Below are 56018 nucleotides of genomic sequence, written 5' to 3'. Positions count from 1 at the left end.
TTCGGCGCCGCGCCGCCGGCGACCAGCCCGATGGGATGCGCGGCGTCGGCGATCAGATACGCCCCGACCTCGTCGGCGACCTCGCGGAAGAAGGCGTAGTCGATGTGCCGGGGGTAGGCGATCGAACCGCACACGATGGCCTTCGGCCGGTGGTTCCGGGCCAGGTGGCGCACCTGGTCGTGGTCGATCAGCCCGGTCTCCGCGTCCACGCCGTAGCCGACGAAGTCGAACCAGCGGCCGGAGAAGTTCGCGGGCGAGCCGTGGGTGAGATGGCCGCCGTAGTGCAGGCCGAGGGCGAGGACGGTGTCCCCGGGGCGCAGCAGGGCGGCGTAGGCGGCCAGGACGGCCGAGGAGCCCGAGTGCGGTTGGACGTTGGCGTGCTCGGCGCCGAACAGCTCCTTGGCGCGGTCGATGGCGGCGCGCTCGGCGAGGTCGACGAGTTCGCAGCCGCCGTGGTGCCGGGCGCCGGGATAGCCCTCGGCGTACTTGTTGGCGAGCGGCGAGCCGACGGCGGCGAGCACGGCCGGCGAGCAGAAGTTCTCGGCGGCGATCAGCTGCAGGGTGGTCGACTGCCGCTGCAGCTCGGCCATGAGGATCTCGGCCATCGCCGGGTCCTGTTTCCGCAGGGCGTCGGTCTCGAGAGTAGGGGTGACCGACATGGCGGGCTCCCGGGCGGTCGGTGGTGACGTAGGTCCAATGTAGGCCCGGGATGTGCGGAATGCCCGGTATCCACGTCCACCGGTCTATGTTCGCGCCGGTACTCCCGTCAGCGCCGTCACCACCGGATCCAGCGCCTCGCGTATCTCGTCGCCGATGGACCGGAAGAACGGCAGCGGCGCCCCGTACGGGTCGTACACCTCGTCCGCCTCCGCCGTCGGGGCCAGGAGCCACCCGCGTAGAGCCGCCGCCGCGCGCACCAGGGCCCGCGCGCGCATGACCACACCGTCCTCCAGCGGCGGGAGCGTGGCGGGGTCTATCGCGCGGACCAGGCGGGTGAACTCCTTGAGGGTGAAGGTGCGCAGCCCCGCCGAGTGCCCCATGGAGATGACCTGGGCACGATGGTCGCGGGTGGCCGTCAGCACCAGGTCGGCCCTGATCACGTGCTCGTCGAGCAGCTCCCTGCCGAAGAACCCGGAGGCGTCCGCGCCGAACTCGGCCAGCACGGTCTCCGCGTTCGCCTCCATCGGCGCGCCCTCGTGACCCCAGGTGCCCGCGCTCTCCACGATCAGGCCGCCGCCGAGCACGCCGAGCCGCTCCGCGACGAAGTGGCGGGTCAGCCGCTCGGTGATGGGCGAGCGGCACACATTGCCGGTGCTGACGTGGAGGATGCGGAAGGTGTCGCGCGGACAGCCGAACGTCGTCGTCTGTTCCACCGCGCGTTCCCCGGTGCCTATGCCACGCCCCGCCTCAGGGGCCGTCAATTCGCCACCTCGAGGTCGGGTACGACCTTGCGCAGCTCCTCCGGCGAGATCGCGCCCTCGCGCAGCAGCAGCGGCACGCCGCGGGAGACGTCCACGATGGAGGAGGGCACGTTGGCCGGGGTCGGTCCGCCGTCGAGGTAGACGGAGACGGAGTCGCCGAGCATGTCCTGGGCGGCGTCGCAGTTCTCCGGCGCCGGGTGGCCGGTGAGGTTGGCGGAGGACACGGCCATCGGGCCGACCTCGGTGAGCAGCTCGATCGCGACCGGGTGCAGCGGCATGCGGATGGCCACCGTGCCCCGGGTGTCGCCCAGGTCCCACTGCAGGGACGGCTGGTGCCTGGCGACGAGCGTGAGGGCGCCCGGCCAGAACGCGTCGACCAGCTCCCAGGCCTGCTCGGAGAAGTCCGTGACGAGACCGTGCAGCGTGTTCGGGGAGCCGATGAGGACGGGCGTGGGCATGGTGCGGCCCCGGCCCTTGGCGGCGAGGAGGTCGGCGACCGCCTCCGAGGAGAACGCGTCGGCGCCGATGCCGTACACCGTGTCGGTCGGCAGCACCACCAGTTCGCCCCGGCGGACGGCGGACGCCGCCTCGCGCAGACCCGTCGCGCGGTCGGTGACGTCGTTGGTGTCGTATCGCCGTGCCATCTTCAGCGGGCCTCCTCGTACACGTACTGCGGGAAAGGTGTCTGCGGGGTCACGGCAGGGCCTTACGGGCGGTGGCGAAGCGTGGCCGGTTGTTGAGGTCGGGGTGGTCGGCCGCGTCGGCCCAGCCCCGCTCCTCGGTGAAGATCCACGGCACCTGGCCGCCCTGGGTGTCGGCGTGCTCGATCACGACGACCCCGCCGGGCCGCAGCAGCCGGTGTGCGGTGCGTTCGATGCCACGGATCAGGTCGAGGCCGTCCTCACCCGAGAACAGGGCCATCTCCGGGTCGTAGTCACGGGCCTCGGGAGCGACGTACTCCCACTCCGTGAGCGGGATGTAGGGCGGGTTGGAGATCACCAGGTCGACCTGACCGTCGAGGTCCGGGAAGGCCGTCAGGGCGTCGCCCTGGCGCAGGTCGACCCTGGACCCGGCGACGTTCTTCCGCGTCCACACCAGGGCGTCCTCGGACAGCTCCACGGCGTGCACGTGCGAGCGCGGCACCTCCTGGGCGAGGGCGAGCGCGATGGCGCCGGAGCCGGTGCACAGGTCGACGATGCACGGCTCGACGACGTCCATGGCGCGCACGGCGTCTATGGCCCAGCCGACCACGGACTCGGTCTCGGGTCGCGGCACGAAGACACCCGGCCCGACCTGGAGCTCCAGGTACCTGAAGTAGGCCCGCCCGGTGATGTGCTGCAGCGGCTCGCGCTGCTCGCGCCGGGCGATGACCTCCCAGTACCGGGCGTCGAAGTCCGAGTCCTTCACGGAGTGCAGTTGGCTGCGCTTCACCCCGTGCACGAACGCGGCGAGCTCCTCCGCGTCCGTGCGCGGCGAGGGCACGCCGGCGTCGGCCAGCCGCTGGGTGGCCTGGGCCACCTCGGCGAGCAGCAGGTTCACGCGAGTCCTCCGTGTCGTACTCGTACTGGTGCTGGTACGCGTCCTACGCTGCCGCCAGCTTCGCCGCCGAGTCGGCGTCGACGCAGGCCTGGATGACCGCGTCGAGGTCGCCGTCCAGGACCTGGTCGAGGTTGTACGCCTTGAAGCCGACGCGGTGGTCGGAGATGCGGTTCTCCGGGAAGTTGTAGGTGCGGATCTTCTCGGAGCGGTCGACCGTGCGGACCTGGCTGCGGCGGGCGTCGGCGGCCTCCCGCTCGGCCTCCTCCTGCGCCATGGCGAGCAGCCTGGAGCGCAGGATACGCAGCGCCTGCTCCTTGTTCTGCAACTGGCTCTTCTCGTTCTGGCAGGAGGCGACGACGCCGGTCGGGAGGTGTGTGATGCGGACCGCGGAGTCGGTGGTGTTCACCGACTGGCCGCCCGGGCCGGAGGAGCGGTAGACGTCGATCCGCAGGTCGTTCGGGTTGATCTCGACGTCGACCTCCTCGGCCTCCGGGGTCACGAGGACGCCCGCGGCGGAGGTGTGGATACGGCCCTGCGACTCGGTCGCCGGCACGCGCTGCACGCGGTGCACACCGCCTTCGTACTTCAGCCGGGCCCACACGCCCTGGCCGGGCTCGGCCTGCCCCCGGGCCTTCACCGCGACCTGGACGTCCTTGTAGCCGCCCAGCTCGGACTCGGTGGCGTCGATGATCTCGGTCTTCCACCCGACGCGCTCGGCGTAGCGCAGGTACATGCGCAGCAGGTCGCCGGCGAACAGCGCCGACTCGTCGCCGCCCGCGCCCGCCTTGATCTCGAGGATCACGTCCTTGTCGTCGCTCGGGTCGCGCGGGATCAGCAGGAGGCGGAGCTTCTCGGTCAGCTCCTCGCGCTGCTTCTCCAGGTCCTTGACCTCGGCGGCGAAGTCGGGGTCGTCGGCCGCGAGTTCGCGCGCGGTCTCGATGTCGTCGCCGGCCTGCTTCCAGGAGCGGTACGTGGCGACGATCGGGGTGAGCTCGGCGTAGCGCTTGTTCAGCTTGCGCGCGTTCGCCTGGTCGGCGTGCACCGACGGGTCGGCGAGCTTCTTCTCCAGATCGGCGTGCTCGGCGACGAGTTCGTCGACGGCCTCGAACATCTTTGGCTCCTGATACTGCGGGTGAAGGGCTGGCGGGCGACCAAAAACGCCGGTCCCGGGCACACCCCGGCGGGGGCGTGGCCATGGACCGGCGAAATGGGGCTCGCTACTTCTTGGAGCCGGCGGCAGCCTTGCCGAAGCGGGCCTCGAAGCGGGCCACACGGCCACCGGTGTCGAGGATCTTCTGCTTGCCCGTGTAGAACGGGTGGCACTCGGAGCAGACCTCGGCCCGGATGGTGCCGGACTCGATGGTGCTGCGGGTGGTGAACGACGCGCCGCAGGTGCAGCTGACCTGCGTCTCGACGTACGCGGGGTGGATGTCGCGCTTCAAGGTGTCTCCTAGGTTTCGGGAGGGCGCCGGGTCGCCGCCGCGGGGTGCGGGGGCGTGAACCGGAGCCGACGTACCAGTCTGCCAGGACTGGGCCCATCCCCCAAAACCGGGGGCCACTGTTCTTTATTCCGGCAGGGGCGGGGCCCACGCGGCAAAGCCGCAGGGTCCCTGCAGCGCCGCGCCGCTCAGTCGGTCACCACACCCTTGGCCTCGCCCGTCGCCGTACCCGCCGTGGCCGACCTCGGGATCGGGCGGTCGTTCCTCAGGGCGTCCCACACCAGCCGGGCCTTGGACTCCTGCATGACCACGCGGTTCGGGTCCGACGGGTCGTAGCGGACCGGCATGGTGATCATGGTGGTGTTCCCGGCGCCGATGTGCTTGAGGCCGTCGGCGAAGTCGATCAGGGAGTTCACCGAGCCGAGGTCGGAGTCGGTGGTGACGGCCTTGGTGGCGGTGTCGGCGAGGTCGTACAGCTTCTTGGGGTTGCTGAAGACGCCGACGTGCTTGACCTGGGTGATCAGCGCCTTGACGAAGGCCTGCTGGAGCTGGATGCGGCCCAGGTCGGAGCCGTCGCCGACGCCGTGCCGGGTGCGGACCAGGCCGAGCGCCTGCTGACCGTCCAGGGTGTGGGTGCCGGCCTGGAGCCTCAGGTGGCTCTGCGGGTCGTCGATGTTCCTGGTCGTGGTGACCGGGACGCCGCCGAGGTCGTCGACGAGCTTCTGGAAGCCGGCGAAGTCGACCTCGAGGTAGTGGTCCATGCGGATACCGGTGAGCGACTCGACGGTCTTCACCGCGCAGGCCGCGCCGCCGGTGGAGTAGGCCTCGTTGAACATCACGCCGTTCGCCGCCGGGTGCGTGGTGTCCTTGGTGTCCGTGCAGGCCGGGCGGTCGATCAGGGTGTCCCGGGGGATCGAGACGACGTCGGCCCTCCTGTGGCCCCGGTAGACGTGGACGATCATCGCCGTGTCGGAGCGGGCGCTGCCGTCGTCGGTGCCGCCGCCGAGCTTCTCGTTGGCACCGGAGCGGGTGTCCGAGCCGAGGACCAGGATGTTCTCGGAGCCGCCCGCGGCCTTCGAGGGCCGGTCGTTGCCGAGGACCTGGTTGATGTCGACACTGCGGATGTTGCCGTTGAGCTTGAAGTACAGGTATCCGGCGCCCGTACCGCCCAGCACGACCACACCGGCGGCCGTCCACGCCGCGGCGTGCAGAGCCCGGCGGCTCCTGCGGCGGCGGCCCCTGCCCTGCTTGCGGGGGCCGGTGCCGCCCGGCTCGGTTATGGCGGGATCCGGCGTGCTCTCGGCGGTCACATCGCTCCTAGGTCTCGTCGGTCGGTTACCCCCTGCTTTCAGGGTCAGGCGCGGTCGGTACCGCTCCATCGTCGCTCCGTATGGCCGGACGGAGGAACTCGGGACAGAGTTGCACAACGCACCGTGCCCACCGCGTACGGCGATGGGCACGGTGCGTAGTCGTGTCACGCACGGTGAGCCTTGCTCACCTGGGGTTTCAGCCCCAGACGTCGTACGCCTGGAATCCGGTGCCGACCGAGACCCTTGTGGCAAAGATCTCGCTGGTCGCCTTGCCGGTGCCCGGGTACAGGTAGAGCGTGCCGCCGGAGGTGCGGGCCAGGAAGTCGGCCCTGCCGTCGCCGGTCACGTCGCCGACCGCGTCGAAGGCGTTGTAACCGGTCCAGCCGCTGCGCACCTTGATCCGGGAGGCGAAGGCGCTCGTGCCGGACTTGCCGGTGCCCGCGTACAGGTACACGTCGTCGGTGCTGCTCTTGCGGGCGATCAGGTCCGCCCTGCCGTCACCGGTGAAGTCGCCGTGGGCGCGCAGGGAGTTGTACTGGCCCCAGCCGGAGCCGACCTCGACGCGGGCGGAGAAGGAGCCGTCGCCCTTGCCCGGGTAGATCCACAGGATGCCGGAGGAGTCGACCGAGAGCAGGTCGGGCAGGTAGTCGCCGGTCACGTCGCCGGGGGCGACGGCGAACGTCCGGGTCTTCCAGTTGCTGAAGATCTCCTTCTTGCTCCAGCTCCGGGTGGTCGGGACGTAGTGCAGCCAGAAGACCGCCCCGTCGCTGCTGCGGCGCAGCACGAAGTCCTGGAAGCCGTCCCGGTTCAGGTCCGTCTGCAGGATGGTGTTGCAGCCGGAGAAGCTGCCCCAGGAGATCCGGGAGGCGAACGAGGTACCCCTGGAGTCCTTCTCGAAGCCGGTGCTGGTCGAGTGCTCGCGCACGAACAGGTCGGCCTTGTGGTCGCCGCTGAGGTTGGTGTCGTCGATGCGCGGGTACGCCGCGCCGACGTACGTCTTCACCTTGCTGAACACGCTGTAGGCGCCCTTGGCGACGCAGTTCTGCACGCCCCACGACACCACGCCGACGATGCGGTTGTTCACGACCAGCGGGCCGCCGGAGTCGCCGTTGCAGGTTGCGGTGGTGCCGGAGTCGCTGCCGGTCGCGGGCTTGCCCGCGCAGACCATGTGGCCCGCGACGAAGTCGCCGCCGTAGGCGCCCGAGCACGTGCTGTCGGACTGGATCGGCAGGGTCGCCGTCCGCAGCGTCTGCGAGATGTCCTCGCCGGTGGAACTGGTGCGGCCCCAGCCGTAGACCTTGGCGCTCGTGCCGGCCGCGTAGGACGCCGTGTCGGTCGACGTCGTCATGCGGATCGGCGTGGCCTTGATCGGGTTCGGCAGGGTCAGCACGGCGATGTCGTTGTCGATGGTCGTCGCGTTGTACGACGGGTGGTTCCACTGCCGCCGGACGCCGGAGACCGTGCCGCCGTGCAGGTCGGTGTTGCCGGAGGAGTCGGTGGTGGGCAGCTGGTCGGTGCCGGTCAGGACGGCGCCGTTGGCGTGCCAGTCGTAGCCCTTGACGCAGTGCGCGGCGGTGAGGATCTTCGTCGGCGCCACCACGGCACCGCCGCAGAAGAAGCCGAGGTCGTCGCCGGTGTCGCTGGTGCCCTTGTCGTCGTAGTACCAGAGCTGGGCCATCCACGGGGCCGAGGTGATGCTCGTGGTGGTGCCGCCGACGATCATCGGGCTGACGGTCCCGGTGCCGGACGTCGTGGCCGAGGACGATGTGGAGGCTGTCCCACCGCCCGTGGTGGCCTTGGTCTTCGAGGCCTTCCTGAAGCCCTTGTCGGTGGCGAGCGCGCCCGCGACGCGGTCCGTCAGTGCGGAGAGCGACGCGGAGCCGGTGGCGGGCTCGACGGACGGCGAGGCGGAGGCCGTCGTGGCACCGGCGGAGGACGTCATGAGCGCGGCGGCGACGGCGGCTGCGACACCTGCCGCGGTGAGGGGCAGGCCGACGCGTATACGACGTCTGTGCCGCCCGGAGTGGGGCTTGGGCAAGGGAGTTCCCCCAGGGAGAGACGAGAAGGGTGAGACGCGCGCTTACGCACCCCTTACCTCTCAGCGCCGAGAAGCCGCCCCCCGTCACCGCGGACGAGGGGCGGCTTCTCACTCCTGGGCTGCGCTCAGTCTCCGTTGCCCGGAGTCGGCGTCGTCTTCTGGATCTGCATCAGGAATTCGACGTTCGACTTGGTCTGCTTCATCTTGTCGAGCAGCAGCTCGATGGCCTGCTGCTGGTCGAGCGCGTGCAGCACCCTCCGCAGCTTCCAGACGATGCCCAGCTCCTCGGCGCCCAGCAGGATCTCCTCCTTACGGGTACCGGAGGCGTCCACGTCCACGGCCGGGAAGATCCGCTTGTCCGCGAGCTTGCGGTCGAGCTTCAGCTCCATGTTGCCCGTGCCCTTGAACTCCTCGAAGATCACCTCGTCCATGCGGGACCCGGTGTCCACGAGCGCCGTGGCCAGGATGGTCAGCGAACCGCCGTCCTCGATGTTGCGCGCCGCGCCGAAGAACCGCTTCGGCGGGTACAGCGCGGTGGAGTCGACACCACCGGACAGGATGCGGCCGGACGCCGGCGCCGCCAGGTTGTAGGCGCGGCCCAGACGCGTGATGGAGTCGAGCAGCACGACCACGTCGTGACCCAGCTCCACCAGTCGCTTCGCCCGTTCGATGGCCAGCTCGGCGACCGTGGTGTGGTCCTCGGCCGGGCGGTCGAAGGTCGAGGAGATGACCTCGCCCTTGACCGACCGCTGCATGTCGGTGACCTCTTCGGGACGCTCGTCGACGAGGACGACCATCAGGTGGCACTCGGGGTTGTTGTGCGTGATCGCGTTGGCGATCGCCTGCATGATCATGGTCTTGCCGGTCTTCGGCGGGGCCACGATCAGACCGCGCTGGCCCTTGCCGATCGGCGAGACCAGGTCGATGATGCGGGTCGTGAGCACGCCCGGGTCCGTCTCCAGACGGAGGCGGTCCTGCGGGTAGAGCGGGGTCAGCTTGTTGAACTCCGGGCGGCCGCGGCCGTGTTCGGGCGCCATGCCGTTGACGGAGTCGAGGCGGACCAGCGCGTTGAACTTCTCGCGGCGCTCGCCTTCCTTGGGCTGGCGGACCGCGCCGGTGACGTGGTCGCCCTTGCGCAGGCCGTTCTTGCGGACCTGGGCGAGGGAGACGTACACGTCGTTCGGGCCCGGCAGGTAGCCGGAGGTCCGGATGAAGGCGTAGTTGTCGAGGATGTCCAGAATGCCCGCGACGGGGATCAGGACATCGTCCTCGGCGACCTGCGGCTCGGCGATGTCGTCGCGGCCACGACGGCCACGACGGTCGCGGTAGCGGCCGCGACGGCCACGGCGGCCGCCCTCGAAGTCGTCGTCGTCCTGCCGGCCGTCCTGGCGACCCGGCTGCTGGCCCTGCTGCTGACGCTGCTGGCCGCCCTGCTGGTCGTCGCCCTTGTTACGGCGGTCACGGTCGCGGCCCCGCTCACGGCGGTCGCGGCGGCCACGGCCCTCGCCGTCACCGGCGTCGCCCTTGGCCTCGCCCTGCTGCAGCGCCGGCGTCTCGGCCCTGGGCTCGGACTTCGCCTCGGCGGCGACGGTCTCGGCGCTGCTCGGGGCGGGGCTGCCGGCCTCGGCGGTGGCGCGGCGGCGGCGGCGCTCGGCCGGCTCGTCGGAGGCCGGCTGGCCGGGGATCTCGATCTGCTGCTGAGCCACGGCCTTCTCGGCCGCGGCCTTCTTCTCGCCGTCGACGGCGGCCTCGCCCGTACGGGCCTTGGAGGTGGCGCGGCGCTTGGGCTTGGTCTCGGCGGCGGCCTCGGCCTTGGGAGCCGCTCCCCCGGCGGGGGCGCCCCCACCCGCGGCCTGCGCCTCCTTGATGACCTCGATCAGCTGGCTCTTGCGCATCCGCGCGGTGCCCCTGATGCCGAGGCCCGAGGCGACCTGCTGCAGCTCGGCCAGCACCATGCCCTCGAGGCCGGTACCGCGGCGCCGCCGGGAGCCGGCACCGGTGGCAGGCGCGGAGGCGTCCGTGGCGGGCGCGGCAGCGGTCTCCTCGACACGTGCGCCCATCAGATCGGTGGTGTCGCTCACGAAGGGTCCTTCCCTGGAGCGGACGTCGGCCTGTCTGGCTCGGCGACCGGTTGTGCTGTCCGGCTACGGTCCTTGCTTTCCGTGAACCGTGCCGGGGCGGTGGTCCGCCAAAGCGGCGGAGGAATGTGCGGTGACGGCGCTTCCGCGGGTCGTGACACCCAGTGTCACGTGGCGTGGTAGCACCTGTTCCGGAGCGTGCCCGGCGACCCGCTCAGTGCCCGCATACGACGTACTGCCCAGGTACGGCGCACGGAACACGGAGTGGCGTGGGAGACTCCCGGAAGAATGTCTGTCCCGGACTGGGACACGAGGCACCTCGCCATGGTGGGGTCGGGTGCAGACTTGAGGTTAACACTACCGGATCCAACAAACATTCCCCCTCTCCAAATCCGGCAACCGTGTGTCAGGGCGCAAGCGGCAGCACGCTCGCTCCGTGGACGTCGAGGTCCAGCCGGTTGGCCGCCCAGCCCTCACCCGCCAGATGGGCGACCTTGTCGGCGCTGCCGGCGTCGGCGAGCGCCATGACGGTGGGGCCGGCGCCGGAGATCACGGCCGGGATGCCGTCGGCCCGCAGCCGCTCCACCAGCGCGGCGCTCTCCGGCATGGCCGGGGCGCGGTACTCCTGGTGGAGGCGGTCCTCGGTGGCGGGCAGCAGCAGTTCGGGGCGCCTGGTCAGGGCCTCGACGAGCAGGGCGGCACGGCCTGCGTTGACGGCGGCGTCGACGTGCGGCACGGTGCGCGGCAGCAGGCCGCGGGCGGTCTCGGTCAGGACCGGCTTCCCGGGCACGAAAACCACCGGAACGATGGAATCACTGGGCTCCATCCTGATCGCGCGGGCGGCGCCGGGCTCCATCCAGGACAGGGTGAAGCCGCCGAGGAGGCAGGCGGCCACGTTGTCGGGGTGACCCTCGATCTCGGTGGCCAGCGCCAGCAGCGCCGCGTCGTCCAGGCGGGCCTCGCCGCCTATGGTCACGGCACGGGCGGCGACGATGCCGGCGCAGATGGCGGCGGAGGAGGAGCCGAGGCCCCGGCCGTGCGGGATGCGGTTGGCGCAGACGATCTCCAGGCCGCGGGGCTGCCCGCCCAGCAGATCGAAGGCGGTGCGCAGGGAGCGGACGAGGAGGTGAGACTCGTCACGTGGGAGGGTCTCGCTGCCCTCCCCCGCGATGTCGATGTGCAGCCCGGAGTCGGCCACCCGGACGACGACGTCGTCGTACAGCCCCAGCGCGAGGCCGAGGGCGTCGAAGCCCGGGCCGAGATTGGCGCTGGTGGCGGGAACGCGCACCCGGACGGCGGCGGCGCGGAACGCTGGACCGGCCATCGCTCGTTGACTCTCCTTGAGCTGCGTGACTGTCGAAGACATTCGATACGTACGTGGAGACCCTCTGGCCGCGCAGACGGCGCGGCGTCGCCCATATGCACGGCGAGCTGCCGGGCATATGCAACGGGCGGGTTCGGTACAGCCTATCGAAGGAAGGTTGTATGGCGACATAGGGCGCACAGGAGGCGCACGATGCGTGTCGTAAGCCCCCTGTGCCCCCTGTCAGGGAAAACCCCGGTGCGGGACCGGTGCGTGGACCGCCGCGGGCCGCCCGGCCGACGCGCGGGCGGGACCGTGGCGACGCTCGAGCGATGCTCAGCCGAGCCCCAGGCGCTCCGCCGCGGCCGCCGCGTCGACGGGGACGGTGACCGGCTGCGGGGCGCCGGCGACGGCCCAGTCGGGGTCCTTCAGACCGTTGCCGGTGACCGTGCACACGATCGTCTGGCCCGGGTCGACCCTGCCCTGCTCGGCGGCCTTCAGCAGACCGGCCACGGAGGCGGCGGAGGCGGGCTCCACGAACACGCCCTCCTGCGCGGCCAACAGGCGGTAGGCGCGCAGGATTTCACGATCCGTCACCTCGTCGATGGCGCCGCCCGACTCGTCGCGCGCGGCGAGGGCGAACCGCCAGGAGGCCGGGTTGCCGATCCGGATCGCGGTGGCGATGGTCGAGGGGTCCTTGACCACCTCGCCGCGCACGATCGGCGCGCTGCCGGAGGCCTGGAAGCCCCACATGCGCGGGGTCCTCGTGGCGATGCCGTCGGCGGCGTACTCCTTGTAGCCCTTCCAGTAGGCGGTGATGTTGCCCGCGTTGCCGACCGGGAGGACGTGGATGTCGGGTGCGTCGCCGAGCATGTCCACGATCTCGAACGACGCCGTCTTCTGACCCTCGATACGCACCGGGTTGACCGAATTGACCAGCGCCACCGGGTAGTTCTCGCTGAGCGAGCGGGCGAGCGTGAGGCAGTCGTCGAAGTTGCCGTCGACCTGGAGGATCTTCGCGCCGTGCACGAGGGCCTGGCCCATCTTGCCGAGCGCGATCTTGCCCTGCGGCACGAGAACGGCCGAAACCATGCCGGCCCGCACGGCGTACGCGGCGGCGGAGGCGGAGGTGTTGCCCGTGGAGGCACAGATGACCGCCTTCGCCCCTTCCTCCTTGGCCTTGGAGATGGCCATGGTCATGCCCCGGTCCTTGAAGGAGCCGGTCGGATTGGCGCCCTCCACCTTCAGGTGGACCTCACAGCCCGTGCGCTCGGAGAGCACCTGCGCGGGCACGAGGGGCGTGCCGCCCTCGCGGAGCGTCACGACCGGCGTGGTGTCGGATACCGGCAGCCGGTCCCGGTACTCCTCGATGATTCCGCGCCACTGGTGGGTCATTGCTGGTTACTCTCCTTCAACCCGCATGATGCTGGCGACACCCCGCACGGTGTCGAGCTTGCGCAGCGCCTCGACGGTCCCGGTGAGGGCGGCGTCCGACGCGCGATGGGTGACAACGACGAGGGAGGCCTCTCCCCCGCTCTGGGCTTCGCTCGAGCGGGAGGCGCCCCCCTCCTTGCCCTGCTGGCGCACCGTATCGATCGACACCCCGTGCTCCGCGAACACGGTCGCGACCTGGGCGAGAACACCCGGTTTGTCCGCGACGTCGAGGCTGATGTGGTAGCGCGTGACGACCTCGCCCATGGGCGAGACGGGCAGGGCGGCGTACGCCGACTCGCCGGGCCCCCTCGCGCCGCCCCGCCGGTTGCGGCAGACGGCGACGAGGTCGCCGAGCACGGCCGACGCGGTGGGCGAACCGCCCGCGCCGGGGCCGTAGAACATGAGCTGCCCTGCGGCATCGCTCTCCACGAAGACGGCGTTGTACGCGCCGCGCACGGAGGCGAGCGGGTGGGTCAGCGGAATCATCGCGGGATGCACGCGCGCGGTGACCGAACCCCCGTCGGCGGCCCGCTCGCAGATGGCGAGCAGCTTGATGGTGCAGCCCATCTCCTTCGCCGAGCGGAAGTCGGCGGCGGTGACCTCGGTCATGCCCTCGCGGTGGACGTCGTCGAGGCGCACGCGCGTGTGGAAGGCGATCCCGGCGAGGATGGCGGCCTTGGCGGCGGCGTCGAAGCCCTCCACGTCGGCGGTCGGGTCGGCCTCCGCGTACCCGAGGGCGGTGGCCTCGTCCAGCGCCTCCTGGTATCCGGCGCCGGTGGAGTCCATCTTGTCGAGGATGAAGTTGGTCGTGCCGTTGACGATCCCCATCACCCGGTTGATCTTGTCGCCGGCGAGGGACTCGCGCAGCGGGCGGATCAGCGGGATGGCACCGGCGACGGCGGCCTCGTAGTAGAGGTCCTTGCCGTGCTCCTCCGCCGCCGCGTGCAGGGCGGCCCCGTCCTGGGCGAGCAGGGCCTTGTTGGCGGAGACGACGGACGCGCCGTGCTCGAAGGCGGTGGTGATGAGGGTCCGCGCGGGCTCGATCCCGCCGATCACCTCGACCACCACGTCGATGTCCCCGCGTTTGACGAGCGCGGTGGCGTCGGTGGTGACGAGGGCCGGGTCGATGCCCTCACGGACCTTGGACGGCCGCCGTACCGCCACTCCCGCGAGCTCCACGGGGGCACCGATCCTGGCCGCGAGGTCGTCGGCGTGCGTCGTCATGATGCGCGCCACCTCTGAGCCGACAACCCCACAGCCCAGCAGCGCCACCTTCAGCGGACGCGTACGCATCATCCGACCTCGTTTCCTCTCACCGTCTACGGTTGGACCAGTCTCACTCACCGGAATGAAGTTTCTACCCTTCGTCCGGATCCTGAGACTCGTATTTCACTTGTGCGGGACCGGAAGACCGGAGATCTTCCAGCCCGCTTCGTCCGACGTCAGCCGCCGGCTCCCCGGCACCGGCCGACGCCTTCCCCCTCGTCAGCCGACGTCGAGTCGCAGGAGGTCCTCCTCCGTCTCACGCCGGACGATCACCCGGTCCTCGCCGTCCTTCACCGCGACGACGGGCGGCCGCAGCACATGGTTGTAGTTGCTGGCCATGGACCGGCAGTACGCGCCCGTGGCCGGTACGGCGATCAGGTCGCCCGGCGCCAGGTCGGCGGGCAGGAACGCGTCCCTGACCACGATGTCCCCGCTCTCGCAGTGCTTGCCGACCACACGGGCCAGCATCGGCTCGGCACTGGAGGAACGGGACACGAGGGCGACGCTGTACTCGGCGTCGTACAGCGCCGTGCGGATGTTGTCGGACATGCCGCCGTCGACGGACACGTACGTCCGCAGCCCCTCCAGCGGCTTGACCGTGCCGACCTCGTAGAGCGTGAAGGCGGTCGGCCCCACGATGGCGCGCCCCGGCTCGACGGAGATGCGCGGCGTGCGCAGCCGCGCGGCGTCGCACTCGCGGCTGACGATCTCGGTCAGCGCCTTGGCGATCTCGTGCGGCTCCCGGGGGTCGTCGTCGCTGGTGTAGGCGATCCCGAGCCCGCCGCCGAGGTCGATCTCGGGCAGCTCGACCCCGTGCTCGTCGCGAATGTCCCTCAGCAGCCCGACGACCCGGTGGGCGGCGACCTCGAAGCCGGACATGTCGAAGATCTGCGACCCGATGTGCGAGTGGATGCCGATCAGCTCCAGCCCGTCGAGCTGCAGCGCCCGCCGGACCGCCTCGGCCGCCTGCCCCCCGGCCAGCGGAATCCCGAACTTCTGGTCCTCGTGGGCGGTGGCGATGAACTCATGCGTATGAGCCTCGACACCCACGGTGATCCGGATCTGGACCTTCTGCCGCTTGCCGAGGGACTGGGCGATGTGGGCGACCCGCACGATCTCCTGGAAGGAGTCGAGCACGATCCGCCCGACACCGGCCTCGACGGCGCGCCGGATCTCGTCCGAGGACTTGTTGTTGCCGTGGAACGCGATCCGCTCGGCCGGCATGCCGGCCGAGAGGGCGGTGGCCAGCTCGCCCCCCGAGCACACGTCGAGGTTGAGCCCCTCCTCGTGGAGCCACCGCACGACGGCACGGGACAGGAACGCCTTCCCGGCGTAGAACACGTCGGCATCGGACCCGAACGCCGTGCGCCACGCACGCGCGCGTGCCCGGAAGTCGGCCTCGTCGAGGACGTAGGCGGGCGTGCCGTGGCGCTCGGCCAGGGTCTTCACATCGACACCGCCGACGGTGACGACCCCGTCGGCGCCGCGCCCGACGGTCTGGGCCCAGACCTTGTGGTCGAGGACGTTGAGATCGGCGGGCGGCGCCGAGTAGTGCCCCTCGGGCAGGACGTCGGCGTGACGGGGCCCGGCGGGGTGGGCGGAACGGCTCATGACGGTGGCTCTCAGACTCTCTGTCTCTCTCCGGGGCGCATCTGCTCTGGGGCCTCAGAGATGTTCGGGTGCGTCGATGCCGAGCAGGGACAGGCCGCCGACCAGCACCGTCCCGGCGGCTTCGGCGAGCGCGAGCCGGGCGCGGTGGGCGGCCGAGGGTTTCTCCTCGCCACGGGGAAGCACGGAGGGCAGAAGGGGCAGCACGGCATCGGCAACGGTGACGAGATGCCGCGCAAGCCGGTCCGGGGCACGGTGGGTGGCGGCCGCGGCGAGGATGCGGGGGTGGTCCGCGAGGGGCATGAGAAGGAGGTGCGGGAAGGGGCGCTCGCCGGGGGTCCGGCCGGCGGACCCCGGTGTGCCGGTTCCGGTGGCGACTCGGCCGGTGTCGAGGGGGGAGGCGGGGGCGGGGCGGGGCGCGGCGGGGTCGGCCGGGTGGGCGTCGGCCGGCCCGGCATGGAGGGGACCGCGACCGACCGGCTCCGCGTGCATGGGACCGCGACCGACCGGCTCGGCATGGAGGGGACCGGGCTCGGCGGTGAACCCCAGGCGGACGGCGTTACGGCTGAGGGAGCGGATCCGGGCGTGGGCGTACCGCACCCGGAACAGCGGATTGCTCTCCCGCTGGACGAGGTGGTCGGCGGTGATCCGGGGCCGGTCGTGCGGGGCCGGATGGAGCAGGGCCCACTGGGAGGCGTCGGGACCGAGCGGAGCGGGATCCTCCGGCGCGGGCACGGGCCGCAGGTTGACCGGTTCACCGTGCTCGACGGTGGCCCGCCCTCCCTGGGTGGCGACGATCCGTACGACGGCGTCGGCGACGACTTCGGCCCGGACCTCGTACGGCACGCGCAGCACGACCACCTGCCCGGCGAGAGAGCCGCCGTGTCCGTACGAGGCACCGCGGTCCCGGATCTCCCGGACGAGCCCGGTGACGAGATCGGCCTCCGGCTCCAGGCTGATGTTGAGAAACCCGGGGCCGGTCACGACGACGTCCCGGATGCCGTCGGCACCGGCAAGCCGGGGCCGCAGAATCTCGGCGACCCGCACCGGCGGCTGCCCGGCCGGCCGGGCGAGCTGCAGAGCGACGTTCGTGGCGAAGTCCCCGCACCCCCCGGGCCCGGGCTCGGTCACCACGACCCGCTCGGGCACGCTGACACTCAGCTCCCCTTCGTCGACAGCACGACGCACCGCATGCAGCACGGTGCGGGACAGCTCGACGGGGGTCACGAGACAAGCGTAGGGGAGGGAAGGGGTGGGTAGGCGAGACGGTTCTCACTGTGGGACGGGGCGTGGCTCGGCGAGGCGGATGCGGTGCGCTCGGCGCCCCGAGGCAGAGATGCCCGGGGCCGACCGGCGCGCAGTGGTGTGGAACGGTCCGGGGTGACGACCTCACTGGGGCGGAAGGGACCCATGTGACCAGTGCGAACGGACTTGAGCGACCGGCACGGAGCGGCGCTGGATGGGTCGGAAGCGGCTGGCACCCGGGCGTGCTCGACGGCCGGGCCGAAGCGACCGGATCCGCACTGCCGGGAGTCGAAGTGACCGACATCCGCGCTGGGTGCCAACGTCGCAGCCATCCGCGCTGGGGGTCGAAGCGACCGAACATCCGCGCCGGCGGCCGAAGCGACCGACATCCGCGCTGGCGGCCGAAGCGACCGGACCTGCCCTGAACGACCGACACGGTCGGCGCGCCGGAACGGCAGTCCCCCCGATCCGAACCCCACCCGACCCACACCCGCGGGACCCACCACCACGGAAGACCGATCCCGCTGGCCGGCAAGTCCCGTCAACCTCAACCGCCCGAGGAAATGCCCCGCGGCACGCCATCGGCGATCCCGTCACCGACGCCCCCCAGCGCCCGGTGGCCCCCCTCGCCGCCTTCCCCTTCCCCCTCCGCGTCAGGATCCCCATCGTCATCGCCGCGCCCACCGCCGCCCCGATGCCCTCCCTCTCCCCCGCGCACTTCCCCGTCTCCGTCTGGGCCTTCGCTGCCCCCGCGCTCGATGAGCTGCTTGACGAGCCGGACGAGTTCGGCGGGTTCGAAGGGTTTGGCAAGGAAGGCGTCCACACCGACGTCGAGGCCGGTGTCGACTTCGTACTGCGTGCACGCGCTGATGATGGCGAGCGGCAGATGGTGCGTACGGGGATCGGCACGGAGCCGGGCGGCGGTACGCAGACCGTCGAGCCTGGGCATGACGACGTCGAGCGTCACGACGTCGGGCCGCACCTGATGCACCACGTCCAGACACTCGGCACCATCGGCGGCGGTCACGACCTCGAGACCTTCGAGCTCGAGGTTGACCCTGATCAGCTGCCGGATGACCTTGTTGTCGTCCACAACAAGCACCCGGCCCGAAGCGCCTGGCACACGTCGAGAGTAGGTCCGGACCGGCCACCGCGTCCGGGTTTTCCCCACTTCCACCCCGTACAGGGGACCCACCCCGGCCCCACCCGCCCGGCACCCGGGAAACGGATTCCTGATCACCCTGCCGGACCTGCTAGTGTTCTACCCGTCGCCACGAGCAAGAAGCTCCGCAGCCGACACGCCCCCGTAGCTCAGGGGATAGAGCAACGGCCTCCGGAGCCGTGTGCGCAGGTTCGAATCCTGCCGGGGGCACCCATTCTGAGGTGCCCAAAGACCCCGTCACCAGCGGAAACGCTGCGGTCGGGGTCTTCGCGTTTGTGCAGGCAGCTGCCTCGAAAGGCAGCCGTTTGCCACCGATCACGTAATGACGACGTAATGATCTTGAGGGGCTTCGCGGCAGGTCAGAGCATGTTTCGCGAGGCTCCACGTGTGGCTTTGTGGACCACCTGTGGACAGGCCGAAGCCCCGGACCACTCACGGCCTGGAGCTCTGCCATTGGATCGATTGCCGCGGAGACGTCGTCCGAGGTCAGACCGAAGAGCTGTTGATCTGCTCGCGGGTCAGGCGCACCGGCTCACCGGTAGCGTTGTCGAACCGTCGACGCACCAGGATGCTGAACCCGAGATCGTGCAAAGCTATCTCGGCAACGTTGGTGTTGAACGGCTCTCGACCCTTCAGCGCATTCCGCACGAGCAGGAGTGCAGGGAGGTTCCTCCCGCCGACCGCCGCGAGCACGTCGAACTTCTCATCTTCGGGCGTGTGCAAGGCAGCTACAGCGACGTCCGCGAGTGTGAGAAGGGCATAGCTGCTGTCCTGCAGACGAACTCGGGTCTCCGTAGGCCTGCTCATGGGCTCGGGGGCCATGTTTGTCTCCTCAATCCGACCGGGCTAGATCATTCTCCGGCCGTGCAGCCCAGGATGTACATTCCCCGCGACAGACCGGAGCCCCAGACCACGCGTAGTCCGGGACTCCCGTATTTGATCAGGTGGTTGTGGTCAGTCTGCTGAATCCTCCCCAAGCCCCTTCATGATCCGGTCGTTCATCTCCTGTTCCTGGCCGTCGATGCACTTCGCGTAGATCTTCAGCAGAACGTCCACCGAGTGGCCTGCACGAGCGGCGACCTCCGGAGCCGGCACGCCCGAGTTCAGCCACTGGGAGACTCCCGCGTGCCGAAGGTCGTACGGCCGGAAGGCCAGGACCGACGTCACCTGATCAGGTACGAGCGCGAGTTCGCGAGCTTGCTTCCACGCCCGCGAGTACGACGAGGCAGCGATCACGTTGCCCCGCTCGCTGGCGAACAGCCGGCCGTCCTTCGCCGTGCCGAACTCGCTGAGATGCTCGCGGAGCAAGCGCACCAGCGGAGGCGGAATCGGCACAATGCGCACCTCACCATGGGCCCGCTGCTTCAGGCCGCGCCGGTCGTGCGCCTCACCAGAGTCCGTCCACGCCTTACCTGCAGTGGGCCGGGTCTCCGCCAGCTCGATGCGGCCCCAACCCGACGGCGGAAGCGTGCAGTCGGAACGTCGAAGGCCAAGGGCCTCCCCCGGCCGCATGGCCGCGTAGTACAGGCACCCGAAGAACGCCCGCAGCCTCCGGCCACTCGCCCGCTCATAGCCACCCACATACGTGAGTGCGGTCAGCAACTCCCGAGCCTGCCGAGGATTGACCACCACCCGGCGGTCGACCTCCTGCAGCGCCCGCTTGCCCCGCTTGCGCCGGACCCGGCTCAGCGGGTTGGACGGGAGGAGTTCCAGTTCCACCGCATATTCGAGGACGTTGAAGACCACGGCGCGTCGCCGACGGTACGTCTGCGTCGCCGCAGGCTTGCCGTCCAGCCTCCCGCCCAGCGCCTCGATCAGGTCATGCGCCCTGGTGATCTCCTGCAGTTCAGCGACCGGCAGCGACGCCTTCTCGACCCACTTCACCGCCGCCGCGATCTCCTCCGGCCGCTCACGCTCTCGGCGAGGCACCGGCAGGATGTACGAGCGCAGCGCCCGCCGCAGCACCTCCGGACCAGGTCGGCCCCGTCCCGGTTTGACCAGGACGGGAACGACCGTCGCCAGTGCGTCCGTCATGCTGTCCCGTTGCTTGGCCGACGCCTCCGCCCACCGGGCATCCACGTACTTCACCGCCAGGTCCAGGAAGGACAGAGCAGCTTTGCCGCCGAGCAGCGAATCAGGCAGGCCGGTGACGGTGTCGAACGGTTCGCCCTTGTCCGCCGCCCTCAGAAGCTGAGACCGGAAGCGGTCAGCCAGTGCCTTGGTCTTGTATGACTCGTGGAACGGCTGGCCGTCTACGGACCAGCGGACGAGATGGGTTGGCTTCTTCGCCGAGCGGTTGACGCTGAGCTTCCAGACGACGACCTTGTACGACTTCACGATGCCGCCCCCTCTGCCCGCTCCTCCAACCACTCGTTGAGCACATCCCGGCGGACCCTCAGCTCCCCGTTCGGCAGTCGGATGCAGGCCGGAGCGAGCCGCAGTTCCCGCCAGCGGTAGAAGGTCCGCCGGGAAATGCCGCCCAGTTCGTCGAGCACCTGCCGGACCGTGAGCAGTTCCGCCGGTTTCGCACGGCCGTCACGCGCCATGGAGACCACCGCCCTCCCGCACCGATGCAGCCAGGAGAGCCGCTTCCGGCGAGTAGCCGCGCCCCGCATAGCGCCACTCGCCGACCGTGACCGTGGGATGGTCGGCCAGACCGAGGGAGGCTCGTTGCTGCTCCGCGCGGTGGTCCGCACGGGCCTGCCGGAGGGCGCTCAGCGTGGTCGAGTAGCGGCGTGACTTGGTGGAAAAATGGCCGCCGTACCCGAGCATGTGGGCCCAGCGGCGCAGCCCGAGCGGCTCGAACTCAGGCAGGCCGCCGAGCCACCAGCACGTACCGATCATCCGCAGCACATGCGCACGCACCGGCAGCATCACCATGTCTCGCGCGTGATGAATGCGACCGTCCACCGCGCCGGCAGACTCCGCTCCCTTGGTGGCGTACTTGGCGATGTAGCCCGCCACGGCCCCCGCAGAGGCAGGCCGCTCCCCCGCATCCCGGCCGTACGAGGTGACCGGTCGTACGTCGACCTGCGTGCCGAAGCACAGCACCCGCGGACCGACCACATCCGCGCCCGGAGCGGTCAACCGGACCCGAACGACCACGGCCCGTACCGCGTCCACCAGCAGCCGGACAGTCGCCCAGTGGGGCGGAGCCGAGCCGGGCCCGTCCGGACCGTCGAGCCGGATCACGGCATGGAAGTGGACCAGGCCCCGCCGCTGGTACTCAGCGACCTTCGCGTACGAGAGCCGGGCAACCTCCCCGAACTCCGTACGCGACAGCCGGGCCCGCCGGGCGACCTCCCGTCGGAGCTCCAGCCCGAATCGGTGCCAGAGCCGACCGGCGAACGCGTGCCAGAGCACGGCCCCCGCGTAGTCGTAGCAGCGCGGACAGATCGGTTCGCCGAGACGCGGATCATCCGCCGGGTGCCGCTCTGGGCATCCGGCCGGAGTCCCATGCGGGCAGCACTCCCCCGCCCGACGAGGCCGGCAGGCCCGCACGCGCCCATCTCGCTCACGGCGCGTGTGGACCGGGCCGAAGCCGGGAGCGGTGAGCGTGGCGAACACCCGCGGGTGCCCACTCACCGACTCTGGAACTCTCTTGCCGCCGACGAGACCGGTGCGGACGAGGTGATACGTGTCCGCCCGGTACAGGCCCGAGCAGGCCGGACAGACTGTCGCCCGCCGGTTGCCGCACGCGGTGAGCAGACGACCGCCGTAGAGGTCCGAACCGTATGAGAGCAGGGCCGCACCGGTCGTCGTGTCGTAGACGGTTGCCGCACCGACCAGATGGATGGGGTTGGTACAGCCACCGAGGCGGACGATGTTCCGGCGCCAGGCGGCGAAGTCCGGCTCCGCCGCTCTGGCGACCAGCGCGGCAGCGTCCGCCGCAATCGCGATGTTCATCGGCGACCACCCCCGCGCCCGAACGCCTGCCCCATCACGGCGGAGATCCCTTCCGGACGGGTCTTGGCGCTGAAGCGGAGCGTCGGGTCCGTGAGCCAGAGGGCGGCCGCATGCGCGGGGCACAGGCGCTGCTCGGCTCCGTCGAGGCCGACGAGGACGATCTGTTCCCGTCCGTCGCAGGTCGAGACCTGCGCGTCACGCTGCCTGAGTTCACAGTCGGGCAGCCGGAATTTGCGCGAATGATGCGCGGTGGACAAAGTGTAGGTGCTCCTTTCACTGCTCACGTGGCGGATGGAGTGGGTTCCTGACGGGGTCGGGTTTGGCGACTTCGCGCCCCGTCGGGAGCCCGTCGTACGGGCGATCACTGCTGCTCCTCGGGCGGCACCCCGGCGACGCCCAACGAGATCGGCCCGAAGTCACGGCGCGCGGCGAAGTAGCCGAGGCCGATGTCCTCCGCCAGCGCGCCGAGCGGAACCGCGACGGACTCCACGCCAGCTCGGCGAGCGGCAGGGTCAGCGGCATCGACCAGGACGATGACGGACGCGTGACGCGGGACGACGACTGCCGGGTTGGCGGTCAGGAAGTCGACCAGCTCCCGCAGACCGGCCAGGAAGGCGGCGCGGTCACCGGAGCGGATGACGTAGTCGGACACAGAGAGTTCCCTTCTCTGGTGAACGGGCGTGTTCAGAAGCGGAGATGACCGAGAAAGCCGTTCACGCCGTCGAGGAGCGTCTGAACGAGCGGCGCGGCCAAGGTCCGGGAGAGCAGGAAGCCGAAGGCTCCGCAGATCAGCGCGTCGACCCACCGCAGGTAGCGGATGCGCAGGAGGAACCAGATCAGCAACCCGAGCAGCAGAACGGCGGACATGGACACCAGCACGGCAGGCCCCTTTCACGGCGCTTCGACGTGCAGTTCGGAGAGGACCGGAGTCAGGTGCGCGTACTCGGCGGCGACGGCTTCCGCCTCCGACTCCGTGATCAGGTGGGACCGGGCGCGTTCCCAGCCGTCACCGGAGGCGAGAACGGCCGTACCGGCCTGTTCCGGTGTGATGGCCTGCGCCGCCTTCAGGGCATCGGGATTGAGATCTCCGAGCGCCATCTCCGCCGTGCCGGGGTCGGCCACCCGGTGGCACACCCGGCCGCCGAGCTGTGCCCGCAGGGCGGTGACGCCGGGCCCCAGGTCGGAGCCGACGCGTTGGCCGGCGACGACGAGGAAGACCCCGAGAGCCGCACCCAGTTGGGCCAGCCGGATCAGCGCCGTACCGGCAGCCTGTGCTTCGTCCTTCTCGTTCCGGCTCGCGACGAGGAACAGTTCCGCGATCTCGTCGACGATCACGACGACGGGGACCGGACGTTCCTTGTCCGGCAGACCCCAGATGTTCCGGACGCGAGCCGCCCGGCAGACGGTCATGCGGTCTAGAGTCAGCTCCACGAGGGCAGCCAGCAGCCGGACGGCTTGCTCCCGGTTGGTCGCGAGGGCGGACAACCGCGGTTCGTAGAGGGACAGTTCCATGCCGCCCTTGCAGTCGATGCCGACCAGGGCGACGGGTTGCGGAGCGAGGCCCGCAACGAGTGCGTTGATGAGTGTGGACTTGCCTGAGCGGGTGGCCCCGACGATGAGCCAGTGCGGCACGCGCCGCAGGTCGAGCACCCACGCGGCTCCGGTCTCCAGCGCGCCCACGGTCACGCGGAGGAGATGACCCGGCCCTCGCTGCTTCGGCACACGAGGCGCGGCCAATGGATCAGCCGCCGACGCGACGACCCGTACGACTCCCGGCCTCCAGGAGGTCACCCGTACCGCGTGCACCTGCCAGCTCTCCGCCATGGCAGGCGCGGCCTTGACGAAGTCCTCTGGCACCTGGCCCGGCAACAGCCGCACCAGCAGAACGAAGCCACTGGAGGTCGGGCGTATGAGGCCGCGACGCGGTACGCGCGGCTGCGGTGGAGGCGCCCCGTTGCCGACGAGCCCGGACACGACTGTCAGCGCCGGCCGGCGGCTCACGGCGAGCCTGCATCCGGCCATCAGGGGCCGCCAGGTCCGCACGACCCGGAAGGCCGCAGCCGGGTAGCCGAGTAACAGCCACCAGGTCACGGGGTAGCGGCGGCGCAGGGCCGGGCCCGCAAGAAGCAGGCCCGACACCAGCACTGTGGCCACCATCAGCACCCAGTTCGGCCCGGTCACACCGGCCGCACTGGTGGCGGAGGCCAGGTTCATCACTGCCCGGCCCCCTTGCCCGCCGAGGCGGGAGCGCTGAGGGGCCGGATCTCCGCCGCCCGGAACGCGATGCCGTGCCGCCCCTCGTTCTCCCACGGGGTGGCGAACAGGTCCCGCACTGTCACCGGCATGCCGAGCTGCACACCGGCCGGTTCACCGGCCACGCTCACGGTCACGACGTCGGCCGACGCACCGGCCATCAGGCACAGACCGACCTGGTACATGGTCTTGCCGGTCTCACGGTCCACGCGAAGCTGACCGGTCTCACGGTTGGCGACCCGCGGAGCCGGGGGCACGGCACAGATGATCCCCGTGAACTTCGCGGTGTCGATCGGAAGGCTTGCCACTGTTCGGATCTCCTCATCTCTGTCCCCGAAGGCCTCCCCTTCGGGTTGCTAGACGACCCGTAGTACGGGTGCGGAACAAGAGTGACCACCCGTAGTACGGGTTGTCAACCGACTCGCGATACGAGAAGCTGTCCACGAACGCGGACAGGGCGTCTACGAGGACGAACAGCCGAAGAAACCACGGCCATGGAGGGCCCGCATGCCGCCGAAGGGCACGCAGCCGAAGTACCGGCAGATCGCCGACTACCTGCGCGACGGCATCTTGGACGGCACGTTCCCGGCCGGCCAACCGCTCCCGTCAGAGGAGGCGTTGGCCAAGCAGTTCGGCGTGACGCGTCCCACGGTCCGCCAGGGTCTGAGCGAACTCCGGGCGTCCGGCCTCGTCGAGGCCATCATGGGCCGCGGCACCTTCGCCCGGTCCCCCCACAGCCGCCCCAGCCACACGCGCCCTCGCGGTGTACGTCGGACCACGGACGGCCGCTACGTCGAGGCAGACGGCATCACCTGGACTGACGCCGAGCCGCCGGTGGCCACCCGCACCGACGCCCCGCTTGCCCTCGCGGACCTGCTCCGCATCCCGCCAGGCGAGCCGATGTTCACGTACGACGCTCTGCAGACCGCGGACCACGGCCGACTGCGCCAACTCCACCGGACTTACGTCCCGTTCTCGGTGCTTATCGACACCAAGTACGAGGAAGAAGCCCCATCGCCGGCGCCGCAGCTCTACGCCGCACTCGCCGACCTGGGCCACGAACTCCACTTCACGGAGTACGTCCGCACCCGAATGCCCCTGCCCGACCAGGCCCAAGCACTACGGCTCGCCGATGGGGTACCGCTGCTCCACATCATCCGCGTGACGCTCGCCGAGTCAGACAAGCCCCTCGCTCTGGAAGAGTTCCACCTCCCGGGCGACGAGTTGGAGCTGTCGTTCCGGCTGTAGCAGCACAGGCCGGTTGGCTCAGACTTTCTCTACGTCATCAAGTCCCGGCTGCGCTCCGCTCCGCCGGGCGCGCTCCCGGCTCCGCTGCGGGCGCCGCTCCTGCCTTCGGCCCGCTCCGCCCGCGCCGCGCCGACGCGCGCCCACTGGTGGATAGGGCCGGCGGCCATGAGTCGATCACCGCATTCACGGCCACGGTCAGAACAGTGCCTCCGGCGGGGGATCGGCCGGCACCGGGATGGAGGAGGCGCCGTCGCCGACTGCGGGTCCGTTGTGGCGGATGCTGGGGGCTCCCATCCCGCACACCATCGCCCCAGGCACAGCCGAGCAGACGCGGTCCCTGGCGTCCAGGTCGTTCGTACAGTGGCGCGCTCCACCTGGACGCCAGGGACCACGCCCGCTCCACGGTGTGTGGGTCGACGGCGTACGGGATGGGAGCTGGGGAGAGTGGTGGGCAGAGGAAGTGGTCGGCTTCCGTCACTCGGCTCGACCGATTTGAGCGGACAATCGTTCGATCTGGGCCCGCAAAGCCTGATCGTCCTGCTCGTCCACCCACCGCACAACCGCGATCGGCAGGATGGATCTCAGATCCCTTAGACGTCGGGAGAGATTGGACGGAAGGGGCCTGTTCGTGACCACCAAGAGGGCACCAACACCAGCCGGAACCGCTGCGGATCGAGCGTGCGCCGCGGACATAGCCATGTCCCGAAGCTGGGCAGTAGTCAGCAGGCTAGTACCCGCCTTGACCTCAACGCCGACCGCGCCCTGTTCAGTGGGAACCACGGCATCCACACCAAAATCGTCTAGGGGCCCGCGGGCAACCCGCGTTGATGGGTACAGGCTGACCAGCCGATCAAAGACCTCGCGCTCCAGGACTTGGGCAGATACCCGCGCTACGAGAGGATCTCGGGAGGCTCCAGGGTCCACACTGCTTAGGACCTGCAAGGCTTGCCGCGCTTCCTCCGGCGACTCTTGGTTGATGGTCGCTACGATCTCACGCCGCCGCCGTGCCATGAACAACTCGTAGTCCTGGTAACGCGCCCGAGTCAGAGGTGAGCCGTTGATCGCCATGACCAGGAGCACGACACCCACGAGCAGGAGCGCTACCGAGCCAGCCTGATTGTTCGTGATGAAGACGGCCACCGCCCCTGCCCCCGACAGTGCGATCCCCGACAAGGACGCGGCGAGACGTTCCCAGCGGGACAGCGGAGCTGCATCGGGCTGCTGCTCAGGCAGTTCGGGTTCGTCTCCTGGGGGCGCCACGCCTCAGATACTAGTCGCCGCCCCCTAGCCAGCGGACCAGATTGCCAGGCTGCGAGCGGCAGCAGACGTGTCCCCTGCGTGCCCTTAGAAGCGGTGGCGGACGGGGCGAAACGGGGAGCAGCAGGATCAACGGCCGGTAGCAGCAGGTCAGCGGATTGCCAGTTCAGCAGCAACCCACGTACGCGATCTACCAAACTGGTGCTCCCAGGTCCGAGCGCGGCGGGCTTGACTGGGTCATTGAAACTCCAGCCCAAAGCCGCTCCACCGACCTAGTGCGAAATTCACCTGCCGTCGCTGCACTACTGAACCTGGTAACGCGTGTCATGCGCCTGAGAGCAGGCCGGTTCCGGCAGCTCTGCGCTTTTTTCGGAGTGATTCAGACCCAACCTTCATCGGAAGCACGTCTGCGCAAGGTCTCAATGCGGCGAGAAATCCAACGATCCAATCGTCCAGTGCTATTCTCTGCGGCGACATACTCACCCGTCGGAAGAATCGCCAACTGACATTTTTTTGTGATGAGCTTTAGGTTTTTCCCGGAGGAGGCCACAAGACGGGTTTCCAACAGGCGGTTGCGCACGTCATCAAATTCGACACCGCATGACTCTAGCCAAGACAGCATTTCCGGATCATCGCAACGAACTTCTTTCCCTTGGCACAGTCGCGTGAGCACAACAAACTCCTCCTCTCCGAGGAATTCAGGACTCCACTGCTCCGTCACCGGCATCTCGTTGAGCGCTTCATCATCAACCTCATGCGCTCGGACTTGCCAACCCTTTCTTCCGTCAACACTTGCAGCGCGAAAGCTCAGTAGACACCTTCCGACCTCCGTCTCGAGGTCTTCCCCCCAAAGCTCATGACCAAATCCATACATCTCATCTAGCCGCGTCCAAATGAATTCGAGGAGCAGTCTCAACGGGTTTTCTGGCGTGGAGAAGTAGAACGGCCACCACCCGTCAACCAAGGGTGCCATGAATGGCCGCCCATTGGTCTTCACGAGAGAATATGCGCCCGATATGATCAATTGAGGGAAGCACGTCGGGCCGAACCCATTATTGCCAATATTGTTTTCCAGATATTCGATCATGGATGACCGGAACGCCCGCTCACTTTTGAATCCATGCATCCCGAGAATGACTCGAATTGCAGAGACCTGTTCCAGGAGAAGCGCGTGAAATACAGCCTCCTCTTCGTATGGGAGAGCGGTGGGCCCGTCCAGATCCCAAGCGATCCGCCCTGTCATCTCGGCAAAGGTTCTAGCTGACGGAGCCATACTGCGATCAGGATCGTCCAGCTTCTCGTCACTTTGATAATACGATTGCTCGATTTCACTTACCGTCTTAAGTTGCGCGAACGCTCCACGAAGCTCGGCCGAGTGGAGATTTTTCTTGACCTCAATGACGGCAATGATGTCTTTTACATGCCATACGTACGAGTCAGTGTAGGGCAGTCTCTCCCCCTCGCCCCGCACCACCATACAGTCAAGTTGACCGGACAATCCCCCTCGGCCATCGCGGGCAAACCCGGACACGACTCTCAGCCCCAAGCCATCCGGAAGAGCGCGATTCAATAGCTCGGAAGACAGCCCCTCATACATGTCCCCAATGGTGGGAGCATGTTTTACGGGAGCATTGTCGAGTTTAGGCAACTCGCTTCGGAGAATACCTGAAAGAAGGTCGGCAACCGTGCGAATCACTAAACGTCACTCCAATTAGATCTGCTATTTCCAGCGGCGGGGTACCTTTAAGCAGCTCCAATCCGAGCCGCTTCGCTAACCTGCTGGTCGCGCATTGCGACGAGGTTGCGCAGGCGCGGAACTCAGACGGAGGGTTGCCGCCTTTCCCTATTGCGGCGCCGCTCCAAGAGCTCATGTGCGTCGTTGATGAAGAGCCCTAGAAGATCTCCCTCTTTGACCGCCTGTCCTTTGTGTCCGTAGTCTCGACGAATGGCGATAAGTAGTTTCTCGAGTTCGAAGAGTGCCGCCTCTGTTTGTGATTCAGTGGAGGCGGCCGAGATTGAGCGCTTGAATCGGGACCACTCGATCAGAACGTCATCCGGGGCCCAAGCGATGAGCTGGGGCGTAATCTCGCGGAGCTCTTCTGCGAACTGGTCAGCTCCAGCAGCGGACGCATCTCCTCGCAGGAGCATGCGCAATAGACTCTCCACGAGGCGACTATAGATCGGAATCTTGCTAGAGCGAATCTCTGCTTCAACCGCTGATCGACGCTCGTAGTAGCGACCAATGACTAGAGTCGCCACAGCCACGACCACTGTTGACATCGCTGCGACCGCAGCCGCCGAAACAGTCGGATTCACTCCGTGGAATATCTGCCGTCCAATGCGACGGGCGAAGAATGCCACGACCTCCACGCCGCCGAGCAGAAGGGCCGCGAGCAGAGCAAAAGCTCCGAGCCCTTTGATGAAGACTCGCATGTGCCTCATTGTCCCCAACGTGCCCATGTCTCGGGCAGGTTTGACCAATCTGACGAGGCCCGAGGGGATGCAGCGAGGCATACGTGTACGTGGTCGGTGAGCGCATCCGCCGTCGCGGCTGACTGTCTTCAGCCGCGGTTCAGGCGGGGCCCCATCGAGGGTGCCGGCTGTCAGTCCAGTGCGGCAGAGCTGGGCCGCCCCTGGGCCGTCCGAGGTCACCCGACGCCGACCGACAACGACAGAAGCCCACGACATCTGAACTGGTCAGAGCCGTGGGCATCGTCAGTCTCGCGCGTCGGCGGGACCCGTGGTCAGTAGACCGGCTTCTGAGGAGCTGCTGGCCGCAGGCCACGGCCGCCCGTGATCAACTGTGGCTGTTCTGAGGAAGAGGCGTCTGCGGTCATGCCGTGGCCAGAACGCTCCCTTGTGTCCCCTTCGTGTACGTGTCACACAGTTAAGAGGCGGGGTAAAGGGGGAGGGGGACGCCGCATGTCGACGCTGGGTGGTAATCCGGTAGTGCCGTCGGCTTGGGCGGTCGAACGGTTCGGGCGGCATGCCGGCGGACTCGCGGAGGCGGTGCCGGTGCAGCTCGCCAAGGCTCACGCGAAGGCTCATGCGGCGCATCGTGCGGCCGGGCTAAAGAAGCGGAGTCCCTACGGTGTGACCCTCGCCCAGGCCGTGCGTGAGTACCTGGCCGACATGGCGCGCGAGCTGGGGGAGTCCGTGCGGGAAGTACTGGGGTACGAGTACGCCGTGATCAACGATCACGTTCTCTTTCCCTTTAAGTACGCGGACAGGCCGAGGCCGCTTGACCGTGCTCGGTTGCCCTCCAAGACGTCCACCACACGGCGCCGGATGTTCCGGGCGCATGGGCCGGAGTCGCGGGACGCGTTGTTCGAGCTCGATGACGACCTGACGACCGAGGAGTACCTGGAGCTGCACGAGGCGTTCGAGGAGCTGGGGGCGTCGACGAAGCTGGTGTGCCTGTTCTTCACGGCCGACGCCGAGAGCGGCATCCACGCCATCCATTGGGGACAAGCCCACCTCGAACCCGACCGCACCTTCGACTGGCTGCACAGCGAACAGCTCCCGGTCGCTCCCCAGCCGCTTGAGTGATCAGACGACGAGTCGGCCGAATCCTGGGCCGTCTCTGGGCCGTGCAAGGGTGCCGAAGCCGACCAAAAGCGACCGACAGTGACAGTCGAGCCTCAGTCGCCAGCCGTAAAGCCCCAGGTCAGAGCCCCCGTACGGGCTTCCGCCCAGGGGTGGCCGTACGGCAAGATGGGGCGCTTCTTCCTGCGTCGCGGAGCCAACGTGTCGCCGCTGAAACACGTTAGCCCCAAGCTCAGCTTCAGATTTCCGCTCAATCTTGGATCTGCTCCTGGGGCCACTGCGCGAAGAGGATGCCATCGGACGTGTCCTCTTCGTCTTCATCCTCATCGCCCTCCCATGCAGGCAGCCCTGGTTCGTCCAGCTCACCGGTCAGCCAGGACACCAAAGTGTCGAGGAGTCCGCCCTTCAGCCGACGCTGGCTGTGGTTACGCGGCCAAAGCACCAGGGGCCAGCCATCGGCCGGCCCGTCAACCAGCCAGCAGAGGTAGTCACCTCCCGGCGACATGGCGAAGGGGAAGAGGCCTCCGGCCTCAGGCCATGCGGGGAACGGGTACTTCTCCGGGAACTGGTCCTTCAGTTCCCGGTAGCCAGCAGCCGCGCGCGGCCCCCCGTCCATCAATCCAGAGGGACCGCCTTCGAGCGGCGCCCAGAAGCTCAACCAGTCGCCCCACGTGCCAGCGCCGTAGGTGGTCATCAGACGGATGTACTCCGTGGGCAACTCGGTGCCCAGGCGAGAGAAGAGTTCCTCCCACGACCCTCGCCCCACCCGGGGCAACTCGGGGGGCGGTAGCAACTCAGTCAGTCGCTTCCATGCATGCGTGCTCATCATGGCCCTGGATAGTGGCAGACAGCACCGACGGCCCTCAGTGGCCCTCCCCCTGACATCCACGACTGACATCAACGGCGTCGGACGGTGGCGCACAAGAGCACCCCTGGCCGGTCGGCACAGCGACGGGAGACAGCACCAGGGCCAGCCCTGGATCGAACTCCTAAAGCGGTGCTCATCCCTCGCGATCACTTCTGAGCCATGCACGCCGTCCGTAATCGGCCCGGGACTCCTGGGGTCGGACTCAGACTGCTGTCTGAACCGCTCCCAGGAACTCGGTCCACGAGGGCACCTTGTGGCCGGGCAGGGCGTGCTTCAGGCTGAGTTGCAGTGTGCGGCGCAGGGGATGGGGGGACTGCATGATTGCGTCATTCCGGGCCGCGAGGCGGGCAAGTTCGGCCGGGGTGGGCAGTCGGTCGCTCTTGGCTCCGTTGCAGGTTGCATGTGTGGGGGCAAGGTTCCACAGGGCGTCCAGATCTGGACCGTGCCAGGAGCCGACGCTGTCGAAACGACGCATCAGGGAGAACGGGAAGACGTGGTCGACGGCTATAGCTTCCCCCGGGGCCAGAACATCGCCGCAGATCAGGCAGCGGCCGTGTTGAAAACCGACCGTGGCGTCAACGATGCCGGTCACCGAGCGTCGTCGGCGTTTGTCGGTGATCTTAAGGGTGTCCCAGTCGACCGTGACACCCTCCTCGACGAGGCTGCGCCCGACGCCGGTAGCGAAGGAGCTCTCCACGATGCTCCAGCGCGCCCCCAACTCCGCGGCTAGGCATGGCGCTTGCTCCGACTGCGCCAGTCGCAGCAGGTCAGGGGTCAGGCGCACGACACGCTGCCGTCCCGTCCCTGCCAGCTCGTAGAAGGTGTGGGGCACCGCAGTTTCACCGCGGAGATTGTGGAACTTCTGCATCACCATCACCGGCATGGAACGCACTGCGGCTGCCAGCAGACGCTCGGTGGGCCGGCCGGCCTCCAGCGTCGCGGCTCTCTCCTGCTCAGCGACGGCGAGGAAGTCTTTCTCGCCCAGCTCCACCGTCTGCGGCGCCTGCGGGTCCTGGGCCAGATGCTGCACCAGGCCCAGGCTGTAGGCAGCGGCGAGTTCGGCAAGGGAGATCTCCTCTCGCCCGGTCCGCCCGAACTCCAGCAGGGCTTGCCCGAGAGCGAACTTGTAGGTGCGCGAGTTGGCCCCCATCAGCACTGCCAACCGCCACGACGCGCGCGCCGACGAATCCTGCGCGTAGAACTCGCGCCCGCTCACTCGCCCCCCTTGCGCAGGACAACCGTCTGCCACCACACCTCGGCACGGCCGAGCCGGTCCGTGCCCTCCTCTACCAGTCGCACGAATCGCAGCGCCGCCCGCTCCCCGTCCCGCACGACGTCCTCCGCGGGCACATCGAACATCACTCGATCTGTCGGTGGGACTCCGCGCCGAAGCGAGACGACCAGCAGCCCCGCCGGAGCCAGCAGCGTGGCCAGCCGCTCCATCGCCTGCCCACGCTCGGCCGGCAACAGGTGCATCCACACAGCCGACAGCAGCACCAGCTCAAAAGGCCCTTGCAGGTGGGACAGTGCGGGCAGCGAGTCCTCGACCCAACGGACGTCCTCGCAAGGGTTGAGGCTCTGCGCGACCTCCCGAAGCTCACGGACCGGCTCCGCCGCCACCACCTGGTAACCGCGCCGTGCGAGTGCCACGGCGTCCCGCCCAGTGCCGGCACCTACGTCCAGCACCTTCGCCGGCGCCGGCGGAAGCAGATCCAACACCCCGCCATGCACTTCCTCGAAGGTGACGCTCCCGTACCTCTGCCCCAGCAATTCGGCGCGCTGCGCGTAGTAAGCCTGGACGCCCGCAGCGGGCTGGCCCACCGCCGACGACTCGTCGAGGTGAGGAAAGTTCTCCCCGATACCAACCATGGCCTCAAGCTACGGGACCGCACCGACAACGGCCGACGCATGAAGACGAAGGGTGGGTGTGGAGTCATTCGGCACCCCGGGGCAGACGTGCCAGAACCATGCCAGGTCGTGCGGGAAGCCACGGGGAACACCGAGGAGTGCAAGCCGCGGACGTCAGGCGTCGATGCCGTTACGCCGCAGGTCAGCAACCTTTCCGCCCCTGAAGCACCCAAGCTTCCCATGCGCTCGGGGGGCTCGGACCGGGGAGGGATAGTAACCTCGGTCTACTAACTCTCCGCACTCTGAGGAGCGCGGACTGTGGAGCCAGTATCGGTCTGTGGGGACAGGCCGAGTTGGGGGGCAACAATGATGACGTATCGGTTCAATCCGCCGCCAGGCTGGCCAACGCCACCTCCTGGATGGATGCCACCTCCCGGCTGGCATCCAGACCCCTCATGGCCAGCACCACCACGAGGTTGGCAACTTTGGGTACCCGACGCCGCAAGCAGCGTGAGTGCTGTTGACATCGGCACCGGCACCACTGAGCTGCGATGCCAAGCCGCGAGTGACCTCGCGCCGCAAGCCGCTCCACCAATCCCTACACACGGCAGCCCGGTAGTCGACGCAGGGGCCGCTACACCCCCGTGGTCTCCCATCCCCGCAGCTCGCCGCACTGGCTTGTTCGGTAGACGTCGTCGCGACGAGAACCAAGAAATCGAACATTTGCGCGCATGGATAACTAGCACGCAAGGCATGGAGGCCGTCCAGGTCCTCGACGCCCTGCGCGTGGCGCGCGAGGAAGCCGCTGCCATGCGCGAAGCCGCAGAAGCAGAGGCAGAGCAGATCCGCCAAAGGGCCCGGGACGAGGTGAAGTCGGAAAAGGCGGAGGCGAAGAAGGCCGCCAAAGAAGCTGACCGCGCCCGGAAGGAGGCAGACAGGATTCGGCAGGAAACCCACGCGGCCAGCAGCCGGCTTGCCGAACTCCAGGCCCAGGTCGTGACCACTGACGAAACGGCGATGCTCCAGCAGGTCGGGATCTACGCGTACCGGCACCAGTTGCAGGATGCCATTGCCTACCGCACTCGCTTGGATTCGCTGAAGGACGAGATCAAGAGCCTCGCGCGTACCGACCAAGCGGTCCTCGCAGTTCAACACTGGACGGTCAACGGGTCGGCCAGCGCCGGGCGCAAGATGGTCAGAGACTTCTCGAAGCTCATGCTCAGGGCATACAACGCCGAGGCAGATTACGCGGTCCGTTCGATGCGTCCCCACCGTCTCAACTCGCTGATCGACCGCCTCTATAAGAGTCGAGAAACCATCGCGAAGCTCGGCGCGACCATGAACATCCGCATTTCCGATGCCTACCACGACGCACGTGTGCGTGAACTGCAGCTGACTGCGGACTTCCTGCAGAAGAAGGAAGAGGAGAAGGAAGCCCAGCGAGAGATTCGGGCACGAGAGAAGGAAGAGGCTGCCGCCCAGCGGGAGCTGGAGCGGGAGCGAGAGAAGCTCCAGAAGGAGTTGGGCCACTATCAGGCCGCATTGGATCGCCTCCGGGAACGTGGGGATACAGAGGCCGTAGCGGAGATGGAAGCCAAACTCGCAGAGATCGAAGAGTCCCTCAGCTCCGTCGAGGCACGTGCCGCCAATGTCCGCGCCGGTTACGTATACGTGATCTCCAACATCGGTGCCTTCGGCGAGCGGATGGTCAAGATCGGGATGACTCGACGGCTGGAGCCATTGGAGCGCGTCTACGAGCTGAGTGGTGCAGCGGTCCCGTTCCGGTTCGACGTCCATGCGCTGATCTTCAGCAAGGACGCGGTGGGTCTGGAGTCGCAGCTGCACCAAGAGTTCGCGGTCCACCGAGTCAACCGCGTCAACGCTCGAAAGGAGTTCTTCCGCGTCACCCCAGCCCAGGTGCGCGATGCCCTCCAGCGGTACGCCGGCCAGCACCTTGTCGAGTTCACGGAAGAACCTCAGGCCCTGGAATGGCGCGCCAGCCAAGCGAGCTGATCCGCGATGTCACGTGTTGGCCTGCCGCTTCGTCCGGGCTGCGGCGCTGGGGCGCCGGTCCCGGCCGAGCGGCAGGCGACAAGCGCGTTGGCCCAGCAATGGGCCCCGTACACCAGCGCTGGGGGATGCTGTCGCACGGGGCAGGCTGGCTGACCGTGAAGCGTGCTCCGGCCGGGCGAGCCTGAGCGTCCGGGGAGCATTCAGGCGGCAGGTGTCTCGCGCCGGCTGCTCGGATGCGCTTCAGCCGCCTTGCTGTCCAACTCTGCGTCCAGTCCAGCAGTGATCAGCTTCGCCAGCAGATCGGCCGCTTCGGGGCGAACGGTGCCGAGCTGCACCAATCCGTCACCGACAACGTTCACGTCAGCCACCAGGCCGGGAAAGTCGGAGTCCATTCCGAGAAGCACGAGTTGATCGGCCAAGGTGCCGGCGCTTCGTCGAGCACGTGCCCAGCCGCGGATGTAGGGCACGCCGGGAACCAAGTCTTCTGCTCGCTTGGCCACCACTCCTCGCCGGTCGGTCATGGTCTTAGATCCTTCCCTCGTGCTTTTCACTGGTGGCCGATGCATGCTCGTCACGGTCGTGGTCACGGCGGAATCCACTGTCGAGCGCCAACCGCAGGAGTTCCGCGAGGCGCTCCGCCGTATCGGGCGAGACCCGGCCCAACTCGACGAGGCCATGCCCGAAGGCGTTCAAGTCCGCGCGCAGGTACGGGAAGTCTTTCTCCAAACCAGCCCTCACGAGAGCGTCCCGCAGGGCGGTCGTCGCGTTCCGTGCCGCATACCACCCCTCGCTGTCGAGAGGCGACCATGTGGCAGCGTCATGTCCGTCGGTCGGCTCATGCGGCATCAGTGGCCGGTCTCCTCGGGAAGGGCGGCAACCGCGGCGTACGGGGTCGGGTACTGCTCGTCGAAGCGGTCGATCCTTGCCAGCAGCTCCGCGGAAGCCACCAGCGCCGTCGCGAGGGCGACCGGGCGTAGTGGATTGGCTTCCGGCCGGCACGTGGGCGGGCGAAGCCATTGATACCGGTCATCGAACAGCGGAGTAGGACCAGGGACGACCACGGCCGAGCCCTCATCGAGGTACCGGTACGTCGGAGGAGTCGAGGTTTCGCGTTCGAGGTAGTGCGTGAAGGACTCGCGACTCTGGGAGTTGAGGAAGAACCCGACTCGCTGCGCCTTGCGGTCGATGGCCGTAGGCCCGAACGGCATTGCACTGCGCAGCAGCCGGTCGTACATCTCCATGCCGAGGCGCTGGTCCACGCTCAAGACGTCGAAGAAGCGGCCAGTCGGCAGCAACGCGGGCATCCGCGGATCGTCCGCCCACACCTGCCGGCACTCGACCGGGTTGTCCGCCGCCGCAGACAGCCATTCCATGCCCCGCCTGGTCATCCTGTGCACGTCGTCTCACCCTCAGTCGGACCACCGTGCGGCCCCGATGCCGCAGTAGGACCAGACTCAGCGCTCAGTACCTGACCAGGGCAGATGACGAGAGGTGACGGGGGATGACGCGTCCACGCATGTCATGTCATCCCCCGTCAGCGACCTTCCGACAGACGATCTTCGGTTACTGCCTGCAATATGCCGTCACCAGCGCGTACATTCGATCAGGCAAGCTGAGTTGCCACACCGGCGCATGCGCGCGGGAGTGAAGGGGCACGACTCGATGAAGCCGACCAGCGTCCGCTTACGTGAAGCCCGCATCAGCCGAGGCTGGAGCCAGCCAAGGCTGGTGAGGGAGCTGCGCCAGGCAGCAGCTCAGCGCGGTCATCAGCTTCCTTCTGACGCCAGTGTGAAGCGGCGTATCGCGAGTTGGGAGAACGGCCACAGCACGCCGGACGACTTCTACGGCCCGTTGCTGTGTGATGCCTTCGCCGCAAGTCCTGCAGAACTCGGGCTGAAACACGGAGAGCTGAAGGACGCTCCGGTACTGGACGCCGCGTACCCCGCCAGCCCGGACGACGCCATTCAGACAGTCAGCCAGTTGTGGCGGGCAGACCTCAACCAGTACGACCCACTGCTCACGGCGGAACCGTCCGAGCCCGCGTGGAACGAGGCGTCCCTTCGGTGGTTGGTCGCGCCCGAGCCGGGCATCCCTCGCCCTCGATCCGAGGGAATGCGAGTCGGTCTTGGCGACGTGACAGCCGTGAAGACCACAGCCGACATGTTCGCCCGGCTCGACGACCAGTTCGGCGGAGAACATGCGCGGCACTCGGTCATCCAGTACCTCAACAACGACGTGGCTCCGCTTCTGCGAGGCCGGTATACCGAGCAAGTAGGCCGGACCCTGTTCTCCACCGTTGCGGAAGCCACCCTCCTGGCTGGGTGGATGTCGTACGACTCCTGCCACCATGGGCTCGCCCAGAGGTACTTCCTCCAAGCGCTCCGCCTCGCCCAGGATGCCAACGATCGCCGACTAGCGGGCAGCATCCTGTCAGCGATGAGTCACCAGGCAACCTTCCTCGGGCGGTACACCGAGGCCGCCACTCTCGCCCGCGCAGCGCTCATGGGCATCTCCCCCGTGGCCACGCCGACGTTGCGGGCTCAGTTCCATGCGATGGAGGCCCGCGCCTTTGCTCGCACCGGAGATATCGCCGCCTGCGAGGCCGCCCTGAGCGCGGCAACCAGGGCCCTCGAAGGCCGGAACCGCGAGGACGAGCCAGAGTGGATCACCTACTTCGACGAAGCCGAACTCGCAGCCGAAGCCGCTCACTGCTTCCGTGATGTCAACAGGGCCCGCCAGGCGGTAGCCCATGCCGAGAACGCCATGAGTGGCAGTCACGTACGAAGCGACTTCTTCGCGACCATGGTTCTCGCAGACGCTCACTTGCGCGCAGGCGAAGTCGAGGAGGCATGCCGCGTAGCTCTCGACGCCATGGATCTTGGCGAACAGCTCAAGTCGGCACGGTGCATCAGCTATCTCGCCGAGTTCCGCCAGAACCTCAATGCGGCTGGCTCCAGCGCCGCAGCGTGTGATCTTGCGGAAGAGGCACGAGAACACAGGCTGTGGATCGCAGCAGGAGCGTAGCTCGGCGCAGTGTATGTACAAATGAGCACCCTACGCATCTCTTCGGATTATTCATCAGCGACCTGATCAAACTGCCGAACGTGTGGACTAGTCCGCGCGTAGCGTCACCAAACTGGACCATCAGAGCCGCCCAGGAGGCCGTGTGACAAAGAGATTGACCCCACAGAATGCAACGATCACCACAGCTACCGTTGAGGTGAAAACCCTTACCATCAGCGGCAAGCAAGTCACCCTCGCTGTCTTCCGTCAACTTATCGAAGAAGATCCGATCTCTGAGGACGGAACTCTAATTGGCACTGCTTGGGGCACAGTGAACTATCATCCGGACAAGTGCAGCGATGCCGTCGCGCACTGGCATCTCGTCTGGCAAAAGGACACCGAACTCCGCCGGGCCCGCATCGATCAAAAGCCTTCGTTTGGGTACTTCGGGTCAGAAACGGGTGACCAATTCATCTCCGCACACGTCCGCGAGGTACTGGCCGGGCACGGCCGATACATGCATGGACAGATGCCAAACGCTGACTCCTACGGCAACGTCAGGTTGCGCTTACCCTCAGGGATCACCCTGGAGATGACGGTGGATGGCTCCCTGATGGACGCTGTCAGATCCTGGACGAGCTGGCAAAATCAGCTCAAAGCCATCCAGGAAGCTCCCAACCCCAACCATCACACCGGCACGGACTACTACAAGAAAGTCGCCGAGTCGGCGATCAAGCGGCTGGATCCCGCTCCGGAGCCAGTCATGGTGGACGAACTCAAGCGGCTTCTCGATGCGGAAATTGAAGCCGAGGTCCAACGGCGTACGCGCCATGCTGAGGCCCTGAAAGCTATCGCTGGGCTACCACAGCTATTCATCGCGGTCTGACCCCCGATGGCCGGGCCCGTCATATGCGGACCCGGCCCTCTGCGAGGCCCCCAGACCGGAACCAAACGCTTGGCTCCGACCCAACACCGCAACCAGCTCACTACGTAGCCCTTTTCAGAAGGCTCCCCAGGATTCGCGCCCTTCGTCCGTCCGCAGAGACCGCATGCGTCGAGCGAACTCCGCCGCGAAGCGCTCGTTCGTACCCGCCTGATGGCCCACCCACGCGACCATCATCAGTTCCCGCAGGTCGGCCAGGGTCTCGTATCCGGGCCAGTTCATGAGGTCGAAGCCATACCGGTGGACGAATTCGGTGTACTGCGCCTTCGTGTGCCAGCCGTACCGCTCGTAGTAGATCGCGGTCAGGATCAGGTCCCACTCACGCGGGGCGAGAGCGAGCCCATCGAGGTCGATGAGGACCGCGTGCCCATCTCGGTGGCGGAGGACGTTCCCGATGTTGGCGTCTCCGTGGATCAGACCGAAGGGCAGGACGAAGTCCAGTCGGTCGTACTCCTTCGCGAGCTTGGCCGCCCGCTCCTCCAGGAAAGATCGGTCTTCCTCGGAGACGTCGGTCAGACCGTCCAGCGAGGCCGACAGCTTGGCCAGGGGATCGAAGTACGGGAGGCGCAGTGACTCAGGTTCTTCGAGCCAGTGAAACCGGCGGAGCAGGTCGGCCAGCTCTCCCACCGTCGCGTACTCCTCGCGCTCCTGGACGCTCTGCCAGAAGGTCACCACCAGCCCGCGCACTACAAGGGGCTGAGCAACGCCGGCCAGCACGCGCGTCGACGGGAAGTCGACCGTCTCCAGCCACCGGGCGACGTCCACAGCGCGTTCCATCTCGGCGAAAAGGGCCGGGTCACGGGCGATGCGGACGATGACTGGTAGGGATGCCAGCCGGTAGACCGCGTTAGATCCCAGGCGCAGCAGCTCTGCCCCGGACGCGTCCAGTCCGGCCGCCTCGCACGCCTCACGGAGGACGACTTCCATCCCCTCCGCCGTGAACTCCGTATCGCCGCCGTGCACTTGCCCGCCGCTGCCCGAGATCATGTCTCCGACCATACGGCGTAGCCCCACCGCCGGACAGGGCACCCACGTAATAGGGGCGTAATGGTCTTCGTCTGGTTTGCCTCCTAGGACCACTCCCCCGCAGGTCAGAGCCCTGAGGGGCATTCGCGCGCACCTGGGCTCCGGAGCCGTGTGCGCAGGTTCGAATCCTGCCGGGGGCACCCAGTATGAGGTGCCCAAAGACCCCGTCACCAGCGGAAACGCTGAGGCCGGGGTCTTCGCGTGTGTGCAGGCGTATGCGGCCCGGAGCAGCCCTATGCCGGGGTCTGTGGACGAGGCGTGGACGGGATCTTGGAGGGTTCTCCCAGGTAAGCCCGCAAAACGATGTGGCCCCGGACCCGGGACAGGTGTGGGGCCACAGCGCAAGGCGGTACCGACTCCCCTAGTCGGCGGTGACCCCCAGTAGGCGATCTGCGCGGGCCTACCGTCGCGGTAGAGCACTGTGCAGTTCCCCCGGGCCCGGCCTGGGAAGTCCAACTGCTCGGAGTCGAGCGCGGCGTCCCACTCCTCGTAGGTGGGCCGGCCGTGAGGAGCCCACGCTCGCACCTCGTCATCGGTCAGCGGCCGCATGAACGGACCGTCATCGGTGTCCGCGGCCTCGATCATGAGAGGGAAGTCCAACACGGAGCCCGTGCCGCCGGTGAAGATGTACTCATGCCACTCCGGGTCGCGCCACAGTTCCTCGACGGACCGCCCCTCGAAGCCGTGGTTGTCCCGCGCCAGCTCGTCTTCCTGCTCCTGCCGGAACGCGGCCGCCAAATCACGCTGATACGGGCCCGTATGTGTCCATGCGTTGCCACCCATCCGCGTCCCCTCTCAATTCGAACTGCATGTTCAAGAGCGGAGCGTAAGAGACGGCACTGACAGGGCACCCCGCCCCGACGATGGTCACCCCCTGGAGGCCGGCCACAGGCCCCACAGGGAAGGCCGGCACCTCGCTGAGACGCACCGGCTCAGGCCCGGCTCCAAGCCTGGCGATGGCGAGCGACGCCGTACACCTGCTCCACCTGGTCGGCCGTAAGAACGCCTGAGAGCGGGCCGAGGGCCGATACCTGGCGCTCCTGGTACACCCGGACATCGAGCTGCGTCGCAACCACCTTCAGCTCGGTGACACCCACGAAGACGAGCACCGGCTCCACCGGTACCGAGAAGTCGCAATAGCGCTCAAGCACTCGGGCGACCCGCTTGGCCTCCGCCCGGCTCTTGCGTGCGTAGGGCGCCGGTTTCCCGTGATCGACTTTCACGGAATCGTCCCCGACCCATACGGCCCTCTTGTCGTGATACTTCGTATTGATGCTGAACACTCCACCAGGCCCGATCAGTAAGTGATCGATATCCACTTTGTTGGCCAAGGGGATGGAGTGCAGGACGCGCCAGCCGTGGCGCCCCAAGCGGTTCAACTCGGCTCCTACTCGCCGTTCCCCCGCCAACCCCTTTCGCCAGGAGTCCCATTCGGAGGGCCGCCGCAGAAGCCGTGAGACGACTCGCTCCATCAGCCCCGGGCCGGATTCATCGAGCAGATCACGCAAGGACTTCCCGGGAAGGTTGACGGCCAGGTCGTCGGCCGGCGTCAGAGGCGGCAGCATCGGACGCGCCTGAGCCTCCGGAGCCCTGTCTGGCGAGACAGGCTCCGTGAGGCTCTGTAAGTGCTTCGTGAGCACGGCGATCACGTCCTCACGGCACTCGGCCCGCAAGACCGTGATGACCCCCGTCGTGACGTCCGCCCAGCCGACCGCGGAGCCATCAGGCAGGTTGGCGTACAGACGATCACGCCCGTACCGCTTCCAGCGCGTGACGTGCAGCTCCACAAGGCCCCCCTGCTCCCGCATTGACGTTGCCGACATGCCAGCAGCAAGCCAGAGGAGGCCACAAGACCGCAGGGCAAGCATTCGCGGCCCCGCTCGCTCTATCGGATGAAGCATCGCCGCAGGTAGGGCCGGAATCACTAAAGGACCCAGACAACAGGCGGGGCTTTCACTCGGAAGCGCACGCAGCATCCGGACTCGCGCGACCCGGAAGAGCCTAGGCCAGCGAGGGGCTTCATCCTCCCGAGCGAAGGCTGACAGGTAGGGCGGCCCCGGCAGGCGCAACCGGCGGACGGGAACGAAGAAGCCCCAGCCGGGATGTACCCACCAGCTGGGGACTCTCTTGCGTGTGGCGTTACAGGGGGCGGATGTTCTCCGCCTGCGGGCCCTTCTGGCCCTGCGTAACGTCGAACTCGACCTTCTGGCCCTCCTGCAGCTCGCGGAAGCCCTGGGCGACGATGTTCGAGTAGTGGGCGAAGACGTCGGGGCCGCCACCCTCCTGCTCGATGAAGCCGAAGCCCTTTTCCGCGTTGAACCACTTCACAGTGCCCTTGGCCATGTGCCTGTCTCCTTCGAGGGGACTCGTAGCGGGTCCCGCACCGTGCGGGTCCCGGAGGTGATCGCCCTGGTCCGGAGAGGCGTTGAACAGCAAAAACGCCCGCGATGCGATCACGGGCGAACGGGACTTCGGAACCACGACTGCTGATTACGACGCTACACCGGCTGGTGCAGCTCGGCCACAAGACACCACGACGACAACGCGACCCCCGTGGGGCAACCGCCGCCACTGACAGCCGTCCCCCGAATGCGCCTCACCTGCCGTTGGGCGAGGCTGAGGCTATGGCTGAGCGTCGCGTGATCGTGTTCCCGCCCGGAGAGGGTGGCGGCCGTCGCATCCAGGTCGGCAGCGAGACGCTGGGAACCGCATACAGCCTGCATGACCTGAGCGTGTTCCTGGAGCGTGCCGGCCTGGAGGGGTTGGACGTGGTGGACCTGGTGAACTCGCCGCTGATCGAGTGGCACGGTGGCGGCCCGGAGGTATGGGAGCGCTGAACGCCCGTCGGTGGGCTGGCGGCCGTCGTCACCTGTTCGACGCACAGCGGTCGCTGACGCACGCGGGTTCGCGTTCGCTGGGAGCGAGCCCGGCATGCGACCGGAGCTCGCCCCCCATCAAGCCAAGGAGACACAGCCATGGACCAAGGCAAGATCCATGAGTGGAACGCGGACCCGGGCGAGGGAAGCATCAAGAACGACCAAGGTGGTCCCGTGCTGTACTTCACGGTAGACGACCTCGTGATCGACCCCGACGAGATCCATCCCGGGGACACCGTCTCGTTCCAGATCCAAGGACCGGGACGCGCGGCCAAGGTCAACAAGGCCTGAGTCTCGACAGCAGCGCGCGGCAGGCACCACCCGAAGGTGAACAGGTGGTGCCTGCGTGGGTTTCTGGGCCATGCAGATCGGCCGCGGCCTGGTCGTGAAGGACCTAGTGAGGTACGACGAAGGCCCCAGGCAACATGCCTGGGGCCTCGGTGTGGGAGTAGGTTGTCTCACTCGTACTCGCGGAGCAGGTCCTCGATCCGCCGGTTGGCGACGTCCTGCCGTCCGTCGAGGCACTTCGCATACCGGGTCAGCAGGACCTCAACGCTGTTGCCGGCGCGCTCAGCAACTTCGGTGGGATCCACTCCGGCATTGAGCCACGTCGACAGCGCCGAGTGCCGGAGGTCGTACGGCCTACTCGCGAGCGGCGAGGCCGCGACAGCCGGCGGGAGCGCCAGGTGCCGAGCCTCTTGCCACACGCGGTAGTAGGTCGAGGACGGGACAACCGAACCCTTCTCACTGAAGAAGAGCCGCCCGTCTTCCGCCGTGCCGAACGTGGCCAGGTGCTCGCGCAGCACGGCGACGAGCTGGGGCGGAATAGGTACACGCCGAACGTCCTCAGTCGGCCGATTCTTGAGCCCGCGGTCATCGTGGGTCTCCCCCGAGTCGGTCCACTGCTTGCCGACCGAAGGACGAGTCCGGTGGAGCAGCGCCGATCCCCAGCCCTGCGCAGGGAGGACAAGGTCAGTCTCGACCAGGCCGACCGCCTCAGCGGGCCGGAGGCCACCGAAGTACATAGCCGCGAACAGCCCGACGAGACGCCGGCCGCGAGCACGCCGGTAGCCGCCCACGTAAGACACTGCCGCCAGGAGATTGCGTGCCTGCTCAGGGTTGGCCACAACGCGCGGATCGACCTGATTCGAGACCTTGGGCTTCTGCCAGCGAACCGCCGTGATCGGATTCTCCCGCAGCTCCCCCAAGTCGACCGCGTAGTTCGCAGCGTTGACGAGGGTCCGGCGCTTCCGCCGCACAGTCTCAGCCGCTGCCGCGGTGCCATCGAGCTTCAGCTTCAGCCCATCGAGCACCGCACGGGCCGTTGCCGGCTCAGCGAGATCCGCAAGCGGTCGCGAGGCCTTTGCCACCCAGTGCAGAACGTGCAGGACGTCATCCGGGACCTCCCGGTCGTTGGGCCCCGGCAACACGAAGGCCCACTTGCGTAAGGCCTTGCGGATCTCCTCGTCGGACGGCCGTCCTGCGCGGTCCACGAGCAGTTCCATGGTCACGCTGGTGAGAGATTCATTGATGCCGTCTCGCGTATTGGGTGCAGCGTGCGGCCACTTCATTGCGAGATACCTCAGGGCGAAGTCGTACCAGGACAACGGCGACTTCTTCTGTTCCATCGAGGCCGGGAGACCAGTCTCCGTGTCGAATTCTTCGCCGCCCCGCATGGCACTCATGAGCTTCGCTCGGTAGTGATCAGCGAGCGCCTTGGTACGGAACGAGTCCGAGAAGACGTTGCCCGCGACAGACCAGCGCACTCCATACGAGGGCGTCTTGGTGTCCCGCTTACGTACGCCCCAGACCTTGACGTCAAGGGACTTCACGCAGCCGCCTCCAGCTGCCGAAGCCAGGTGGCGAAGTCGCTCCGCCAGACTCGGAGCTCCCCGTTCGGAAGCTTGAATGCTGCGGGCCCCTGACCAAGTTCACGCCACCGATAAAAGGTTCGTCGGGAAACGCCGCCCAACTCATCCAGTACCTGGCGGACGGTCATCAGCTCGTCGCGACGGTGCTGATCCATGTCGGTTCTCCTTCCGTTCCGGGGGTGGTCTCAGCGGGCGCGGCAAGCAAGGCCTCTGCAGGGCCGAGACCAGTGCCGGCGAAGCGCCGGTGGGAGAGGACGAGGACGGTGTCCGGGTCCGGCAGGGGGTGGCCAGCTTCGGCCGCGCGTTCGCGGGCCAGGGCCTCGTTGTGGTCGGCGCGTTCCTGGCGGAGGGCGCCAAGAGTCACGGAGTAGGCGCGGGACTTGGTGGAGAAGTGGCCGCGGAAGCCGAGCATGTGGGCCCACTTGCGCAGGCGCAGGTCTTCGAGTTCGGGGAGCCCGCCGAGGTGCCAGCAGGTGAGGATCATCCGTCGGGCGTGGTCGGTGACGCCGGAGCCGATCAGGTCCGTGATGGGGTTGCGGACGGGGCGGTCCAGGGTGCCGGCGGTCTCGGCTCCCTTGGTGGCGTACTTGGCGATGTACGCGGCCACGGCCCGGCTGGACAGCTCAGAGCTGGCCGCGAAGTCGGCCGAGCGGATGGGGCGGATGTCGAGCTGGTCACCGAAGCGGAAGGTGTACGTACGGCCGTCGAGCACGGGGCCGGATGCCTCGGCGAGGCGGGTCGCCGAGCGGATCGCGTCGGTGAGGAGTTCGGTCGTGGCCCAGGCCGGTGGGGAGGACTCGGGGCCGTCCGGGCCGTCTAGGCGGATGACAGCGTGGAAGTGGACGGCGCCGCGGCGCTGGTACTCGGCGACCTTGGCGTACGACACCTTGAGGCAGTCACGCAGCGCGGTGCGGGTGAGGCCCGCGCGGGAGGCGAGCTGCTGACGCAGGTACGTGGTGAAGCGAGCCCAGAGCGCCCCGGCGTGGGCGTTCCAGAGGACGGCCGCCCGGTAGTCGTACCGCTCCGCGTCCAGCGGCGTGCCCAGGGCGGGGTCGTCCTCCGCGTGGGAGCGGCCGCAGCGGCAGCGGCCACCGGCGGGGCGGTTGTGGACAGGGCCGAAGGACGGAGCGGTGAAGGTGGCGAAGACACGCGGGTGTTGGGCGACGGACGGGCCGATGCCCTTGCCTCCGCTCAGACCGGCGGTGACAAGGTGGAATGTGTCCTTGCGGTATGTCTCGGCGCAGGTGGCGCACCGGGTGGCGCGGCGGTTGTTGCAGCGGATGAGGAGCTGTCCGGCCGGAAGGTCGCGGTCGACGATTTCCCGGACGATCTCACCGGTCGCGGCGTGGACGTCGAGCCGATGGCCCTCCATGCGTACGGGCCGCTCGCAGCCGCCGAGGCGCTGGATCTGCCGGGCGTAAGCACTCACGTCGCCGTGCCGGGCGAGGGCGGCCAGCTGACGGATGGCTCCCAGGGGAGCCGGCGGGCGCATGTGCGCATTCCTCCTTGCGGGATCGAGTGTTCGGGGTGCCGCCCGGCCTGCCTGTCCAGGGGACTAGACAGTGCGGGCAAGTCGACCGGGCGGGGAGGTCTGGTCAGCGACGGGTGAGCAGGGACCGCGTGACAGCAGCACAGACGGCGACCGAGGCGGCGGTCAGGGCGACGGCGAGCAGCATGGTGACGAGGACGGCACCGACGACCAGGACCACGGCGGTGCCGCCGCCGACGAGGGCGAGCACGGTGCCGGGGGTGAACCGGGCGGCCGGGCGGGACGGTGCCGCAGCGAGGTAGGCCGGCGGCGAGACGGGGGCTGCCGGGGTGACGGTGGTCGGCTCGACGGCGACGGGCGGAGGGACCAGGCCAGTCGGCTGCGGCATGGTCGGGATCTTCGGCCGGAACACGGGTGATCTCCTTTCGCGGGTTACTTGATGAGGGAGTTGATGACGGGGGCCAGAAGGCTGTCGGCGAGGAGGTAGCCGCCGAGGAGGAGTACGGCGATGAGCCACCAGGGCGGGCGGATGAGCTTGACGCCGAGGACGCCGACGACGAGCAAGGCGAGCCAGAGCGGAACTTGCATGCCGCGATCTCCTGTCAGGCCGAGCAGCGGTGCGTACGGGCGGCGAGTTCGGCGGCAGCGCGGCTGTCGTACTCGGCGGAGAAGTCGCAGCGGGGGGCGGTGCACGCGGCCAGGTGGCGGTGCTTGCCCCGGTCGATGTAGGAGGCGACGTTCACTGGACCGATGCGGCGGACGTTGCGGAAACGGCGGTGCATGGCGGTGCTCCTCTCAGAGGTGGGCGGCGACGGACGCGGTCATGGACGGGGGCAGGCCGAGCCGGGCCCGTACGGTGTCGGGGTCCGCGGGGCGGCCGGTGGCTGCGCGGTGTTCGTCGGCCAGGGCCCGGACGCGGTCGACGAGGGCAGGGGGCAGGGTGACGGCGGGGACGGGCGCCGGAGTCGGAACGGCGACCGGTTCCGCGACGGTGGGTTCGGTGTCGACGGACGGTGCCGGGAGCGCGTCCCGGTCGGGCGTGTCGACGGCGGCCGGAGCGGGTTGGAGCGGTGCATCCGTGTCCGGGGTCGAGGAGGCCGGGACGGCCGACGCTTCCTGACCGTGCGGTGCGTGAGCCAGGAGCGTGCCGCCGAAGAAGGCGACGGCGGGCCAGCCCGCGATCACGACGCGGAGCAAGGCGGGCACGTGGTTCAGGTCGAGGAGTCCGGCGGTGGCGACGTTGGCGCCGAGCGATGCGGCCAAAGCCACCAGGAACCACAGCCGCGACCCCCCGGCCACCTGCCCAGCTCGCTGCTGTTGGCGCATCCGACGCCAGGCGGCGACCAGCAGCAGGTCGACACTGACCGGGTATGCCCACGCCTTCCAGCCGCCCTGTCCGGCCGCCGAGGCAAGGTCGTGCAGGTGGGAGAAGGACAGGGCACCCGCGATGACGGCCTGGACGATCACTGCGTCCACTCGGGCCAAGTGGGCACGCATCGGTTCGGGCTCCCTTCCGTGGGATCAGTTGGCGGGCTTGAGCGCGTCGGCTCGCTCACGAGCGACACGGGCCACCTCGCCGGCTTCGGTGTCGCCGGGCGCGTGGGCGGCGATGCGCTCCAACACGTCCGCCTTTCGCTCCATGAGCGCGGCGTAGTCGCCGGAGGTCCGGTCGCAGCGGAGTGCGGCCAAGTCGGCGATGAGCGCGGTCACCTCAGCGACGGAGGGGCGTGACATGGGCCTTCCTTCCGGTTTCGGGCATGGGTGGGGTAGGGGCTCGGCGTGAGGCGGTCACGCCGGCGATGGGGAAAGGGCGTGGCTACTCGGTCACCGGGCGTGCGGTGGGCGCGCCGGCGGTCTTGGTGGGCGACCCGGCCGATTCGACGGCGACAGCAGGTCGGAAGGAGTCGAGCCGAGCCAGTTCCGGGACCAGGGCGGCGGTATCGCGGCACACAGCCGCCGCGTCGTCCAGGGTGATGTGCGGCGAGCGGACGCGGGACCAGCCACCAGAGGAGTCGCCGACCACCGCGACGCCTGGCCGTTCTGCCGGGATGGACGTGGCGGCCAGAGCCGCCTCAGGAGAGATGTCGGCCAGCGCCATGTTGGCCGAGGCTTCGTCGTTGACACGGTGGCAGACGCGGCCGGTCAGCTGAGCGCGCAGCATGGTGGCGCCCTTGCCGAGTTCGGCCCCGAAGCGCTGCCCGCACACTTCCAGGTAGATGCCGGCCGCGCGGCCGAGCTGGGCGAGGCGGATGAGCTTGGTGACCATGGCGTCCCGCCGTTTCTCGTCGTCCTTGTTCGCTGCGAGGAAGAGTTCCGCCACCTCGTCCACGACGACCACGACCGGCACCGGCCGCACCGCTTCCGGCAGCCCCCAGACGTCCGACGTGAGTACGGCGTCCGGACCGGCGACGCCCGAGAGACCGATCCGGCGGAACCGTGCCTCCATTTCTTCCAGCAGGGCGTCGAGGAGTTCGTTCGCCCGGTCCGGGGTGTCGGCAAGCGCGGACAGCCGAGGCGCGAACGGTGCCAGTTCGACACCCCATTTGCAGTCGATGCCGACGAGCACGACGCGTTGCCGGGCCAGCCCGCACAACAGGTTGCGCAGGTACACGGACTTGCCGGACTGCGTGGCGCCGAGAATCAGTTCGTGCGGCACGGTGCGGAAGTCCCGTACGTGCCAACGGCCGTCCTCTCGCAGAGCCAAGGGCAGGCAGAGCGGACCGGCCGACAGCCGACGCCGAGCGGGCCGCACCTCGGCGAGCACGTCCCAGCCGACCAGCCGCAGTTCGAGCCATCCCGGTTTCGTGGGGCGCACGTGCACGGCATGGGCACCCCAGGCATGCCGCAGCCTGTCGGCCGAGGCAGTGAAATCCTCGGGTGCCTGCCCGGTCGCCATGCGCAGTCGCATCACGAGGCCGGACCCGGTAGGCCGCGGGAAGGACCGCCGGGGCGGTACCGGTGCCGCCTGTCGTCCCATCATGCGCGCCGTGGCCACCCGTATGGCCGAAGCCGGGACGGTCAGGCCGCACGCGTCCATCGTCGCCCGGTAGGAGATGATCACGCGCAGCGCGACGATGGGATACCCGACGAGCCACCAGAACACCACTGGCGTGCGGCGACGCATCATCAGCAGCGCGACGACGGCCAGCAGGACCGGCAGCAGCACACGCAGGGTGTCGGTCATGGCGATCAACCCTGAGCCGCGACCTGAGCGTTGACCATGACGGCGTCGGCGCGGTAGGCGATGCCATGGCGGGTCCGTCCGCCGAACTCGCTCTCCCAGGGCCGGGCTACCAGGCCCGACAGAATGACCGGTGCCCCCATCACCAGGCCGTCACCGATGCCCTGTTCGGGAATGGTCACCTTGATCATGTCCGAACCGCCGGCCGCGATGAACACCACCTCCAGCGTCATGAGCCGCTGGTTGGTCACCGGGTCCACGGCGACCTCACCGGTCTGCCGGTCCCTCACCTTCACCTCAGGCAGCTTCGTGACGAGCAGCGTCGCGGCCGAGGTGTCCACGGGGATGACTCGCATTGTCAGTACCTCACTGAATTGTCGGCGCCTTCCGTGGTCGGCACCGTTTCGACTGGATACCCCCCTAGACAGCACGGGGAGGCAACCACCCCAGCTGTCTAGGGGGGTCGACAGCAAAGGTAGCCGACGACCCGTCAACTGTCTAGGGGGGTATACGGCACGCCCTGCTAACGGGCGAATGAGCTACGGCATGGTCCAGTGAAGGACGGTCGCGTCGTCGTGCACCTTCCCGCGCGGCCAGCGTCGCCCGTCTGGGTCGTCGCCCTCTGCCTCACGCACACGGCGGATCAACTCATCCGGTCCGGAGGAGCCCAGGACCGTCAACACGTCTTCCCAGGACGCGAGTTCGAAGCGGTCGACAAGCCGCGTCGCACCGTCACTCAACAGCGTTACGGACGTGAGCGAATCGAGGGACACCGCCCCCGTCAAGGCATGCTCGGCGGCCCGCGGGTCGGGGCCGGCGATCCAGAAGCCACCCGGCCGATTGCGTAGGCCTGTTAGAGCGTCCCGGTACTCGGCGAGTGCGGCGGAGTGCTCGGGTGAGCCGGTCGGCAGTGCGTCGACCGGCCCGCGCAGCCGCTTCCCGACCTCGTCTAGGCGCCGGTCGGTGACGACCGTCGTAGCGCCGCCCTTGTCCGCCAGGAGCAGGGAGGAGTCGCCGAGAACAAGGTATTCCAGTCCCCCAGGGCCGATCCGCGCGGTGACGACCGTACTGGTCGGACTCGCCCGATAGGCCAGGTCGCAGCTCTCCTCGTGCAGGGATCGGACGAGGCGGATCGAGTCTGCCAGGCACTCGGCGAGCGGCCGTGCGGGGAGCGCGGTGATGCTTCGCAGCAGCAGGCCGCCCAAGGTGCCGGAGAACCAGGCGACACCGTGCGTGCACCCGGTCTCGGCCCCGGCGACGCCGGCACCGTCGAGGAGTACGGCCGCGCCAAGACTAGCGGCGGCGAAGTCCTCGTTCTCACGGCCGGGGTCGGCGGACAGCGTGGCGAGGTCGACCCTCACGCCGCCGCTTCCTCGTCATGCCGGTACAGCGGGCAGAGCAGTTCGACGGACTGCGGTTCGCTGGTCTCCGGGTCGTACTCGACGCCCACCAGCGTGGAGAACCGGTGCTCGCCGACCTGCCCCCACAGCGTGTTCAGGTCGTTGGCGAGCAGCTGGACGACGCCGAGGGAGCCTTGCGTGTGGATACCGGCGATGGCGAGCAGCGAGCCGTTTCCGTCCGGACGCGAGAGCCGACCCACGTATCCGACGTCGTACGGCCGGGCCGGATCACTGTCCTGTCCGGAGCGGTGCACGGTACCGGTCTGCCGGTCCACCACCGTCCAGGGCCCGTCTTCCGCCCGCTCCCATCGCAAGACCGGGTCCTGGGCGTACGTGTCCCACATCGCCTGTGACATGCGCGGACCGCACACGACGATCAGGCCGTCGCGGTTCAGGTCGATCTCACCGCTCACCGGCACGTGCTCCGAGGTGACGTCGAGTCCGTACGTCCGCGCCAGCTCCTCCAGCCGCTTGCCGGAACTGACGTCATCAACGGCGACGACCGTCCGCCCGCGCTCGTCGTCACGCCGCAGTGGTGTGGCGACAGTGACGGCACCCCGACCGAGGAAGGCCCCTTCCGGCGCAGGACCGGTGTGCCGGATCTGGTGAATCCGGCCACGGCTCAGGCCGGCCTTCGCGGCGATCTGCGCGTACGACAGCCCTTGCGCATGCAGGTCCTGCACGACCCGCCGGCGGAGGCGGGCCAACTCGGTCACCTCCTGCTGTGCGTCCGCCAAGCGCGTCGTGACCTCGCGCAGGAGCAGATACGGATCGTCGATCGCCATGATCCGTTGCAGTTCGTCCGACATGACCTCACCTCCCAGCAGCAGTACCCAGGAGTCTAGGGCCCTAGACGGTACGGGCGGCAGGCGCCGCCCGGAACGAACTCCGATCACGTAGAAACGGGACCTCCGCCGAGGCACACCCCGCGGACTCACTCATCACCACCAGCGATGCGGCCAACGGAACGCATGCGACCCGCCACGTTCACGCAGTCGCTCGCGCCAGCTCGGCCCACACAGAACGCCCGTCGGGCCAGACGGTGTAGCCCCAGTTCTTGGCGAAGGCCGCGATGAGCCGTAGACCGCGGCCTCCTTCTTCGCGATCGGTGGCGTGGCACAGATGAGGTACGAGTTCACCGCCCTGGTCGACCACCTCGATCCGCACGAGATCATCGCTCAGTCCGACGACCACGAAGAAGCAGCCGCCGGCGGAGCCGCTTCGCGTGTGCCGCAGGGCGTTGGTCGCCAGCTCACTCACGACAAGCACGGCGTCTTCCACCGGACCGCGGTCGGCCAGCAGCGAGGCAACGAAGTGCCGAGCATGAGGCACCTCATCCGGCAGGCCGTGGAAGGCACGGCACCACTTGGCGAGCATGGGACTCCTCCGTTCGTCTAGGGGGCTAGACAGCGCAACGGCAGAGTATTCCCATCGGATGTCATCAGCTAGGCATCTTGAGGAATTATTCCTCTAAGGGGTGAGGGTGTCTCCCAAGTCGCGGAACTCCTTCATCACGAGCAGCAACAGTTCCCGCATCTCGGAGCCGAAGACCGCAGCACGCTCGAAGCGAGCGAAGGTCTCCTGGTACGCGGTCAGTTCGGTGGCGTCGGTGGACACGCGTTCGCTGTCGAACGTCTCCACCACGACCGCCCGCTGGTCGCACAGGGTGAAGCCATGACGCGGCAGCACCGGCACCGGTCGGCGCCAGGGGATGACGCCGAGCCGTACAGTGCTCAGACTCTCAACGGCCAGGAGCCGGTCCAGTTGAGCGAGCATCAACGCCGGGCTCCCCGGCCAGGTACGCAACACAGCTTCCGTGAGCACGAACACCGACTCACGCCCCGGCTCGTACAACACGCTCTGCCGATCCACACGGGCAGCGACGGACCGACCGACAGCCTCGGGCGTCGAGCGGGGTTCACTCTCGAAGACGTGCCGGGCGTACTCCGCGCTCTGCAGCATGGCTGGCAGGACGACGCACTGGAAGGAGCGCACCAGCCGCGCGGACCGCACCTCTTCATCAACGGTCATGCCGATTGCCGTTGAATCGTCCGCGGCTGATTGGGAGTCGGTGGCAGCTACCACGGCGGTCAGGAGGTCACGTACCTCACGCGTGGTTGACTCATCCAGGTCGAGGGCCTGTGAGAGCCGGTCGAGCACATCAAGGCTCGGAACCATTCGCCCGGTTTCGACCTTGGACACGGTCGGCTGCCCCACACCAGCACGCTGCGCCAGCGCAGCACCCGTCAGGCCAGCCTCTGCACGAAGCACACGAAGACGCGCTCCCAGCGCCTTCATCAGCTCCCGCCGCTCACTCCCCATGCCCAGGGTTCTACACCACGGCCCAGCAAACAGCCGCTACTGCGAGGCGCAACGACCAGCACACCAGCACACCGAGCATGATTCAAACTTTCTCTACTGGTTCAAGGCGGCTCGCTTCGCTCACCGCGCGCGGCCCGGCCCCCGGCCGGGCCTGCGCTCCAGTCTCCGCCCCGCTCCAGCCCGGCCGGCGCCCGTGCCGCGCGCTACAGCAATCAGCCGCTTGCGGTGAGAGAAGGGGTACGTCGTGGCTGGGGCGGTCGGCTCCGCGGCTTTACGGAGCCACTTTGGCGCGAGCCTCGAAGATCATGGCCCCAACGTCGTGCTTTACCGGGCAGGTCCACAGACTGCCCGACGCGCCGGAAGCTTACGGGGCCATGACCACTCGCGCCAAAGCAGCGCCACCCCAAAGCCGCTCCACCGACCTTCTCCTTAAGGCACAGCTGGAGTTACCTGCGGGTTCTGGGCGCCAGCGATGATTCCGTCCACGTATTGGCTCAGCTGCGCGTGGAGCACCCGAGTGAGAACCTCGACGAACCTGAGATTATAGCTGAGTTCAGGCCTCGATATGTGCATTGCCTGTGCCGTGTGCGCCACCTGATGCCGGGAATCCAGGATGCTGTCGAGTTTCTGGCTTTCAAATCCAGATACTTCTTGACGCCCCCAGTGCTTAGTAAATTCACTGTTGCATTTCTGAAATACATCAGAAATTCCAACCGCCTTGAACATGCGCTTCACGCAGGCTGAATCCGGGTTGCTGTTTGTCCCAGCTAGGGCTTTCGGATCAAAGCTATCTCGAGCCAAAAGTTTGACGGCGGTCAAAACATTAGGCAGCCGCAGTTCACGATCTAGCCCTTTATTGGAAAAATCACCCTTGAGGGCCAGCTCGAGCGAGGAAAAGGATGCCTCGACTTGCAGCTTCTTCGGAAGTGAGCTCATGGAGATCTTCGCAATACGAAGACGGTCCAATTCTTCTTCAAAAAGATCCCGAAGGAACTTCTCAAAAGAGGCCACTGTGAGAACCGTGCAAGCACCCCGAAGGGCGGACACCTTAGGTAGGTCTAGACTGTCGGGCGGGTCCGGATACACGGACTCAAGAGTAATAAGCGCTTGAACCGAATGCGCCCCAGCATCAAACGTAGCCAGCGCCCCCATCGCGGCATCAACCAACCTTTTCGCTGATCATATCCCGCATCAAAGTGATTCGGTCACGGAAGTAGCTGGGGGTATTGGTTGCAGCGTCCACGGCACGGCGAAACTTCGAGTCCGAAAAGAGTGCTTGCACGCCTGCGATAATTTCCTTGCTATGTTCGCGCAAGCTCTCCTCAGAAAATTGCGCGACCGCAAAAATTTCAGCATCGTATAGCGAGGCAAGCACTTGTCGACGCCAGGACTGCTTTTCGGGTGACCACCGCTGAAAAGCGTTATCACCGAAAGCGGCCCTCGCTTTCTTAACCGCGGTTCGAAAAGAGGTTCGCGCTTCCTCTACCTCTTCTGCAGGCATGTCATGATGCTGGGCCATGAAATTGTCGAGCTTCCTGCCCATTCCGCCAGCAAACGTATCCCAGTTGTTACGGAAGGTGAGATAGCGCAACACAAATTCTGCATCACGCATCTCTCTGTAAATTGCAGAACGATTCCTTTCCCGAATTCCCAGCAGCTTATGGAAATCACTCGTGAGCGATTCCTCTAGAATCATATCGTTCAGCTTGCCCGGCCAGGCGCTGTTTCTAATCTCTTGAGGATTGAGCCGGATCCCGCCGGTGTTCAGGCGCTGAAAGACCTGATACTTAATGTCGGGATCAGATTGACGTAGAATGATGACCGCACGCAAGTTGGCGCGGGTCTCCAGGATGGTTTGCAGTGTCGCAGGCAGCTCGTCGAACCTAAGCCCATTGGCCTCTCTGAAAACCGTCAAACCCGTCAACGTGAATCGCCCGAAAAGGAAGTCGCTGATTGCAGTCAGGCGCTGCTTTCCGTCGATGACAGAGTAATGACCATAGGCATCCTCATTCAAGAAGATATTGGGGATTGGGACATTCATGAGAAAAGACTCAATAAGCTGGGATTTTCGGTCATCCTTCCACCGATTTCGCCGCTGATAGTTGGGGGAAAGGTCAATCTGCTTGTTCTTTACCAAGTCCGTTAGCGAGCGCAGGTTGTAGTCAAGGACGCTCGTAAGCAGATCTCGCTGCTTAGCTTCCCAAAACCCAACCGGATCTTCTTCGTACTCGGCATCGAGCTGCGCCTCGGACTCCTCGATATCCCGCTCGTTGTCGGAATCGAACTCGATCTGCTCCACCGTTCCCCTTATTCCTGACACCCCATCAAAAGTGGTCAACATGATAGAGCATCAGAGGCTGTGGCGCAGTGGAACGGGTGTTTCTGCATGATGGACCGCCAGCACGGGTTCAGTTTGGCCGCCCGACATCGTCGGGACGGGGCAGGGAGGAGGTGATCACCAGCAACCGTTCGCCCGCAGCGCAGACCTACCTGGGCCCGGCGCAGCCGCAACCACCGTGCTCGAGTAGGTACTCAGACACAGCAGCGGAGTACAGCAACCACCGCGACCGTAGACGACCACCAAGGGCCGATAGACGGGCCCAGCGAACGTCACTGATCCACCGGCAGAGAGTTCGGGACGAAGAGGTCGTGCCAGATACCGTGCCAGGTCGTGTGGGGAACCACGGGGAATGACGGGGACCAGGTCGTCGGCCAAGCAGCTGCCGTAGCCGCTCCACCACAGATCAGCCGAGCAAGCGCCCGTCGAAGCCCCAAGCTCCCCAAGCTGAGGGCTTGCGTCGGCGATCAACTCCGTTTCGTCCCCACGGCCCGGGCCGGCGCGGCTTGCTCCCGTCGACGGCCTTGCACCTTGGCTGAGGCCGGTAGGGCTGCAGCGAGACATACGCGCGCCTGGTGGGCTGACGCACCCTCCCCATCGTGGCTGACTGTCGTCGGCTGAGGTTCGAACGGGTCATATTGAAGTGCCGGCCGTCAGCCGAGCGCGTCGACGCTGGGCCGTCCCTGGGCCGTCCGAGGCCGCTCGCCAGTAGCCAAAGACGACCAACGACGACCACCAGGCGCACGTGCCCACTACTTCTGACCTGCAAAAGCCCAGCTCACCAAGA

59 protein-coding genes and 1 tRNA gene (1 of these 60 only partly in view) are annotated in these 56018 nt (G+C 67.7%); 8 read left to right on the top strand and 52 right to left on the bottom strand.

Features of this window, described 5'->3' with window-relative positions; genetic code table 11:
- From glyA to AC5WRT_RS08500, 15 genes are all read right to left on the bottom strand, one after another.
- On the bottom strand, positions 1-659 hold the 5' portion of the coding sequence (gene glyA, locus AC5WRT_RS08570; protein WP_496093504.1) for a serine hydroxymethyltransferase. The gene continues 583 nt to the left of window position 1, outside the view; the window shows 659 of its 1242 coding nt (coding positions 1-659); its start codon is at positions 657-659; its stop codon lies beyond the left edge, outside the window.
- An 84-nt stretch (positions 660-743) separates the two neighbouring features.
- Entirely contained in the window at positions 744-1421 is a 678-nt protein-coding gene (locus AC5WRT_RS08565; protein WP_496093505.1) for an arsenate reductase/protein-tyrosine-phosphatase family protein, read from the bottom strand.
- A complete protein-coding gene (locus tag AC5WRT_RS08560) occupies positions 1418-2065 on the bottom strand; it encodes an L-threonylcarbamoyladenylate synthase (protein WP_496093506.1) in 648 nt (215 codons plus the stop codon). Before AC5WRT_RS08560 ends, AC5WRT_RS08565 begins: the two co-directional genes overlap by 4 nt.
- Positions 2066-2114: 49 nt before the next feature.
- On the bottom strand, positions 2115-2960 hold the full coding sequence (gene prmC, locus AC5WRT_RS08555) for a peptide chain release factor N(5)-glutamine methyltransferase (protein ID WP_496093507.1): 846 nt from the start codon (positions 2958-2960) through the stop codon (positions 2115-2117).
- A gap of 43 nt (positions 2961-3003) precedes the next feature.
- Entirely contained in the window at positions 3004-4071 is a 1068-nt protein-coding gene (prfA, locus tag AC5WRT_RS08550; protein WP_496093508.1) for a peptide chain release factor 1, read from the bottom strand.
- Positions 4072-4177: 106 nt separating this feature from the next.
- On the bottom strand, positions 4178-4402 hold the full coding sequence (gene rpmE, locus AC5WRT_RS08545; protein ID WP_014675000.1) for a 50S ribosomal protein L31: 225 nt from the start codon (positions 4400-4402) through the stop codon (positions 4178-4180).
- 185 nt (positions 4403-4587) lie between these two features.
- Positions 4588-5709: an LCP family protein gene (locus AC5WRT_RS08540; RefSeq protein WP_496093509.1), complete on the bottom strand. Its 1122-nt coding sequence runs from the start codon at positions 5707-5709 to the stop codon at positions 4588-4590.
- 196 nt (positions 5710-5905) lie between these two features.
- A complete protein-coding gene (locus AC5WRT_RS08535; RefSeq protein WP_496100103.1) occupies positions 5906-7651 on the bottom strand; it encodes a trypsin-like serine protease in 1746 nt (581 codons plus the stop codon).
- Positions 7652-7872: 221 nt separating this feature from the next.
- The gene (gene rho / locus AC5WRT_RS08530; RefSeq protein ID WP_496100090.1) at positions 7873-9828 is read right to left on the bottom strand and encodes a transcription termination factor Rho; all 1956 of its coding nucleotides are present in this window, start codon (positions 9826-9828) and stop codon (positions 7873-7875) included.
- Positions 9829-10231: 403 nt separating this feature from the next.
- A complete protein-coding gene (gene thrB, locus AC5WRT_RS08525) occupies positions 10232-11149 on the bottom strand; it encodes a homoserine kinase (protein WP_496093511.1) in 918 nt (305 codons plus the stop codon).
- Positions 11150-11464: 315 nt separating this feature from the next.
- Entirely contained in the window at positions 11465-12523 is a 1059-nt protein-coding gene (thrC, locus tag AC5WRT_RS08520) for a threonine synthase (protein ID WP_496093512.1), read from the bottom strand.
- A 6-nt stretch (positions 12524-12529) separates the two neighbouring features.
- Complete coding sequence (locus AC5WRT_RS08515; protein WP_496093618.1) at positions 12530-13855, bottom strand: homoserine dehydrogenase; 1326 nt, start codon at positions 13853-13855, stop codon at positions 12530-12532.
- A 192-nt stretch (positions 13856-14047) separates the two neighbouring features.
- Positions 14048-15439 carry a diaminopimelate decarboxylase gene (gene lysA / locus AC5WRT_RS08510; RefSeq protein WP_496093513.1) on the bottom strand — a complete coding sequence of 464 codons (1392 nt, stop codon included), beginning with the start codon at positions 15437-15439 and terminating at the stop codon, positions 14048-14050.
- Between the two features lie 54 nt (positions 15440-15493).
- Complete coding sequence (gene nrtL, locus AC5WRT_RS08505; RefSeq protein WP_496093514.1) at positions 15494-16663, bottom strand: ArgS-related anticodon-binding protein NrtL; 1170 nt, start codon at positions 16661-16663, stop codon at positions 15494-15496.
- Positions 16664-17228: 565 nt separating this feature from the next.
- Positions 17229-17804, bottom strand: a complete 576-nt coding sequence (locus AC5WRT_RS08500) for a response regulator (protein ID WP_496093515.1) — start codon at positions 17802-17804, stop codon at positions 17229-17231.
- Between the two features lie 177 nt (positions 17805-17981).
- On the opposite strand from AC5WRT_RS08500, the gene AC5WRT_RS08495 reads away from it, so the two are divergent.
- A tRNA-Arg gene (locus AC5WRT_RS08495) sits at positions 17982-18053 on the top strand.
- Between the two features lie 276 nt (positions 18054-18329).
- Here the strand turns inward: AC5WRT_RS08495 and AC5WRT_RS08490 are convergent.
- The 9 genes from AC5WRT_RS08490 to AC5WRT_RS08450 all read right to left on the bottom strand — a co-directional run bounded on the left by AC5WRT_RS08490 (position 18330) and on the right by AC5WRT_RS08450 (position 24310).
- Positions 18330-18665: a hypothetical protein gene (locus AC5WRT_RS08490; protein ID WP_496100089.1), complete on the bottom strand. Its 336-nt coding sequence runs from the start codon at positions 18663-18665 to the stop codon at positions 18330-18332.
- Positions 18666-18797: 132 nt separating this feature from the next.
- Complete coding sequence (locus AC5WRT_RS08485; protein ID WP_496100088.1) at positions 18798-20180, bottom strand: tyrosine-type recombinase/integrase; 1383 nt, start codon at positions 20178-20180, stop codon at positions 18798-18800.
- Positions 20177-20389 carry a helix-turn-helix transcriptional regulator gene (locus AC5WRT_RS08480; RefSeq protein ID WP_306191885.1) on the bottom strand — a complete coding sequence of 71 codons (213 nt, stop codon included), beginning with the start codon at positions 20387-20389 and terminating at the stop codon, positions 20177-20179. The genes AC5WRT_RS08485 and AC5WRT_RS08480 overlap by 4 nt, the downstream gene beginning before the upstream one ends.
- A complete protein-coding gene (locus AC5WRT_RS08475; protein WP_496100087.1) occupies positions 20379-21749 on the bottom strand; it encodes a replication initiator in 1371 nt (456 codons plus the stop codon). Before AC5WRT_RS08475 ends, AC5WRT_RS08480 begins: the two co-directional genes overlap by 11 nt.
- Positions 21746-22006 carry a hypothetical protein gene (locus AC5WRT_RS08470; protein WP_067054320.1) on the bottom strand — a complete coding sequence of 87 codons (261 nt, stop codon included), beginning with the start codon at positions 22004-22006 and terminating at the stop codon, positions 21746-21748. Before AC5WRT_RS08470 ends, AC5WRT_RS08475 begins: the two co-directional genes overlap by 4 nt.
- A 104-nt stretch (positions 22007-22110) precedes the next feature.
- A complete protein-coding gene (locus tag AC5WRT_RS08465) occupies positions 22111-22401 on the bottom strand; it encodes a hypothetical protein (protein WP_496100086.1) in 291 nt (96 codons plus the stop codon).
- A 32-nt stretch (positions 22402-22433) separates the two neighbouring features.
- A complete protein-coding gene (locus AC5WRT_RS08460; RefSeq protein WP_208898814.1) occupies positions 22434-22628 on the bottom strand; it encodes a hypothetical protein in 195 nt (64 codons plus the stop codon).
- A 12-nt stretch (positions 22629-22640) separates the two neighbouring features.
- Positions 22641-23963 (bottom strand): FtsK/SpoIIIE domain-containing protein, encoded by a 1323-nt coding sequence (locus AC5WRT_RS08455; protein WP_496100085.1) that lies wholly within the window; start codon positions 23961-23963, stop codon positions 22641-22643.
- Positions 23963-24310, bottom strand: coding sequence for an SCO3933 family regulatory protein (locus tag AC5WRT_RS08450; RefSeq protein ID WP_496100084.1), 348 nt, complete (start codon positions 24308-24310; stop codon positions 23963-23965). The genes AC5WRT_RS08455 and AC5WRT_RS08450 overlap by 1 nt, the downstream gene beginning before the upstream one ends.
- Before the next feature lie 199 nt (positions 24311-24509).
- Here AC5WRT_RS08450 and AC5WRT_RS08445 point away from each other — a divergent pair, with 199 nt between their 5' ends.
- Positions 24510-25250: a GntR family transcriptional regulator gene (locus AC5WRT_RS08445; protein WP_496100083.1), complete on the top strand. Its 741-nt coding sequence runs from the start codon at positions 24510-24512 to the stop codon at positions 25248-25250.
- A gap of 474 nt (positions 25251-25724) precedes the next feature.
- Here AC5WRT_RS08445 and AC5WRT_RS08440 read toward each other — a convergent pair whose 3' ends face one another.
- The 3 genes from AC5WRT_RS08440 to AC5WRT_RS08430 form a co-directional block, all read right to left on the bottom strand.
- Positions 25725-26390: a hypothetical protein gene (locus AC5WRT_RS08440; RefSeq protein WP_496100082.1), complete on the bottom strand. Its 666-nt coding sequence runs from the start codon at positions 26388-26390 to the stop codon at positions 25725-25727.
- A gap of 496 nt (positions 26391-26886) precedes the next feature.
- Positions 26887-28203, bottom strand: coding sequence for a DUF6602 domain-containing protein (locus AC5WRT_RS08435; protein WP_496100081.1), 1317 nt, complete (start codon positions 28201-28203; stop codon positions 26887-26889).
- A 122-nt stretch (positions 28204-28325) separates the two neighbouring features.
- On the bottom strand, positions 28326-28940 hold the full coding sequence (locus AC5WRT_RS08430; RefSeq protein WP_496100080.1) for a hypothetical protein: 615 nt from the start codon (positions 28938-28940) through the stop codon (positions 28326-28328).
- A gap of 489 nt (positions 28941-29429) precedes the next feature.
- Between AC5WRT_RS08430 and AC5WRT_RS08425 the strand changes: the two genes are divergently transcribed.
- Positions 29430-30056 carry a hypothetical protein gene (locus AC5WRT_RS08425; protein WP_496100079.1) on the top strand — a complete coding sequence of 209 codons (627 nt, stop codon included), beginning with the start codon at positions 29430-29432 and terminating at the stop codon, positions 30054-30056.
- Positions 30057-30303: 247 nt separating this feature from the next.
- Here AC5WRT_RS08425 and AC5WRT_RS08420 read toward each other — a convergent pair whose 3' ends face one another.
- The 3 genes from AC5WRT_RS08420 to AC5WRT_RS08410 all read right to left on the bottom strand — a co-directional run bounded on the left by AC5WRT_RS08420 (position 30304) and on the right by AC5WRT_RS08410 (position 32790).
- Positions 30304-30879 (bottom strand): SMI1/KNR4 family protein, encoded by a 576-nt coding sequence (locus AC5WRT_RS08420; RefSeq protein WP_496100102.1) that lies wholly within the window; start codon positions 30877-30879, stop codon positions 30304-30306.
- A 244-nt stretch (positions 30880-31123) separates the two neighbouring features.
- Positions 31124-32137, bottom strand: coding sequence for an HNH endonuclease family protein (locus AC5WRT_RS08415; protein ID WP_496100078.1), 1014 nt, complete (start codon positions 32135-32137; stop codon positions 31124-31126).
- A complete protein-coding gene (locus AC5WRT_RS08410) occupies positions 32134-32790 on the bottom strand; it encodes a class I SAM-dependent methyltransferase (RefSeq protein WP_496100077.1) in 657 nt (218 codons plus the stop codon). The genes AC5WRT_RS08415 and AC5WRT_RS08410 overlap by 4 nt, the downstream gene beginning before the upstream one ends.
- 732 nt (positions 32791-33522) lie before the next feature.
- Here AC5WRT_RS08410 and AC5WRT_RS08405 point away from each other — a divergent pair.
- The gene (locus tag AC5WRT_RS08405) at positions 33523-34782 is read left to right on the top strand and encodes an SNIPE associated domain-containing protein (RefSeq protein ID WP_496100076.1); all 1260 of its coding nucleotides are present in this window, start codon (positions 33523-33525) and stop codon (positions 34780-34782) included.
- 200 nt (positions 34783-34982) lie between these two features.
- Here the strand turns inward: AC5WRT_RS08405 and AC5WRT_RS08400 are convergent, their stop codons facing one another.
- From AC5WRT_RS08400 to AC5WRT_RS08390, 3 genes are read right to left on the bottom strand one after another with little or no spacing between them, the layout of a single operon-like run.
- Positions 34983-35303, bottom strand: a complete 321-nt coding sequence (locus AC5WRT_RS08400) for a hypothetical protein (protein ID WP_496100075.1) — start codon at positions 35301-35303, stop codon at positions 34983-34985.
- Between the two features lie 4 nt (positions 35304-35307).
- Positions 35308-35628 carry a hypothetical protein gene (locus tag AC5WRT_RS08395; protein WP_496100074.1) on the bottom strand — a complete coding sequence of 107 codons (321 nt, stop codon included), beginning with the start codon at positions 35626-35628 and terminating at the stop codon, positions 35308-35310.
- Positions 35628-36179, bottom strand: coding sequence for a bifunctional DNA primase/polymerase (locus AC5WRT_RS08390; protein ID WP_496100073.1), 552 nt, complete (start codon positions 36177-36179; stop codon positions 35628-35630). Before AC5WRT_RS08390 ends, AC5WRT_RS08395 begins: the two co-directional genes overlap by 1 nt.
- A gap of 265 nt (positions 36180-36444) precedes the next feature.
- Between AC5WRT_RS08390 and AC5WRT_RS08385 the strand changes: the two genes are divergently transcribed.
- Together AC5WRT_RS08385 and AC5WRT_RS08380 are read left to right on the top strand one after the other, a co-directional pair.
- On the top strand, positions 36445-37806 hold the full coding sequence (locus AC5WRT_RS08385; protein WP_496100072.1) for an NsdA family TPR-like regulatory protein: 1362 nt from the start codon (positions 36445-36447) through the stop codon (positions 37804-37806).
- 142 nt (positions 37807-37948) lie between these two features.
- Positions 37949-38671, top strand: a complete 723-nt coding sequence (locus tag AC5WRT_RS08380) for a hypothetical protein (protein WP_496100071.1) — start codon at positions 37949-37951, stop codon at positions 38669-38671.
- 114 nt (positions 38672-38785) lie between these two features.
- Here AC5WRT_RS08380 and AC5WRT_RS08375 read toward each other — a convergent pair whose 3' ends face one another.
- The 3 genes from AC5WRT_RS08375 to AC5WRT_RS08365 form a co-directional block, all read right to left on the bottom strand.
- Positions 38786-39715 (bottom strand): phosphotransferase family protein, encoded by a 930-nt coding sequence (locus AC5WRT_RS08375; protein ID WP_496100070.1) that lies wholly within the window; start codon positions 39713-39715, stop codon positions 38786-38788.
- A 971-nt stretch (positions 39716-40686) separates the two neighbouring features.
- Positions 40687-41541 (bottom strand): nuclease-related domain-containing protein, encoded by an 855-nt coding sequence (locus AC5WRT_RS08370; RefSeq protein ID WP_496100069.1) that lies wholly within the window; start codon positions 41539-41541, stop codon positions 40687-40689.
- A gap of 352 nt (positions 41542-41893) precedes the next feature.
- Positions 41894-42097: a cold-shock protein gene (locus tag AC5WRT_RS08365; RefSeq protein ID WP_067045496.1), complete on the bottom strand. Its 204-nt coding sequence runs from the start codon at positions 42095-42097 to the stop codon at positions 41894-41896.
- Between the two features lie 281 nt (positions 42098-42378).
- Between AC5WRT_RS08365 and AC5WRT_RS08360 the strand changes: the two genes are divergently transcribed.
- Positions 42379-42591: a hypothetical protein gene (locus AC5WRT_RS08360; RefSeq protein ID WP_153546860.1), complete on the top strand. Its 213-nt coding sequence runs from the start codon at positions 42379-42381 to the stop codon at positions 42589-42591.
- A 138-nt stretch (positions 42592-42729) separates the two neighbouring features.
- Positions 42730-42921, top strand: a complete 192-nt coding sequence (locus AC5WRT_RS08355) for a hypothetical protein (protein WP_067045490.1) — start codon at positions 42730-42732, stop codon at positions 42919-42921.
- 167 nt (positions 42922-43088) lie between these two features.
- Here the strand turns inward: AC5WRT_RS08355 and AC5WRT_RS08350 are convergent, their stop codons facing one another.
- From AC5WRT_RS08350 to AC5WRT_RS08275, 16 genes are all read right to left on the bottom strand, one after another.
- Complete coding sequence (locus tag AC5WRT_RS08350; protein ID WP_496100068.1) at positions 43089-44462, bottom strand: tyrosine-type recombinase/integrase; 1374 nt, start codon at positions 44460-44462, stop codon at positions 43089-43091.
- The gene (locus AC5WRT_RS08345) at positions 44459-44629 is read right to left on the bottom strand and encodes a helix-turn-helix transcriptional regulator (protein WP_181925608.1); all 171 of its coding nucleotides are present in this window, start codon (positions 44627-44629) and stop codon (positions 44459-44461) included. Before AC5WRT_RS08345 ends, AC5WRT_RS08350 begins: the two co-directional genes overlap by 4 nt.
- Complete coding sequence (locus AC5WRT_RS08340) at positions 44629-45993, bottom strand: replication initiator (protein WP_496100067.1); 1365 nt, start codon at positions 45991-45993, stop codon at positions 44629-44631. Before AC5WRT_RS08340 ends, AC5WRT_RS08345 begins: the two co-directional genes overlap by 1 nt.
- Positions 45994-46096: 103 nt before the next feature.
- Entirely contained in the window at positions 46097-46402 is a 306-nt protein-coding gene (locus tag AC5WRT_RS08335; protein WP_496100066.1) for a SpdD-like protein, read from the bottom strand.
- A gap of 20 nt (positions 46403-46422) precedes the next feature.
- Positions 46423-46578: a hypothetical protein gene (locus AC5WRT_RS08330; RefSeq protein WP_496100065.1), complete on the bottom strand. Its 156-nt coding sequence runs from the start codon at positions 46576-46578 to the stop codon at positions 46423-46425.
- 14 nt (positions 46579-46592) lie between these two features.
- Positions 46593-46772 carry a mobile element transfer protein gene (locus tag AC5WRT_RS08325; RefSeq protein ID WP_496100064.1) on the bottom strand — a complete coding sequence of 60 codons (180 nt, stop codon included), beginning with the start codon at positions 46770-46772 and terminating at the stop codon, positions 46593-46595.
- Between the two features lie 13 nt (positions 46773-46785).
- Positions 46786-47487 (bottom strand): DUF2637 domain-containing protein, encoded by a 702-nt coding sequence (locus tag AC5WRT_RS08320; protein ID WP_496100063.1) that lies wholly within the window; start codon positions 47485-47487, stop codon positions 46786-46788.
- A gap of 24 nt (positions 47488-47511) precedes the next feature.
- The gene (locus AC5WRT_RS08315) at positions 47512-47724 is read right to left on the bottom strand and encodes a hypothetical protein (RefSeq protein ID WP_496100062.1); all 213 of its coding nucleotides are present in this window, start codon (positions 47722-47724) and stop codon (positions 47512-47514) included.
- Positions 47725-47806: 82 nt separating this feature from the next.
- A complete protein-coding gene (locus tag AC5WRT_RS08310) occupies positions 47807-49174 on the bottom strand; it encodes an FtsK/SpoIIIE domain-containing protein (RefSeq protein WP_496100061.1) in 1368 nt (455 codons plus the stop codon).
- A 5-nt stretch (positions 49175-49179) separates the two neighbouring features.
- A complete protein-coding gene (locus AC5WRT_RS08305) occupies positions 49180-49527 on the bottom strand; it encodes an SCO3933 family regulatory protein (RefSeq protein ID WP_496100060.1) in 348 nt (115 codons plus the stop codon).
- Between the two features lie 183 nt (positions 49528-49710).
- Entirely contained in the window at positions 49711-50532 is an 822-nt protein-coding gene (locus AC5WRT_RS08300; protein ID WP_496100059.1) for an integrase, read from the bottom strand.
- Positions 50529-51380 (bottom strand): sigma factor-like helix-turn-helix DNA-binding protein, encoded by an 852-nt coding sequence (locus AC5WRT_RS08295; RefSeq protein ID WP_496100058.1) that lies wholly within the window; start codon positions 51378-51380, stop codon positions 50529-50531. The genes AC5WRT_RS08300 and AC5WRT_RS08295 overlap by 4 nt, the downstream gene beginning before the upstream one ends.
- Positions 51381-51558: 178 nt before the next feature.
- On the bottom strand, positions 51559-51948 hold the full coding sequence (locus AC5WRT_RS08290) for an ATP-binding protein (protein ID WP_366808548.1): 390 nt from the start codon (positions 51946-51948) through the stop codon (positions 51559-51561).
- A gap of 93 nt (positions 51949-52041) precedes the next feature.
- Complete coding sequence (locus AC5WRT_RS08285; protein ID WP_496100057.1) at positions 52042-52893, bottom strand: helix-turn-helix domain-containing protein; 852 nt, start codon at positions 52891-52893, stop codon at positions 52042-52044.
- Positions 52894-53322: 429 nt separating this feature from the next.
- Positions 53323-54045, bottom strand: coding sequence for a HEPN domain-containing protein (locus tag AC5WRT_RS08280; RefSeq protein ID WP_496100101.1), 723 nt, complete (start codon positions 54043-54045; stop codon positions 53323-53325).
- 7 nt (positions 54046-54052) lie between these two features.
- On the bottom strand, positions 54053-55192 hold the full coding sequence (locus AC5WRT_RS08275; RefSeq protein WP_496100056.1) for a GmrSD restriction endonuclease domain-containing protein: 1140 nt from the start codon (positions 55190-55192) through the stop codon (positions 54053-54055).
- Between the last annotated feature and the right edge of the window lie 826 nt (positions 55193-56018).

This window comes from Streptomyces sp. NTD91 (assembly GCF_059510455.1).
The sequence above is the reverse complement of the archived record's forward strand: the minus strand, read 5'-3'. Positions and strand labels throughout refer to the sequence as shown.

Coding starts and splice junctions, on each gene's coding strand:
- AC5WRT_RS08560 (WP_496093506.1), bottom strand. CDS start 2,065: ATGGCACGGCGATACGACACCAACGACGTCACCGACCGCGCGACGGGT.
- prfA (WP_496093508.1), bottom strand. CDS start 4,071: ATGTTCGAGGCCGTCGACGAACTCGTCGCCGAGCACGCCGATCTGGAG.
- AC5WRT_RS08535 (WP_496100103.1), bottom strand. CDS start 7,651: ATGACGTCCTCCGCCGGTGCCACGACGGCCTCCGCCTCGCCGTCCGTC.
- thrB (WP_496093511.1), bottom strand. CDS start 11,149: ATGGCCGGTCCAGCGTTCCGCGCCGCCGCCGTCCGGGTGCGCGTTCCC.
- thrC (WP_496093512.1), bottom strand. CDS start 12,523: ATGACCCACCAGTGGCGCGGAATCATCGAGGAGTACCGGGACCGGCTG.
- AC5WRT_RS08515 (WP_496093618.1), bottom strand. CDS start 13,855: ATGCGTACGCGTCCGCTGAAGGTGGCGCTGCTGGGCTGTGGGGTTGTC.
- lysA (WP_496093513.1), bottom strand. CDS start 15,439: ATGAGCCGTTCCGCCCACCCCGCCGGGCCCCGTCACGCCGACGTCCTG.
- AC5WRT_RS08490 (WP_496100089.1), bottom strand. CDS start 18,665: ATGGCCCCCGAGCCCATGAGCAGGCCTACGGAGACCCGAGTTCGTCTG.
- AC5WRT_RS08480 (WP_306191885.1), bottom strand. CDS start 20,389: ATGGCGCGTGACGGCCGTGCGAAACCGGCGGAACTGCTCACGGTCCGG.
- AC5WRT_RS08475 (WP_496100087.1), bottom strand. CDS start 21,749: ATGAACATCGCGATTGCGGCGGACGCTGCCGCGCTGGTCGCCAGAGCG.
- AC5WRT_RS08455 (WP_496100085.1), bottom strand. CDS start 23,963: ATGAACCTGGCCTCCGCCACCAGTGCGGCCGGTGTGACCGGGCCGAAC.
- AC5WRT_RS08445 (WP_496100083.1), top strand. CDS start 24,510: ATGCCGCCGAAGGGCACGCAGCCGAAGTACCGGCAGATCGCCGACTAC.
- AC5WRT_RS08430 (WP_496100080.1), bottom strand. CDS start 28,940: ATGCGAGTCTTCATCAAAGGGCTCGGAGCTTTTGCTCTGCTCGCGGCC.
- AC5WRT_RS08425 (WP_496100079.1), top strand. CDS start 29,430: ATGTCGACGCTGGGTGGTAATCCGGTAGTGCCGTCGGCTTGGGCGGTC.
- AC5WRT_RS08420 (WP_496100102.1), bottom strand. CDS start 30,879: ATGAGCACGCATGCATGGAAGCGACTGACTGAGTTGCTACCGCCCCCC.
- AC5WRT_RS08410 (WP_496100077.1), bottom strand. CDS start 32,790: ATGGTTGGTATCGGGGAGAACTTTCCTCACCTCGACGAGTCGTCGGCG.
- AC5WRT_RS08405 (WP_496100076.1), top strand. CDS start 33,523: ATGGAGGCCGTCCAGGTCCTCGACGCCCTGCGCGTGGCGCGCGAGGAA.
- AC5WRT_RS08400 (WP_496100075.1), bottom strand. CDS start 35,303: ATGACCGACCGGCGAGGAGTGGTGGCCAAGCGAGCAGAAGACTTGGTT.
- AC5WRT_RS08395 (WP_496100074.1), bottom strand. CDS start 35,628: ATGCCGCATGAGCCGACCGACGGACATGACGCTGCCACATGGTCGCCT.
- AC5WRT_RS08385 (WP_496100072.1), top strand. CDS start 36,445: ATGAAGCCGACCAGCGTCCGCTTACGTGAAGCCCGCATCAGCCGAGGC.
- AC5WRT_RS08375 (WP_496100070.1), bottom strand. CDS start 39,715: ATGATCTCGGGCAGCGGCGGGCAAGTGCACGGCGGCGATACGGAGTTC.
- AC5WRT_RS08365 (WP_067045496.1), bottom strand. CDS start 42,097: ATGGCCAAGGGCACTGTGAAGTGGTTCAACGCGGAAAAGGGCTTCGGC.
- AC5WRT_RS08360 (WP_153546860.1), top strand. CDS start 42,379: ATGGCTGAGCGTCGCGTGATCGTGTTCCCGCCCGGAGAGGGTGGCGGC.
- AC5WRT_RS08355 (WP_067045490.1), top strand. CDS start 42,730: ATGGACCAAGGCAAGATCCATGAGTGGAACGCGGACCCGGGCGAGGGA.
- AC5WRT_RS08345 (WP_181925608.1), bottom strand. CDS start 44,629: ATGACCGTCCGCCAGGTACTGGATGAGTTGGGCGGCGTTTCCCGACGA.
- AC5WRT_RS08340 (WP_496100067.1), bottom strand. CDS start 45,993: ATGCGCCCGCCGGCTCCCCTGGGAGCCATCCGTCAGCTGGCCGCCCTC.
- AC5WRT_RS08330 (WP_496100065.1), bottom strand. CDS start 46,578: ATGCAAGTTCCGCTCTGGCTCGCCTTGCTCGTCGTCGGCGTCCTCGGC.
- AC5WRT_RS08325 (WP_496100064.1), bottom strand. CDS start 46,772: ATGCACCGCCGTTTCCGCAACGTCCGCCGCATCGGTCCAGTGAACGTC.
- AC5WRT_RS08320 (WP_496100063.1), bottom strand. CDS start 47,487: ATGCGTGCCCACTTGGCCCGAGTGGACGCAGTGATCGTCCAGGCCGTC.
- AC5WRT_RS08315 (WP_496100062.1), bottom strand. CDS start 47,724: ATGTCACGCCCCTCCGTCGCTGAGGTGACCGCGCTCATCGCCGACTTG.
- AC5WRT_RS08310 (WP_496100061.1), bottom strand. CDS start 49,174: ATGACCGACACCCTGCGTGTGCTGCTGCCGGTCCTGCTGGCCGTCGTC.
- AC5WRT_RS08305 (WP_496100060.1), bottom strand. CDS start 49,527: ATGCGAGTCATCCCCGTGGACACCTCGGCCGCGACGCTGCTCGTCACG.
- AC5WRT_RS08295 (WP_496100058.1), bottom strand. CDS start 51,380: ATGTCGGACGAACTGCAACGGATCATGGCGATCGACGATCCGTATCTG.
- AC5WRT_RS08290 (WP_366808548.1), bottom strand. CDS start 51,948: ATGCTCGCCAAGTGGTGCCGTGCCTTCCACGGCCTGCCGGATGAGGTG.
- AC5WRT_RS08285 (WP_496100057.1), bottom strand. CDS start 52,893: ATGGGGAGTGAGCGGCGGGAGCTGATGAAGGCGCTGGGAGCGCGTCTT.
- AC5WRT_RS08280 (WP_496100101.1), bottom strand. CDS start 54,045: ATGGGGGCGCTGGCTACGTTTGATGCTGGGGCGCATTCGGTTCAAGCG.